The following is a 53268-nucleotide window of genomic DNA, read 5'->3' on the forward strand; positions in this document are numbered from 1 at the left end:
CTGCTGCGCGCGCTGGCGCTCGCGCGCGAGCTCGGCTGACCTCCCCGCGGCCCGCACCGGCGGCCGCGCGGCTGCGTACACTGGGCCGGCACGGCCGCGCGGCCGTGCGCCGCCATCTATGAGCGTTGCCGCCGCCCCGATCCCGTCCCGCCTGAGCGCCGCGAACATGGCGGCGCTGCTCGACGCCGTCGCCGACGCCGTGCTGGTGTTCGACAGCCGCGGGCAGGTCCACCACGCGAACCTCGCGGCGCGCCAGCTCGGCGTGCCCGAGTCGGCACGCACGCTCGACGACCTCGGCGCGCTGCTCGGCGCCGACGCGCTCGCGTGGGTGCACCGTCTGCGCGGCACGGCGCCGCCGCAGCCCGTCACGCAGCTCGCGCGGCTGGGCGACGGGCGCGTCGTCACGCTCGAGCTGTCGCGCCTGCCCGGCGGGCCGTGGGCGCTGCTGGTGCGCCCGCTGGCCGCCGGCGGTGCGGCGCCGAGCGCGGGCGACCACGCCGTCGACGAGCTGGTGCAGTGGTTCGACCTGAGTCCAGTGGGCATGGTGATGCTCGACGCCGAGGGGCTGGTCGTGCGCAGCAACCGCGCGTTCGAGGCGCTCGTCGGCCGCGTGCCGGTCACGATGGCCGACGCCGACGCGCCGCTGCGCGAGCTGCTGGCCTGGGACGACGACGCGCGTCCACTCGGCGCGGCGATCGTCGAGCGCCACGCGACGCTGGTGCAGCCCGACGGCAGCCGCCGTCGCGTGGCCGCGCGGCTGCGCGCGATCGAGCCGCTGCCGGGGCAGAGGCGGCTGCTGGCCGTCGTCGAGGACCGCAGCGCCGAGGACGAGCGCGACCTCGCGCAGCTCGAAATCGGCGCACTGATGGACACCGCCGGCATCGGCGTGGCGACCTTCGACGAGTCGCGCGGCTGGCTGCGCAGCCGCGCGCCGCGTGTGACCCCCGGCGAGGCGCCGGCCGGCAGCGCGTCGGTCGAGGGCCTGCAGGCGATCTCGCGCGAGCTCGTCGACCCGGCGTCGCTGCCCGAGTACGAGCGGCTGCAGCGCGCGCTGAAGGCCGGCGAGCGCGTGCAGGTGCGCTACGCGGTGCGTCACCCGGCGCTCGGGCGGCGCTGGCTGCTCACGCGCGTCGAGCCCGGGCGGCTGGCCAGCGGGCGGCGCACGATGTCGGTCGTCACGCTCGACGTCACCGAGCAGGAGCGCTCGCGCGAGCAGCTGCTGCTGCAGGCCGAGCGCACGCGCGCGATCCTCGACTCGGTGCTGGTGGGCATCGTCACGGTGCGCGACGGCGGCATCGAGTGGATGAACCGCTCGGCACGGCGCATGTTCGGCGGCGAGCTGGCCGACTTCGCCGGCGCGCCGATCGCCACCGTCGCGACGCCCGAGCCCGACCACCCGCTGCGCCGCGACGACTGGGTCGCGGTGCTCGCCGAGGGCCAGGCCGAGACCTTCGAGTGCCGGCTCAAGGCGCGCGACGGACGCGAGTTCTGGGTCGTCGGCAACGTCGTGGCCACCGGCGGCGAGCTGACCTTTGCGCTGCTCGACATCGACGCGCGCCGCCAGGCCGAGCTGCGCGTCGCGCAGGCGCAGGCCTCGCTCGAGCGCATCATCGAGACGGCGCCGATGGCCATCGGCCTGGTCGACGCGGCGTCGCTGCGCGTGCTGCAGCTCAACCAGATGGCCGCCGCGTTCATCGGCACGCCGATCGACGCCGCGGTGGGCCGGCGCATCGACGAGCTGTTCGGCGGCGACGACGGCGCGCAACTGCGCGACGACCTGCGCGAGGCGCTGGCCAGCGACGCCGTCACGCGGCGCGAGTACCGCCGCCCCGGCGCCGGTGGCGCGGCGCGCGTGTGGGACGCGCGCTACGTGCCGCTGCGCGGGCCGGCCGACGCCGACCCCGGCCGCGGGCAGCTGCTGCTCGCGGCCAGCGACGTCACCGAGCAGCGCGCGGCCGAGGCCACGCAGCGCGACGTGCTCGTGCGGGAAGTGCACCACCGCATCAAGAACAACCTGCAGGGCGTGGCCGGGCTGATGCAGCAGATCGCCGAGCGCCGCCCCGAGGTGGCGCCGGTGATCAAGGAGGCGGTGGGCCAGGTGCAGGCGATCGCGCAGGTCTACGGGCTGCAGGTCGGCGCCAGCGGGCCGCTGCGCGTCAAGAGCGTGCTCGACGCGATCGCCGCGTCGGTGCAGCGCATGTTCGGCCGCCCGATCGCGGTCGAGGTGCGCGGCGGCGCACCGCACCGCTGGGCGCTGCCCGACGCCGAGTCGATCCCGATCGCGCTGACGGTCAACGAGCTGCTGACCAACGCCGTCAAGCACGGCGCCGCCGACGCGGTGCGCTGCACGCTCGACTGCAGCGACGACGCGGTGCGCATCGTCGTTGCCAACCGCGGCCGGCTGGCGCCGGGCTTCGACTTCGCGCAGGTGCGCGGCGGCGTCTCGGGGCTCGGGCTGGTGCGCGCGCTGCTGCCGCGGCGGCACGCGGCGCTGGCCATCGAGGCGGTGGGCGACGAGGTGCACGCGCGCGTGACGCTGACGCCACCGGTGGTGACACTTCTCGACCCGCTGTGACAGGGCGCTGTAGCACAATGACCGACATGCAGGCCGCGTCACCGGGCGCCGTCGACGGCGCCAAGGAAGGCAAGGGCAAGATCCTGGTCGTCGACGACGACCGGCTCGTGCTCGCCACCGTCACGCACGGGCTGGCCAAGGCGGGCTACGAGGTCATCGACGCCGACAACGGCGACGACGCGATCCTGCTCGCGCGCGAGCACCGGCCCGACCTCGCATTGCTCGACATCCGCATGGAGGGCAAGAGCGGCTTCGACGTCGCGGCCTACCTGCGCGAGCGCAAGGTGCCGTTCATGTTCCTGTCGGCATTCTCCGACGACGCCACCGTCGCGCAGGTCAAGGCGCTCGGCGCGGTGGCCTACCTCGTCAAGCCGCTGGACATCGGGCAGATCGTGCCCACCGTCGAGGCGGCGTTCGCGCGGCTGCCGGCGCACGAGCCCGCACCGGCGGCGCCGGCGGCCGAGTCGCCGCCCGACCCGGTGTGGATCGCGGTGGGCGTGCTGATGCACCGCTATTCGCTCACGCGCGGCGAGGCGCTCGCGCGCCTGATCGCGCAGGCGACGCACGAGCAGCGCGCGCTGCGCGCGCAGGCCGAGCGGCTCGTCGAGGCGGTCGAGCTGCTCGCGGGCTCGGCGCGGCCGACGTAGCGCGGCGCCGCCGGCGCCCGCCGGGCGGCGTCAGTCGCCGAGCGTGAAGTAGAAGCGCGCCCCCTTGCCGACCTCGCCCTCGGCCCAGATCTGGCCGCCGTGGCGCGCGACGATGCGCTTGACCGACGCGAGCCCGATGCCGGTGCCGGGGAAGTCGGACGCGCTGTGCAGGCGCTGGAACACGCCGAACAGCCGGTCGGCGAAGCGCATGTCGAAGCCGGCGCCGTTGTCGCGCACGACGAACGCGTCGCGTCCGTCGGCGCGCGTGCGCTCGAACGCGATCGCGCGCCGCTCGCAGCGCGCGCTGTACTTCCACGCGTTGCCGAGCAGGTTTTCGAGCGCCATGCGCAGCAGCGTCGGGTCGCCCTGCACGACCATGCCGGGCTCGATCGTCACGTCGGCGGGCGGCGTCGGGTACTGCCGGCGCAGTTCGTCGACGACGTAGCCGGCCAGCTGCGTCAGGTTGACCGGCTGGCGCACCAGCGGCTGGCTCGACAGCCGCGCCAGCGCCAGCAGCGTGTCGATCATGTGGTTCATGCGCGCGGCCGCGCCGAGCACGCGGTCGAGGTGGTCGTTGCCGATGCGGTCGAGCTGCGCGCCGTAGTCTTCCTTCAGGATGCGCGTGAAGCCCTCGACGACGCGGATCGGCGCGCGCAGGTCGTGCGAGACGGCGTAGGTGAACGACTCGCGCTCGGCGGCGCTGACGTCGTCGGCGCCCGCCGCCGGCCACAGCGCGAGCAGCCGCCCGGCGGTGGCGCCGTCGCCGACGGCGACGAGCCGCGCGCACCAGCGCCCCTGCACGACCGGCGCGGCATCGGGCTTGAGCGCGCCGACGAGCAGCTGCAGCTCCGGCGGCAGCGCGGCCACGAGTTCGGGCCAGGTCGGCGTCGTCAGCCCGCCGGCGAGCTTGAGCGCGGGCGCGTTGCTGCGCCGCACGCGCCAGCCGGGCAGCGCGGCGTCGTGATCGGCGATCCACACCGGCCCCGGGCAGGTCTCCAGCAGCGCGTCGAGCGCGGCATCGTCGCGCGGCGCGGGCGCCGCAGCGCCGGCCCGGGGCGCCAGCGTGCCGGCGTGGCCGGCGAAGCGGCCCTGGGCGTCGATCTGCGGCACCGCGCGCAGCGTCCACGTCGTCTCGCGGTCGCCGCCGCGCGGGCGCACCTCGGCTTCGACGAGCGGGCTGCCGGACTCGAGCGCGCCGCGCAGGTCGGTGCCGTCGGCCGTGTCGAGCACGTCCCACAGCACGTGGCCGCGCCAGGCCTCGGCCCACGCGGGCACACCGACCGTCGCGCCCGCGGTCCACTCGCGCACGCGGTGCGAGGCGTCGGTGCGCCAGCGGCAACCGTCGACGAGTCGGGCCCAGGTCTGCGCGTCATGCCGCGCCGCAAATAGCGCCGGCGCGCCGCGCTGGCGGCTCCACAGCGTGCCCGCGACGGCGGCCAGCGCCGCGACGAGCAGCAGCGCCACCACCACCGTCCAGCCGCCGTCCGCGAGAGTCGCACCGGCATCGGCCAGCGCCGGCGCGGCCGTCGCGGCCAGCGCCGCAGTGGCCAACGCGCCCAGGCGCCGCGCTGAACCGCGCGGCGGCGGCGCCGTCACCCCCGCCTTGTGCCGGCGTCGCGCCGCGCGCGTGGCCGAAGCGCCGCCGTTGTGCATGGCGGGAATTGTATGCAGCGCCCTCGCGACGCCCCGCGTGGGCGCCGCTCAAGTCGCGGGCTTCGGCGGCCGAAAGACGGGGCACGGCCCGCTGCGGGTCGCCCCCGAGTCTGCCGATGCCGACCTGCCCGCTCGTTGCGTCGCCGCCGCGGCTGCGACGCGCCGGCCGGCAAAGCGACAGCGGGGCCGGGGGGTGCTTTTCCGCGGCTTCGGCGGGCGATGGCGGTGCCAGAATGCCGCTTTGGTCGATGTCCCAGGCCGCCTGCGATCGGCCGTGCCTCCAGACCTGCGCGAGCCCGCAATGACACGTCCCGACGATCGAGTGCCCGATGCGCCGCCGCCCGCGGCCGGCGCGTCGGCGGCGCTGCTGCCGGTGCTCGATGCCGCGAGCGTGCAGCGGCTGCGCGAACTCGATCCCGACGGCCGCAACGGCCTGATCGCGCGCATCCTCGACACCTTCGTCGAGTCGCTCGTGCGGCACGCACGCGAGTTCGCGCAGGCGCGCGCGGCGGGCGACCACGACGCGCTGCGCCGCGTCGCGCACACGCTGAAGTCGTCGTCGGCCAGCGTCGGCGCGCTCGACCTGTCGCGCACCTGCGCCGACGTCGAGCGCCGCGTGCGCGAGGGCGACGTCGCCGCCCTCGACGCGCCGCTGGACCTGCTGGCCGCCCACCTGCAGCGCCTGCTGGTGCTGGCCGGGCGCGCGGCGGCCGACTCCCGATGAGCCACGACGCGGGCCTGCACGCCGACGACGCGACCGAGTCCGCGCCGAAGGTGCTGCTCGTCGACGACGACGAGGTCAACCTGATGCTCACCGCGATCGCGCTGCGCGACCGCGGCTTCGCGATCACCGAGGCCGCCGGCGGCGAGCAGGCGCTGCGTATGCTGGCCCACTTCGCGCCCGACGTCATCGTGCTCGACGCGCTGATGCCGGGCATGGACGGCTTCCAGACCTGCGAGGCGCTGCGCTCGATGCCGGCGTTCGAGAACATCCCGGTGCTGATGCTCACCGGGCTCGACGACGAGGCGTCGATCAACCGCGCCTACCAGGCCGGCGCGACCGACTTCTTCGTCAAGAGCACGCAGTGGAGCCTGCTCGCCGGGCGCCTGCGCTACCTGCTGCGCGCATCGCGGCTGCGGCTCGAACTCGAGCGCAGCAAGGCGCGCCTGGCGCGCGCGCAGGATCTGGCCAAGATGGGCAGCTTCGACTGGCGGCGCGGTGCCGACGGCGTCGGCGGCGTGCTCGTGATGTCGCCCGAGGGGCTGCGCGTGTTCGGCTACGGCCCCGGCGAGCGGCCGATGCTGCACGCGCTGCTGCGCCTCGTGCCGGTCGAGACGCGGCGCAGCTTCGTGCGGCTGCTGCGCGGCGTGCTGGCGCACAGTTCGGTGCTGGCCACCGACCTGCCGGTGACGCTGCCCGACGGGCGTCACCGCATCATCCACGTCGAGGCCGAGCCCGAGTACAACGAGCACGGCCAGAGCATCGGCTATACCGGCATCGTGCAGGACGTGACCGACCGCCGCGCGGCCGAGGACCACATCCGCCGGCTGGCCAACTTCGACCCGCTCACCGGCCTGCCGAACCGCCACCAGCTGATCTGGCGCACCGAGCGCGCGCTGCAGCACGCGCGGCGCATGGGCCACAGCGTCGCGCTGCTGCTGATCGACCTCGACCGCTTCAAGAACATCAACGACACGCTCGGCCACACGGCCGGCGACGAGCTGCTGATCGAGGTCGCGCGCCGCCTGCGTGGCTGCGTGCGCCACAGCGACCAGGTGCTCGAAGGCGCCGTCGAGGCGGTCGGGCCGGCGTGGCACCGCAAGCTCGAGGCGGTGGGGCGGCTCGGCGGCGACGAGTTCGTCGCGCTGCTGCCCGAGGTCGGCGACGAGCGCGACGCCGAGCGCGTCGCGCAGCGCATGCTCGACGTGATGCGCGAGCCGATCTTCGTCGGCGGCGGCGAGTGGGTCGTCACCGCCAGCATCGGCATCGCGATGTTTCCGCGCGACGGCCAGACGGTGGCCGACCTGATGCGCAACTCCGACGTCGCGATGTACGCCGTCAAGGACCAGGGCAAGAACGCCGCGGCGGTCTACAGCCCGCTGCTGATGGGCCGCGGGCGCGAGCGCCTCGAGCTCGAGAGCGCGCTGCACAAGGCGATCGAGCGCGACGAGCTCGTGCTGCACTACCAGCCCAAGGTCGACGTGCGCTCGGCGCGCGTCGTCGGCGTCGAGGCGCTGATGCGCTGGCAGCGCGGGGGCACGCTGGTGTCGCCGGCGGACTTCATTCCGCTGGCCGAGGAGACCGGCCTGATCGTGCCGATGTCGGAGTGGCTGCTGCGCGAGGCCGCGCGTCAGGCGCGTGCGTGGCAAGACTGCCTTGGTCACCCGCTGCCGGTGGCGGTCAACATGCCCACGCGCATCTTCGAGCGCAGCGACCTCGTCGACCGCATCCACGACGCGCTCGCGCTGCACGGGGTGGCGCCGTCGACGCTGCTGCTCGAGATCACCGAGAGCAACCTGATGAAGAACCTGCAGGACGTGATCCCGTCGCTGCACCGGTTGAACGAGGTCGGCGTCGAGGTGTCGATCGACGACTTCGGCACCGGCTACTCGTCGCTCGCGTACCTCGGCACGCTGCCGATCTCGGAAGTGAAGATCGACAAGGCCTTCGTGCGCGAGCTCGGCGTCGCGCCGAAGGGTGCGGCGGTGATCGCCGCGATCATCGCGCTCGGGCGCGCGCTCGGGCTGCGCGTGATCGCCGAGGGTGTCGAGTCGCTGCGGCAGATGGACGAGCTGCACCGTCTGGGCTGCTCGCTGATGCAAGGCTACCAGTTCAGCCGCCCGGTGCCGGCCGCCGAGCTCGAGGGCTGGCTGCGCAGCGCGGTACTGCCGCGCAAGGCGCCGCCGTTCGGTGCCGCCGGCGATGCCGATGCCATCGACGCGAAGCGCGCCGGTGGCGCGCGCGCCTGAGGGGCACGCGGCGCAGCGATGACCGTCACGCCGGCACAGATCGCCAAAGCGGCGCTGCGGCGCCTGGCGCTCGAGCGCCTCGAGCCCACGCCCGAGAACTACGCGCGTGCGTGGGCCGAGGAAGGCGGCGCGGCGGCGCCCGCGTTGCCGGCGCGCGCGCGCGCCGTCGTCGAGCGTCTGGCGCAGCGCGCCTGCGACGACGCCGCGCAGCGCGCCGAGCTCGTCGCCGGGCTGCTCGAGGGCCGCTGGGACGACGCGCAGCGGCTGGTCGAGCGGCTGGACGCCGGCCGCGGCTGGGCGGCGCTGATCGAGCGCGTCGCGCGCGGGGTCGAGCGCGGCGGGCGCCACTGGACCAATGCGCGGCGCAAGGACAGCCTGCAGCGCGTGCTCGACGGCAGCCGCCACGACGCGCAGCGGCTGCAGCAGCGTCTGCAGCAGCTGGTCACGAGCTGGGAGCACGATAGCGTCGACGATCCGGTGGACACCGGCATCGACCCGATGCTCGACCTCGCCGAGCCGCCGGCCGCGCCGACCGCCAACGCCGCGTCATCGGTGGCCAGCCTCGTGCCCGACGCACCGCCCGCGCGCTGCGCCGCCGCGCCCACCGCCGACGCCTGGCCGCCGGTCGCGCAGGCGCTCGAGTGCACCGTGCGCGCGGCGCTGCCCAGCGACGAACCGCGTCCCGCGGCGCTGGCCGACGAGCTCGCGCGGCTGGCCGCGCGCATCGCCGACCAAGGTGCGACACCGGCGCTGGCCGCGGCTGTCGGCGCGGTGTGCGAGCGCGCGCGCCGCTGGCTCGGTCACCGGCACCAGCTCGTCGAGCAGCTCGCGTCGCTGTGCCGCGAACTGACCGCCGGTCTCGCCGACCTGGCCGAGGACGCGAGCTGGACGCAGGGGCAGCTGCGCGCCGTCGAGGCACGGCTGGATGGCGGAGTCAACGCGCGCAGCGTCAAGGCCGCGGCCGATTTGCTCGCGCACACCCGCGCCCAGCAGCAGCGCCTGCGTGCCGAGCGCGACCGCGCGCGCGACGCGCTGCGCACGCTCGTCGAGAAGCTGCTCGCGCAGCTCGGCGAGGTCGACGAGCGCACCGGCGGCTACGGCCAGCGCCTCGAGCGCTACGAGGCGCAGATCCGCGAGGCGACGTCGATCGACGACCTCGCCGGCCTCGTGCAGCGCATGCTGGCCGACAACCGCGAGGTGCAGGCCGGCGTGCACGCGACGCGCGAGCGGCTGCGCGCCGAGCACGCGCGCGCGGCCGAACTCGAGTCGCGCGTGCGCGCGCTCGAAGACGAACTGCGCCGGCTCTCGGACGAGGTCTCCACCGACGCACTGACCGAAGTCGCCAACCGCCGCGGGCTGCTGCAGGCGTTCGACATCGAGCGCTCGCGCGTCGAGCGCGCGCCGGTCGATGCCGTGCCGCCGCTGGCGGTGGGGCTGCTCGACATCGACAACTTCAAAAAGCTCAACGACACGCTCGGGCACGCGGCCGGCGACGTCGCGCTGAAGGCGCTGGCCGCGCGTGTGCGCGACGCGCTGCGCCCGTCCGACACGGTCGGGCGCTGGGGCGGCGAGGAGTTCGTCGTGCTGCTGCCGGGCACTGGCGTCGACGAGGCGCAGCAGGTGCTGACGCGGCTGCAGCGCGCGCTCAGCGCGAGCCTGTTCCTGCACGAAGGGCAGGAGGTGTTCGTGACCTTCTCGGCCGGCGTCACCGCGTGGCGACCCGGCGAGGCGATCGACGCTGCGCTCGAGCGCGCCGACGAGGCGCTCTACGAGGCCAAGCGCACGGGCAAGAACCGCACCTGCGTGGCTTGACCCCCGAAGCGCCTTCGGCCCCCCCACCCCCGGGGGGGCGCCGCCAGCGGACCGGCGAAGCCGGATCCGCGGCGGCTGCTGAAGGTGCACCGTGCCGGTGTAGCCCTGGCGCTTTCAGCGACCTTCAGCGCCGACGCACGCGCAGTGCGTGCGCATCGAGCCCCTCGCGCACGACGGCGTCGGGCAGCGGCCGCCCGGTGAGCAGCGCCGCGCACGCGGCGCCCATCGCGGCGCTGGTCTGGATGCCGTAGCCGCCGAGCGCGGCGAACCGGAAGAAGCCGGGGGCGAGCGGGTCGAAGCCGCTGACGGGTTCGCCGTCGGCGACGAACGGGTGCAGCCCGGCCCAGGTGCGGCGCGGGCGGCGGATCGTCATCGTCGTCGCGCACTCGATGCGGTGGATGCCCAGCGCGATGTCGAACTCCTCGGGCACGACGTCGTGCGGCGCGACCGGGTCGGCGTTGGCCGGCGAGCCGAGCAGCAGGCCGGCGTCGGGCTTGAAGTACCAGCCCTCGTCGACGGCGGCCACGCACGGCCAGTCGCGCGTGTCGACGCCGTCGGGCGGCGCGAACACGAAGGCCGAGCGCCGGCGCGGCTCGATGCCGATCGCCGCGACGCCGGCCCGCGCCGCCACCGCGTCGACCCACGCGCCGGCGGCGTTGACGACGGTGCGTGCGGCCCACGGGCGACCACCGGCGGTGAGCCGCCAGACGTCGCCGTCGCGCGCCAGCGCCGTGACTTCCGCGTCGCACACGAGCTGCACGCCGCGCGCACGGGCGCCGCGCAGGAAGCCCTGGTGCAGCGCGTCGACGTCGAGGTCGGCGGCCAGCGGGTCGAGCACCGCGGCGGCCGTCGTCTCGGGCCGCAGCACCGGCACGCGCGCGAGCGCCGCATCGCGGTCCAGCCACTGCGCCGGGCAGCCATCGTGCACGAGCGTGGCGTGCAGTGCGCGCGCCGCGTCGAGCTGGTCGGGCGTGGCCACGTACAGCGCACCGCGCGGGCGCAGCAGCGGTGTCGCCGCGAAGCCCGGCGGTGGCTGCTCGAGAAAGGGCCGGCTCGCGCGCGTCAGCGCGCGCACCTGCGGCGGCCCGTAGCTCTCCATGAACATCGCCGCCGAGCGTCCGGTGCTGTGGTGTCCCGGCTGCGCCTAGCGCTCGAGCAGCAGCACGCGCGCATGCGCGCTGGCGAAGTACGCGACCGACGCCCCGGCGATGCCGGCGCCGACGACGGCGAAGTCGTACGGCGGCGCGGCGGGGCTCATCGGCGAGGTCGGGGGTGGCGGAAGCGGTGGGATTCGAACCCACGAACGGTTGCCCGTTGCCGGTTTTCAAGACCGGTGCCTTCAACCACTCGGCCACGCTTCCCGCGGGCCGATTCTCGCTCACCCCTGTGCGGCGACGCCCGGCGCCAGCGCCTGCGCGCAGCGCACCTGCACGACGTCGCGCCGCCCGCCGTCGACGCGCACCGCGGTGAGGAGGCCGCCCCAGACGCAGCCGGTGTCGAGCGCGAGCAGGTCGGCGCGCTCGACCAGCCCGAGCGTACTCCAGTGGCCGAACGCGATCGGCGTGCCCGCGGTGCGCCGGCCCGGCGCATCGAACCACGGCACGAGCCCGGGCGGCGCGGCGTCGGCGCCTTCCTTGACCTGGAAGTCGAGCGTGCCGTCGGCGTGCACGAAGCGGATGCGCGTCAGCACGTTGATCACGAAGCGCCAGCGGTCGGCGCCTTGCAGGTCGTCGCGCCAGCGTGCCGGTTCGTTGCCGTACATGACCTGCAGGAACCCGGGCAGGTCGGGGTCGCGCAGCATCGCCTCGACCTCGCGCGCCAGCGCCAGCGTTTGCGCGGCGTCCCACGCGGGCGCGACGCCGGCGTGCACGAGCAGCCAGCCGTGCGCGGTGTCGGCCAGCGGCAGGTGGCGCACCCAGTCGATCCACGCGTCGCGGTCGGCATCGTCGAGGATGTCGCGCAGCGTGTCGGTGCGGTGTTCGCGGCGCACGCCGTGGGCCACCGCGAGCAGGTGCAGGTCGTGGTTGCCGAGCAGACAGGTCGCGCTGCTGCCGAGCGCACGCAGCCGCCGCAGCACCGCGAGCGACTGCGGCCCGCGGTTGACGAGGTCGCCGAGCACGTGCAGGCGGTCGCGCGACGGCGAGAAACCGATTTCGGCGAGCAGACGCGCGAACGCGTCGTCGCAGCCCTGCAGGTCACCGACGAGGTAGTGCATCGGCGCATTGTGCCGGCCGGGGCCGGCGCGGCTTCGGGGCTGGGCACGGCCCCTCTGCTACGCTGCGGTGGTGCTGACAGGCGCCCGGCCTCGACCGGCCGGGTCTTCGATGGAGACGGCGCTGCTGGTGTTCCTGATCCTGCTCAACGGGGCGTTCGCGATGGCCGAGATGGGCCTGACGGCGGCGCGCAAGGCCCGGCTGCAGGTCATGGTCGAGACGGGCGACAGCGGGGCGCGCGCGGCGATGGTGCTGCACGACGACCCCACGCGCTGGCTGTCGACGGTGCAGGTGGGCATCACGTCGATCGGGCTGCTCAACGGCATCGTCGGCGAGGCGGCGTTCGCCGAGCCGCTCGCGGCGTGGCTCGTCACGGCGCTGCCGCTGCCGGACCACGTCGCCGCTGTGGCGGCCACCGCGCTCGTCGTCGTGCTGATCACGTACGCGACGATCGTCTTCGGCGAGCTGGTGCCCAAGCGGCTGGGGCAGATGTACCCCGAGCCGGTCGCGCGGCTCGTCGCGCGGCCGATGATGTGGATGTCGACGGCGGCCAAGCCGTTCGTCGCGCTGCTGTCGGCGTCGACGCGCGCGGTGCTGCGGCTGCTGGGCATCAGCGGCCAGCCGCCCGGCGCGAGCGTGACCGAGGAGGAGATCGCCGCACAGCTCGAGGAGGGCGTCGGCGCCGGCGTGATCGAAGCGCAGGAGCACCGCATGGTGCGCAACGTGTTCCTGCTCGACGAGCGGCAGGCCGGCTCGATGATGGTGCCGCGCGCCGAGATCGTCTGGCTCGACGCCGACGCCCCCCTCGACGACGTGCGGCGCGTGCTCGACGAGGCGGCGCACGCGCGCTACCCGGTGTGCCGCGGCGGCCTCGACGACGTGCTCGGCGTCGTGTCGTCGCGGCAGCTGCTGCGCCAGCTCGTGCGCGGGCAGCCGCTGTCGCTCACCGACGGCCTCGAGCCGCCGGTGTTCGTGCCCGAGACGCTGACCGGTATGGAGCTGCTCGAGCACTTCAAGGCCGCCGGCGCCGAGCTCGTGTTCGTCGTCGACGAGTACGGCGCGGTGCAGGGGCTGGTGACGGTGCGCGACGTGCTCGAGGCGATCGCCGGGGAGTTCAGGCCGCCCGCCGGCGAGGAGGCGGAAGCCTGGGCCGTGCAGCGCGACGACGGCAGCTGGCTGTTCGACGGCCTCATTCCGGCGCTGGAGTTGAAGGACCGCCTCGCGCTGCGCGCGCTGCCCGACGAGGATCTTGGGCGCTACAACACGCTGGCCGGCATGATCATGCTGCTGCTCGGGCGCGTGCCCGAGGTCGCCGACCACGTCGAGTGGCAGGGCTGGCGCTTCGAGGTGGTCGACATGGACGGCAAGCGCGTCGACAAGGTGCTCGTCAGCCGGCTGCCGGCGCTGCCCGACGACGAGGCGCGCGCGTAGCGCCAGGTACGAAGCGTCAGCGGGCGGCCGCCGCTGCGTGCGGCAGCGGCGGCCATGCCGACGCGTCGCCGAGCCGGCGCGACAGCGCCTGCGCGGCGCAGCGCAGCGCGGTAGCCACCGCGCCGTCCCAGGCGGTGTCGAACGCGGGCGTCGGGCCGATGCCGGTCAGCGACAGCAGCAGCCGCTGCTGCTCGTCGAACACCGGCGCGGCCAGCGCACTGACGCCGGGCAGCGACAGGTCGACGACGCGCGCGAGGCGCCGCTCGCGCACCGCCGCGAGCCGCGCGGGCAGCTCGGCGTCGAAGCGTGCGCGCTCGGCCGCGCCGTCGCCGGCGGCGGCGCGCTCGGCCGCCAGCAGCGGCGCGACCTCGTGCCACGGCCGCCACGCGGCGAACAGCCAGCCCGACGCGGTGCCCGTCAGGCTCATCACGGTGCCGTGGCGCATCGCGACGTGCACCGGCGACGGCGGCGGCGCGACGCGCACGATCGTCGGCCCGCGGTTGCCCCACACGGCGATCGCCATCGTGTGGCCGAGCGTCTGCGCGAGCTCCTCGATGACGGGCGTGGCCAGCCGCACCGGGTCGAACTGCTGCAGGCTGATCAACCCCAGTTGCAGCGCCAGGGGCCCGAGTCCATAGTGGCCGCTGGCCGGGTCCTGCTCGATCAGCCCGAGCTTGCCGAAGCTGACGAGATACGGGTGCGCCTTGGCTGGCGCCATGCCGGCCTCGCGCGCGAGATCCTTCAGCGGCATCGGGCGGCCGTGGTGCGACAGCGCGAGCAGCAGCTGGCCGCCGACCTCGATGCTCTGGATCCCGCGCGAGGTGCGCCCGGGTGCGTCGGCGGGGGACCGGTCATCCATCGGGGTGCTGCTTAGGTGGTTTTACTTATCCGAATGGATTAGACATTAGCGAACAAGATGACTAAGATCAACCCCGTAATTCAACTAAGTCAAATCGATTAACCAAGACCGAGCCGCCGAAGGTGCCGACATGAGCAAAGCGTTCGCCTCGCAAGCCGACCTCGAGGACAAGAAGGTCACGTTCGAGCAGATCTCGCCGCACGCCTGGGCCTACACCGCCGAGGGCGACCCGAACACCGGCGTCGTGATCGGCGACGACGCCGTGCTCGTGGCCGACACGCAGGCCACGCCGGCGATGGCGGCCGACGTCATCCGCCGCATCCGCGAGGTCACCGACAAGCCGATCAAGTACGTCGTGCTGACGCACTACCACGCGGTGCGCGTGCTCGGCGCCAGCGCGTACCGGCCGCAGGAGATCATCGCGAGCCAGGACACCTACGACCTCATCGTCGAGCGCGGCGAGGCCGACAAGGCCAGCGAGATCGGCCGCTTCCCGCGCCTGTTCCGCAACGTCGAGACGGTGCCGCCGGGGCTGACGTGGCCGACGATCACGTTCACCGGCAAGATGACGCTGTGGCTCGGCAAGCTCGAGGTGCAGCTGCTGCAGCTCGGCCGCGGCCACACGAAGGGCGACACCGTCGTCTGGCTGCCGGGCGAACGCACGATGCTGTCGGGCGACCTCGTCGAGTTCGACGCCACGCCGTACGCCGGCGACGCCTACTTCCAGGACTGGCCCAAGACGCTCGACAACATCGCGGCGCTCAAGCCCGTCGCGCTCGTGCCCGGGCGCGGCGCGGCGCTGAAGGGCGAGGCGCAGGTCGCGCAGGGGCTGGCGGGCACCAAGGCCTTCGTCAGCGACGTGTGGGCCAGCGTGCAGGCGCAAGCGGCCGCCGGCAAGGACCTGCGCGCCGTCTACCGCGAGACCTACGCCGCGATGAAGGCCAAGTACGGCCACTGGGTGATCTTCGACCACTGCATGCCGTTCGACGTCAGCCGCGCCTACGACGAAGCGACGCAGCACGCCGACCCGCGCATCTGGACGGCCGAGCGCGACCGCGAGATGTGGGCGGCGCTGGAAGGCTGATCCGCGCCCGTCGATGGACCCGCGCGACCTCCCGCCGCAGCTGAGCGGCCACGAGATTCAGGCGCTCGAGTTCGGCCACCGGCGCTCGGCCGACGAAGACGCCTACGTGCGCACCGGCCAGCCGGTGCGGCACGCGGTGGTCGTCGTCGGTGCCGGGCCGGTGGGGCTGACGCTGGCGATCGACCTCGCGCAGCGCGGCCAGCGCGTGCTGCTGCTCGACGACGACCGCAGGCTGTCGACCGGCTCGCGCGCGATCTGCTTCGCCAAACGCACGCTCGAGATCTGGGACCGCCTCGGCGTCGGCGACGCGATGGTCGCCAAGGGTGTCGGCTGGAACGTCGGCAAGGTGTTCTTCGGCGCCGAGCACGTCTACACGTTCGACCTGCTGCCCGAGCCCGGCCACGAACGGCCCGCGTTCATCAACCTGCAGCAATACTACGCCGAGGCCTACCTCGTCGCGCGCGCGGCGGCGCTGCCCAACGTCGAGCTGCGCTTCGCGAACCGGGTCGATGCGCTGCAGGCGCGCGACGACGGCGTCGTGCTCGGCATCGAGACGCCCGACGGCCGCTACGAGGTGATCGCCGACTGGCTCGTCGCGTGCGACGGCTCGCGCTCGCCGCTGCGCCGGCTGATGGGCCTCGAGACCAAGGGCCGCGTGTTCCGCGACCGCTTCCTGATCGCCGACGTGAAGATGCAGGCCGACTTCCCGACCGAGCGCTGGTTCTGGTTCGACCCGCCGTTCCACCCGAACCAGTCGGTGCTGCTGCACCGCCAGCCCGACGACGTCTGGCGCATCGACTTCCAGCTCGGCTGGGACGCCGACGCCGACGAAGAGAAGAAGCCCGAGAAGATCGTGCCGCGCGTGCGCGCGCTGCTCGGGGCGGAGGCGAAGTTCGAGCTCGAGTGGGCGAGTGTCTACACCTTCGCCTGCGAGCGCATGGACCACTTCCGCCACGGCCGCGTGCTGTTCGCCGGCGACGCGGCGCACCGCGTCTCGCCGTTCGGTGCGCGCGGCGCCAACTCGGGCGTGCAGGACGCCGACAACCTCGGCTGGAAGCTCGCCCGCGTGCTGCGCGGCGCGTCGCCCGCGGCGCTGCTCGACAGCTATGCGTTCGAGCGCGAGTTTGCCGCCGACGAGAACATCCGCCACTCCACGCGCTCGACCGACTTCATCACGCCCAAGAGCGAGGTCTCGCGGCTGTTCCGCGACGCCGTGCTCGAGCTCGCGCGCGAGCATGCGTTCGCGCGGCGCCTCGTCAACAGCGGGCGGCTGTCGACGCCGTCGACCTACGACGGCTCGCCGCTGAACACGCCGGATGCCGACGCCGACTGGACCGGTGCGATGCGCCCCGGCGCACCGGCGTCCGACGCGCCGCTCGTGATCGACGGCCGGCGCACCTGGCTGCTGCGCGAGCTCGGCCCCGACTTCACGCTGCTCGTGTGGGGCCAGGCGCCCAGGCTGTGCGCCGGGATGGGCTGCAAGGTGCTCGCGCTCGGCCCCGAGCACGACGCCGACGGCTGGCTCGCGAAGCGCTACGACCTGCGGCCCGGCAGCGCCTATCTGCTGCGCCCCGACCAGCACGTCGCGGCGCGCTGGCGCCAGCCCACGCCCGCCGCGGTCGAGGATGCGGTGGCCCGCGCCACCGCGACGCTGTGAGGCCACGATGGCGATGCTGATCACCGACCCGAACCTCGACGCCCCGGACGACTTCTACGAGGCGCTGATCGAGGCGCACCAGGGGCTGAGCACGGCGCAGAGCCACGAGCTCAACGCCAAGCTCGTGCTGCTGCTGGCCAACCACGTCGGGCGGCTCGACGTGCTGCGCGAGGCGCTGGCCGCCGCGCGCGCGAGCGTCGAGCGCCGCGCGGCGACGGAGTCGAAGGCATGAACACCGAACTTCGCTACCAGACCGGCTTCGGCAACCAGTTCGCGACCGAGGCCATCGCCGGCGCGCTGCCGCAGGGCCGCAACAGCCCGCAGAAGCCGCCGCACGGGCTGTACGCCGAGCTGCTGTCGGGCACCGCCTTCACCGCGCCGCGGCACCAGAACCTGCGCACCTGGCTGTACCGTCGCCGGCCGTCGGTCGTCGTCGGCGGCTACGAGGCGTATGCGCAGCCGCTGTGGAAGACCGGCGCCGCCGACGGCGTCGCGATGCCGCCGAACCCGCTGCGCTGGCACCCGGTCGCGATCCCCGACGAGCCGCTCGACTTCGTCGACGGCCTGCGCACCGTCGTCGTCAACGGCGACGCCGACGCGCAGATGGGCGTCGCGGTGCACCTGGCGCTCGTCAACCGCTCGATGACGAACCGCGCCTTCGTCGACGCCGACGGCGAACTGCTGCTCGTGCCTCAAGAGGGCGCCTTGACGATCACGACCGAGTGCGGCGTGCTGCGCGCCGCACCGGGCGAGATCGTGCTGATCCCGCGCGGCATGGCGTTCAAGGTCGCGGTCGACGGCCCGTCGCGCGTCTACGTCGGCGAGAACTACGGCGCGCCGTTTCGCCTGCCCGAACTCGGGCCCATCGGCTCCAACGGCCTCGCGAACCCGCGCGACTTCCGCGCGCCGGTCGCGGCGTTCGAGGACGCCGCCGGCGCCTACGAGATCGTGCGCAAGTTCGGCGGCGCACTGTGGCGCGCGCGGCAGGACCACACGCCGTTCGACGTCGTCGCGTGGCACGGCAACCTCGTGCCCTTCGTCTACGACACGCGCACGTTCATGACGATCGGCTCGATCAGCTTCGACCACCCCGACCCGTCGATCTTCACCGTGCTGACGAGCCCGTCGGACACGCCCGGCGTGGCCAACTGCGACTTCGTGATCTTCCCGCCGCGCTGGATGGTCGCCGAGGACACGTTCCGCCCGCCCTGGTACCACCGCAACGTGATGAGCGAGTTCATGGGCCTCGTCTACGGCCAGTACGACGCCAAGCCCGAGGGCTTCCGCCCCGGCGGCATGAGCCTGCACGACGGCATGGTGCCGCACGGCCCCGACGCCGAGGCGTTCGAGCGCGCGACGAACGCCGTGCTCGCGCCGCACAAGCTCGATGCGACGCTCGCGTTCATGTTCGAGAGCCGCTGGCGCTTCCGCCCGACCGCGTGGGCGATGGGCTGCGGCGCACTCGACGCCACCTACGCCGACTGCTGGGCCGCGCTGAAGGACCGCTTCCAACCATGACGCTCACCGACGCCACCCACGACCCGGCGCTCACGAGCTGGGTCGACTCGGCCAACGCGGCCGACTGCGACTTCCCGATCCAGAACCTGCCGCTGGGCGCGTTCCGCCGCGCGAAGACCGACGAGCCGGTGCGCATCGGTGTGGCGATCGGCGACCAGGTGCTCGACCTGAAGCTCGCTGCCGCGCAGTGCCCGTGGGGCGAGGGCGTGCCCGAGCTGCTCGCGCCGCTGGCCGCGGGCGACCTCAACGCCTTCATGGCGCTCGGCCCGGCCGCGCGGCGCCGGCTGCGTGCGGCGCTGTCGGCCGCGCTCGCTTCGGGCAGCGACCAGGCGCCGTTCCTGGAACTTTGCCTCGTGCCGCAGGCCGACGCCGAGATGCAGCTGCCGTGCCGCATCGGCGACTACACCGACTTCTACACGGGCATCCACCACGCGACCGCGGTCGGCAAGCTGTTCCGCCCCGACAACCCGCTGCTGCCGAACTACAAGTGGGTGCCGATCGGCTACCACGGCCGCGCGTCGTCGATCGGCGTGAGCGGCCAGGTGTTTCGCCGCCCGCACGGCCAGATCAAGCGCCCGGACCGCGACGCGCCGGACTTCGGGCCCTGCCAGCGCCTCGACTACGAGCTCGAACTCGGCGCGATCGTCGGCACCGGCAACGCGCTCGGCGAGCCGGTGCCGATCGAGCGCGCCGAGGAGCACCTGTTCGGCGTCGTGCTGCTCAACGACTGGTCGGCGCGCGACATCCAGGCCTGGGAGTACCAGCCGCTCGGGCCGTTCCTGTCGAAGAACTTCGCGACGACGATCTCGCCATGGGTCGTCACGATGGAAGCGCTCGCGCCGTTCCGTCGCCCGTTCGCGCGCCCGGCGGGTGACCCGGCGCCGCTGCCGTACCTCGACAGTGCGTTCAACCGCGAGGCTGGCGCGATCGACATCGTGCTCGAGGTCTGGCTGCAGTCGGCGCAGATGCGCGAGCGCGGATTGCCTGCGCAGCGGCTGATGCAGTCGAACTTCCGCGACGCGTACTGGACGCTCGCGCAGATGCTCGCGCACCACACCGTCAACGGCTGCAACCTGCAGCCGGGCGACCTGCTGGGCACCGGCACGCAGTCGGGGCCGGGCCCCGACCAGGGCGGCTCGCTGCTCGAGCTGACGCAAGGCGGCCGCCAGCCGATCACGCTCGCTTCCGGCGAGACGCGCACCTTCCTCGCCGACGGCGACACCGTGATCCTGCGCGCGCACTGCGCGGCGCCGGGCGCGCGGCGCATCGGCTTCGGCGCGTGCGCCGGCACGGTGGCGGGCTGACGCGGGGCACGGCGTGGACGTTGCCATGCTGCATGGGCATACCTGCTAGTCGGGGCGCGGCATGATCGGCGGGAACTCCGTGCGCCAACAATGCTCGACCGCACGCGCGGGCGCCGTCGCGCGGTGCGTGAATCTGCGTAGGCGTCGCGGGACGGCGACCCGTTAACCTCGCGGGCCCGCCATCGGGGGCGGCCCGCTTCTTCCTTCCACCCTCTGGAGACACTCGCATGAAAGCCTGGACCAAGATCGGCCTGCTCGCCGCCGCCGTCGCGGTGGCGCTGCCGGCCGCCGCGCAGGACGTCACGCTGAAGTTCCACCACATCTGGAACACGCAGGCGATGGCCTCGGTGAACGTGATCAACCCCTGGTGCGAGAAGATCGCCAAGGAGTCGAACAACCGCCTGAAGTGCCAGATCTTCCCGGCGATGTCGCTCGGCGGCACGCCGCCGCAGCTCGTCGACCAGGTCAAGGACGGCGTCACCGACCTGACGATCACGCTGCCGGGCTACACCGCCGGGCGCTTCCCGGCGATGGAGGTGTTCGAGCTTCCGTTCATGACCAACTCGGCCGAGGCCGCCGCGCAGGCGGCGTGGGAGTACCTGCAGAAGTACGCGACGCGCGAGTTCCCGGGCACCAAGATCCTCGCGGTGTGGACGCACGATGAAGGCCTCGTGCACACGAAGGACAAGCAGGTCAAGACGCTCGAGGACTTCAAGGGTCTGAAGATGCGCGCGCCGACGCGGCAGACCAACAAGCTGCTCGCCTCGCTCGGCGCCGCGCCGGTGGGCATGCCGCTGCCGGCGATCCCCGACGCGATCAGCAAGGGCACGATCGACGGCTTCACGCTGCCGTGGGAGCCGCTGCCGTCGCTGAAGCTGCAGGAGATGGTCAAGTACCACACCGAGACGCATCCGTCGCGCCCGTCGCTGTACAGCGCGGTGTTCATCTTCGGCATGAACCAGGCCAAGTACGACAGCCTGCCGGCGGACCTGAAGAAGGTCATCGACGACAACAGCGGCATGGCGCTGTCCAAGCAGATCGGCGCGGTGTGGGATGCGAGCCGGGGCCCGGCGCGCAAGCTGGCGCAGGACCGCGGCAACGTGTTCCTCGAGCTGTCGCCCGCCGAGACCGACCGCTGGATCGCCGCGTCGGCCAAGCTCTACGACGAATGGGTCGACGACATGAACAAGCGCGGCCTGCCGGGCAAGCAGATGCTCGACGACGCGCGTGCGCTGCTGGCCAAGTACAAGAAGTGACGCCGGTCGGCGGCCGGGGGGGGGCACCCCGGCCGCCGACGCGCCCGCGGACGGTGCCCGCGCGACGGTGCGCCGCCCGCGGCAGGGACGATCGGCCGCGCGAGCGGCCTCGCCCCGTCTCCAACGGACGCTCCGATGCTTCGATTCCTCAACCGCGTCGCGTGGCTGTTCGCGCTGCTCGGCGGCGTGATCGCGCTGGCGGTCGCGCTGATGGTGGTCGTGTCGATCACCGGCCGCGCGACGATGGCCAAGCCGATCCAGGGCGACGTCGAGCTGACGCAGTTCGCGATCGCGCTGGCGATCTCGCTGAGCCTGCCGTGGTGCCAGATCCACGGCGGCAACATCGTCGTCGACTACTTCACGCAGCGCCTGCCGCGGCGCGCGATCGCGTGGCTCGACGCCGTCGGCGCGCTGATGCTGACCGCGATGGGCGCGCTGCTGTCGTGGCGCGCCGCCGTCGGCGCCATCGGTTCCAAGCAGACGTTCGAAGCGACGATGATCCTCGACCTGCCGATGTGGTGGATCTACGCGTCGCTGTCGCCCGGGCTCGCGCTCGCGGCCTTCATCGGTCTGGTGCAGGCGGGCCTGCTGATCGCCGGCCGTGACCTCACCCGACTGCAGTCATGAGCCCCACCACCGTCGGTCTGCTGATGTTCGCGGCGATGATCGCGCTGCTCGTGCTGCGCGTGCCGATCGCCGCGGCGATGTTCATTCCCGGCGCGGTCGGCTACTGGGTGCTGACCAGCGAGGCGTCGCTGCTGAACCTGCTCAAGGGCTCGGCGGTGGCGCGCCTGACGGTGTACGACCTGTCGGTGATCCCGCTGTTCCTGCTGATGGGCCAGTTCGCGACGCAGGGGGGCCTGAGCCGCGCGCTGTTCCAGGCCGCCGCGGCGTTCATCGGCCACATCCGCGGCGGGCTCGCGATGGCCTCGGTCTTCAGCGCCGGCGCGTTCGGCGCCGTGTGCGGCTCGGCGGTGGCCACCGCCGCGACGATCACGCAGGTGGCCTACCCCGAGATGCGCAAGCACGGCTACTCGGGGCGCCTGTCGACCGGCACGCTGGCGGTCGGCGGCGGGCTGGGCATCCTGATCCCGCCGTCGGTGCCGCTGGTCGTCTACGCGATCCTGACGGAGCAGAACATCGCCAAGCTGTTCGCCGCAGCGATGATCCCCGGCGTGCTGGCGATGCTGATGTACGCCGGCGTGATCTGGCTGATGTGCCGGCTGCAGCCGCAGCTGGCGTCGCCGAGCGAGGCGCTGCCGTGGCGGCAGCGCTGGCACGCGTTCGCCGGCGTGTGGCCGATCCTGGTGATCTTCGTCATCGTGTTCGGCGGCATCTATGGCGGCATCTTCTCGCCGACCGAAGGCGCTGCCGTCGGCGCGGTCAGCACCTTCGTCGCCGGCGTGCTGCGGCGCGAACTGACGCTGCCGGCGATCGGGCGCAGCTTCCTCGGCGCCGCCGAGACCTCGGCGATGGTGTTCATGATCTTCCTCGGCGCCGACATGATGAACTCGACGCTGGCCGTCACGCAGCTGCCGATGCACCTGGCCGACTGGGTGTCGCACCTCGAGGTGTCGCCGCTGCTGATCGTCACCTGCGTGCTGCTGTTCTACGTGCTGATGGGCTGCATCATGGACGAGCTGTCGCTGGTGCTGCTGACGATTCCCGTGCTGTTCCCGGCCATCATGGGCCTGGACCTGTGGGGCCTGGGCGCCGAGGCCAAGGCGCTGTGGTTCGGCATCCTGATCCTGATGACGATGGGCACCGGGCTGATCAGCCCGCCGGTGGGGCTGAATGTCTACGTCGTCAACGGCATCACGAAGGACGTGCCGCTGATGGAGACGTACAAGGGCGTGTTCCCGTTCCTGGCCAGCGACTTCGTGCGCCTGTTCCTGGTGCTCATGTTCCCGTCGATCAGCCTCGGGCTGGTGGCCTGGCTCTACGGCTGACGGCCCGGCGCCGCGCGCCCGGCACGCGCGGCGTGGCGGCTACGCGTGCAGCCACGCGCCGGCTGCGGCCCCCGCGGCGACGACCCACAGCGGCGACACGCGGCCGACGACGAGCAGCCCGAACGCGGCCAGCGCGACGCCGAAGTCGGCGCGCGAGGCGATCGCGCTCGTCCACACCGGGTCGTACAGCGCGGCCGCGAGCACGCCGACCACCGCGGCGTGGATGCCGCCCATCGCGCGCTGCGCGCCGGCGCGCCGGCGCAGCGCTTCCCAGAACGGCAGCGCACCGGCTACCAGCAGCAAGCCGGGTGCGAAGATCGCCACCAGCAGCACCGCCGCGCTCCACGCGCCGCCCAGAGGGGCCGGCATCACGGCGCCGAGGTAGGCCGCGAAGCTGAACAGCGGGCCCGGCACCGCCTGCGCGGCGCCGTAGCCGGCGAGGAAGGCGTCGTTGTCGACCCAGCCCGGCGGCACCACGCCGGCCTGCAGCAGCGGCAGCACGACGTGGCCGCCGCCGAACACGAGCGCGCCGGCCCGGTAGACGACGGCCACCGCATGCAGCAGCGTCGACGACAGCGTCGTCGCGAGCGCCGGCAGCGCCACCAGCAGCGCCGCGCACAGCGCCAGCAGCAGCGCACCGGTGCGCCGGCCGATGCCGGGGTCGCGGTGCGGCGCCGGCGACAGGGGCGCCAGCCGCAGCGCCCAGCGCCCGACCGCACCGCCGAGCACGATCGCGCCGACCTGGCCCGCGGCGGTGGGCGCCGCGAGCACCAGCAGCGCCGCGGCGACGGCGATGCCCGCGCGCAGCCGGTCGGGGCACAGCGCGCGGGCCATGCTCCAGACGGCCTGCGCGACGACGGCCACGGCGACGACCTTCAGCCCGTGCACGGCGCCCGACGCCGCCAGCGCCGGCCACTGCGCGAGGCCGTGCGCGAAGGCGACGAGCGCGACCGCCGACGGCAGCGTGAAGCCCGCCCACGCCGCCAGCGCCCCGCCCCAGCCGGCGCGCCCGAGACCGATCGCGATGCCGACCTGACTGCTTGCGGGCCCGGGTAGGAACTGGCACAGCGCGACCAGGTCCGCGTAGCGCGCGTCATCGAGCCAGCGTCGCCGCTCGACGAACTCGGTGCGAAAGTAGCCCAGGTGCGCGACTGGACCGCCGAACGAGGTCAGGCCGAGCCGCAGGAAGGCCCACAGGACCTCGAGCGCACGGCCGTCGCGTGCGGCTGCGGGGCTGGGGCGGGCGGGTGGGTGGTCGGGCATCGTGGCGGCGGCCGGCAACGGCCGACGACGGCCCGCGATTGTGCGTGGGCTCTGTGGGGCACCGCGGTCACGGGTCTGCGCGGCCGCCCCGGCCCGAGCGGCCCCGTCACGGCGCCGCCGATTCGGGTCGCCCAACGAAAAAAGCCCGGCGTCGCCGCCGGGCCGAAGGTACCTTGTGGAGGGTACCGAGGAGACAACTCTCAACAGCGCGAGCCGCCACGCACGACGCGGCGGCCCGGTGCGGTGCCGCGCGAATCAGGCCGCGCGCTTGCTCTTCGGCGTGCCCTGCGAGGCCTTGACGGCCGTGCTGGTCACGGCCTGGAAGTTCGCCTCGGCGACTTCGGCGGCCTGCTTGGCGGCCTTGTGCACGCTCTCGTAGGCGTTGTTGGCGGCAGCCACCGCCGACTTGACGAGCGCGACGGCGTTCTCGGTGCCGGCCGGCGCGTTCTTGACCATCGTGTCGACCATCGCCATGAACTTCTTCTGCGCGTCGGCCATCTGCTCTTCGGCGACCTTGGTCACTTCGGCGTTGGTCGCGGCGAAGATGTCGTAGACGTGGCGGCTGTAGGCGGCGGCCTTCTCGGCGCTGGGCTGCAGCATGCCGGCTTGCAGCGCGAGCAGTTCCTGCGCGTCCTTGACCGACAGCACGGCCTTCGTCGTGTCGGCGGTCTCGGCCAGCGCGGTCTTGGCGACCTGCATGTTCAGCTCGACCAGCTTCTCGACGCCTTCGAACGCCTTGTTCGTCAGGTCGAACAGCGTCTCGACGTTGGCCTTGTGGGCGGCCATCAGTTGCTCGGGGGTCATCATGGTGCGTGCTCCGGGGGTTGGGGTTCGACAGCGCTGCAGCGTCATGTTGCACTGCAGCATGAAGCGAAGTATAGGGTCTGTCCCAGGCGTTGCAAGCCCTTTTTGCTGCGGCGCAACAAATTAGGGGGTGCTCCCGGGCGGCACGCCCGCCGGCCGCTGGCGAGGCGGGGGCCAGAATGCGCGGCCACGATGCAGGCCTTCTACAGCGATCAGTTCGTGCTGCCGCTGCCCGACGGGCACCGCTTCCCGATGCCCAAGTACCGGCTGCTGCGCGACCGGCTGCTTGCCGAGGTGCCGGGCATCCGGCTGCAGCCGGCGCCGGTGGCCACCGACGGCGAGCTGGCGCTGGTGCACACGCCGACGTACATCGCGCAGGTCGCCGAGGGGCTTCTGACGCCGGCGCAGCAGCGCGAGATCGGCTTTCCGTGGTCGCCGGCGATGGCCGAGCGCGCCCGGCGCTCGGTCGGCGCGACGATCGCCGCCGCGCGCGCAGCGCTGGCCGAGGGCGTCGCGAGCAACCTCGCCGGCGGCACGCACCACGCGTATGCCGACAGGGGCAGCGGCTACTGCGTGTTCAACGACGTCGCGGTGGCCGCGCGGCTGATGCAGGCCGAGTGGCACCGCGCCCGGCGCGCGCTGCTGCGCGTGGCCGTCATCGACCTCGACGTGCACCAGGGCAACGGCACGGCAGCGATCTTCCGCGACGACGCCACCGTGTTCACGCTGTCGCTGCACGGCCGGAACAACTTCCCGTTCCGCAAGGAGCCCAGCGACCTCGACGTCGACCTGCCCGACGGCTGCACCGACGACGCCTACCTCGCCGCGCTCGACGCCGCGCTCGATGCGCTGTGGCGCGCGCATCGCGACGCGCCGCCGGGGCTCGTGTTCTACCTGGCCGGTGCCGACCCGCACGAAGACGACCGCCTCGGCCGGCTGAAGCTGAGCGCCGAGGGACTGGCCGAGCGCGACCGCCGCGTGTTCGACGCCTGCCGCGCGCGCGGCATCCCCGTCGTGCTGACGATGGCCGGCGGCTACGGCCGCGACATCCACCGCACGGTGGCGCTGCAGCTGACGACGCAGCGGCTCGCGCTGGCGAGCTGGCAGTCGTGGGCGCACGGCAGCGCCCGCGCGGCAATGGAACAATCGCGCGCATGAGTCCCCGCCCCCAGGCCCTGCTGCGCAGCCACTACCCGCGCTTTCGCACGATCACGACGCGCTGGATGGACAACGACGCCTACGGCCACGTCAACAACGTCGTCTACTACAGCTTCTTCGACACCGCGGTCAACGCGCACCTGATCGAAGCCGGCGCGCTGGCCATCGAGACGAGTCCCGTGATCGGCCTCGTCGTCGAGACGAAGTGCAACTACTTCGCACCGCTGGCGTTCCCGCAGACGGTCGACGCCGGGCTGCGCGTCGCCCACGTGGGCCGCAGCAGCGTGCGCTACGAGGTCGGGCTGTTCGGCGCCGGCGAGCCGCTGTCGGCGGCGGCCGGCCACTTCGTGCACGTCTACGTCGACCGCGCGACGCGCCGCCCGGTCGACGCGCTGCCGCCGGCGCTCGTCGCCGCCCTCGAACCGCTGCGCATCACGAGCGAGACCGCATGACCGCCGCCACCGACGCCTTCGGCCGCCCCGTCTTCACCGCCGAGATGACGGCCGCCGTCGACGCGGCAATCACGTCGCGGCGCTCGGTGCGCAAGTTCCTGCCGACACCGGTGCCGCGCGAGACGATCGAGCAGATCCTCGCCGTCGCATCGCGCGCGCCGTCGGGCACCAACACGCAGCCGTGGCGGGTCACCGTGCTGACCGGCGCGGCCAAGCAGGCGCTGTCGGCGCGCATCCGCGCGGTCTACGACGACCCCGCGCAGCTCGCGCTGCACACCGAGGAATACGCCTACTACCCGCTGCAGTGGGTGCCGCCGTACATCGACCGCCGCCGCAAGGTCGGCTGGGACCTGTACGGGCTGCTGGGCATCGGCAAGGGCGACAAGGCGCGCATGCACGCGCAGCACGGGCGCAACTACGACTTCTTCGACGCGCCGGTCGGGATGATCTTCACGATCGATCGCGTGATGCAGCAGGGCAGCTGGCTCGACTACGGCATGTTCCTGCAGAACGTGATGATCGCCGCGCGCGCGCGCGGCCTCGACACCTGCCCGCAGGCGGCGTTCACGCAGTTCCACCGCGTGATCGCCGAGCACCTGGGGCTGCGCGACGACGAGATGGTGGTGTGCGGCATGTCGCTCGGCCACGCCGACCCGGACGCGGTCGAGAACACCCTCGTCACCGAGCGCGCGCCGGTGGCCGAGTTCGCGCGCTTCATCGAATGAGCGGCATGAGCGCCGAGGAGCACCCCATGACCCGCCCCGCCGTGCTGGTGGCCCGTGCCGTGTTCCCCGAGGTGATCGCGCGGCTGCGCGAGCACTTCGACGTCACCGACAACCCCGACGACACCGTGTGGAGCGCGGCCGAACTGCGCGCCAGGCTCGCCGGCAAGGCCGGCGCGTTCATCACCGGCAGCGAGCGCATCGATGCCGCGCTGCTCGACGCGAACCCGCAGCTCAAGGCCGTGTGCACGATGACGGTCGGCTACAACCACATCGACGTCGACGCGTGCACCGCGCGCGGCGTGCTCGTGACCTACACGCCCGACGTGCTGACCGAGACGACGGCCGACTTCGGCTTCGCGCTGATGATGGCCGCCGCGCGCCGCATGGCCGAGAGCGAGCGTTTCCTGCGCGCCGGCCGCTGGATGAAGTGGTCGTACGACATGTTCGCCGGCAGCGACGTGCACGGCGCGACGCTGGGCATCCTCGGCATGGGGCGCATCGGCCAGGCCATCGCGCGGCGCGGCGCGCTCGGCTTCGGCATGCAGGTGATCTACCACAACCGCAGCCGGCTCGACGCGGCGGTCGAGCAGCCGCTGGGAGCGCGCTGGGTCGACAAGGACACGCTGTTTCGCGAGGCCGACCACGTCGTGCTCGTGCTGCCGTACTCGCCGGCGGCGCACCACATCGTCGGCGAGCGCGAGCTCGCGCTGATGAAGCCCACTGCGACGCTGACCAACGTCGCGCGCGGCGGCATCGTCGACGACGCGGCGCTCGCGAAGGCGCTGGCCGAGCGGCGCATCGCCGCGGCCGCGCTCGACGTGTTCGAAGGCGAGCCGAACGTGCACCCGGGGCTGCTCGAGGTGCCCAACGTCGTGCTCACGCCGCACATCGCGAGCGCCACCGTCGCCACACGCCGCGCGATGGCCGACCTCGCGGCCGACAACCTGATCGCCGCGCTGACCGGCGCTCGGCCGCCCACGCCGATCAACCCGCAGGTGCTGGGCCCGCGCTGAGCCCACGCCGCGCGGCCGCCACCGCGCCCCGGCGATCCGTCTTCACCGATACACACGTTGCGAGAACCGCCATGCCCGTCAACCTCACTGCCCCCGATCCCGCATCGCTGCACCCCGTCGCCGGCGTGCGGCTGGGCATCGCGATGGCCGGCGTGCGCAAGGCCCATCGCCGCGACCTCACCGTCATCGCGCTCGACGAGGGTGCGGTGGTGGCCGGCGTGTTCACGACCAACCGCTTCTGCGCCGCGCCGGTGCAGGTCTGCCGCGAGCACCTCGCAGCCGGCGGCAGCGGCATTCGCGCGCTCGTCATCAACACCGGCAACGCCAATGCCGGCACCGGCGACGACGGGCTCGCGCGCGCCCGCAGCGTCTGCGCGGCGCTCGCGCGCCAGATGGGCATCGCTGCGCAGAAGGTGCTGCCGTTCTCGACCGGCGTCATCATGGAGACGCTGCCCAACGACCGCATCGAGGCCGCCTTGCCGGCCGCACTCGCCGACCTGAATCCGGCGAACTGGGCCGTCGCCGCCGAGGCGATCATGACCACCGACACGCTGCCGAAGGCGGCGTCGCGCCAGGTCACGATCGGCGGGCGCACCGTGACGGTGACCGGCATCTCGAAGGGTGCCGGCATGATCCGCCCGAACATGGCGACGATGCTCGGCTTCGTCGCCACCGACGCGGTGATCGCGCCGCCGCTGGTGCAGACGCTGGTGCGCGAGGCGGCCGATGCCAGCTTCAACCGCATCACGATCGACGGCGACACGTCGACCAACGACGCCTTCGTGCTGATCGCGACACGCCGCGCCGGCCACGCCGAGATCACGAGCCTCGACAGCGCCAGCGGCCGCGCGCTGCGCGACGCGGTGGTGGCGGTGTCGCAGCAGCTCGCGCAGGCCATCGTGCGCGACGGCGAGGGCGCGACCAAGTTCATCACGGTGCAGGTCGACGGCGGGCGCAGCGCCGACGAGTGCCGCCGCGTCGCCTACGCGATCGCGCACTCGCCGCTGGTCAAGACGGCGTTCTTCGCCAGCGACCCCAACCTCGGGCGCATCCTCGCCGCGGTCGGCTACGCCGGCGTCGACGACCTCGACCAGGCCCTGATCGACCTGTACCTCGACGACGTGCACGTCGCCACGCGCGGCGGGCGCCACCCGGCGTACCGCGAGGAGGACGGCCAGCGCGTGATGAAGCAAAGCGAGATCACGGTGCGCGTCGACCTGCACCGCGGCAGCGCCAGTGCCGCCGTGTGGACCTGCGACCTGTCGTACGACTACGTGCGCATCAACGCCGACTACCGCAGCTGAGCCGGCTCACGACGCCGGGTCGAAGCGGTCCACGGCGTCGGTGATCAGCCCGTCGATGCCGAGGTCGAGCAGCCGGCGCGCGTCGCCGGGCTCGTTGACGGTGTAGGCGAGCACGCGCAGCCCGGCGCGCCGCGCGTGCACGACGGCCTCGGCACCGAGCGCGGTGTGCTCGACGACGACGGCCGCGCAGTCCAGCCGCTGCGCCTGCCCGAGCCACCTGTCGGCCAGCGCCTCGAGCAGCAGCGCGCGCGGCAGCTGCGGGGCGGCGCTGCGCGCGGCCGCGAGCGCGTCGGCATCGAACGAGCTGAGCAGCGGGGGCACGGCGGCCCCGGCCCACCACCGCGCCGCCAGCGCGGCGACGGCCTCGCCGGTCGCGCGCGCGCGCCCCGGCCCGGGCTTGAGCTCGATGTTCAGCGCGCAGCCGTTGGCGCGCACGAATGCCGCCACCGCCTGCAGCGTGGCCGGCGGCTCGCCGGCCCACGCGGGTGCCAGCCAGCCGCCGGCGTCCAGCCGCGACAGCTCGGCCCAATTCAGCGCTTCGGCAGGGCCGCGGCCGTCGGTCGTGCGCTCGAGCGTGTCGTCGTGCAGCAGGAACGGCACGCCGTCGGCGCTGAGCTTGGCGTCGCACTCGAAGGCGCGAAAGCCGTGCCGCCAGCCTTCGCGCAGCGCGGCCAGCGTGTTCTCGGGCGCCAGCGTGCCGGCGCCGCGGTGCGCGATCCAGCGCGGGTAGGGCCAGGCCGTCATCGATCGGGGGCGATGCCGTGCAGCCGGTGAACGGGGGACGCCGATCATCGCACCGGGGCCTGCGGCGCGGCAGCCCTGCCGGCCGTCGGGGCAGGGGGGCTGCGGTACGATTGCTCTCCAAGTGCCTCGACAGGCCCGCCCGTTCGTGGCCTGCCACCCATGAACGCACCCCTTCCCGTGACCACGCTGGCCGCCGCGGCGACGACCGCCGGGGCCGCCGAAGGCGCCGCGCCGCGTCTGCGCGAGATTCCTTACAACTACACCTCGTTCTCGGACCGCGAGATCGTGCAGCGCCTGCTCGGCGCGCGCGCGTGGGAGGTGCTGAACCGGCTGCGCGAGGAGCGCCGCACCGGCCGCTCGGCGCGCATGCTCTACGAGGTGCTGGGCGACATCTGGGTCGTGCAGCGCAACCCGTACCTGCAGGACGACCTGCTCGACAACCCGAAGCGCCGCGCGCTGCTGATCGAGGCGCTCGAGCACCGGCTGCGTGAAATCGAGAAGCGTCGCGACGCCGCCGACCCCGCGCGCGACGCGCTGGTCGGCGAACTGCTGGCCGCCGCGCGCGCGGCGGTGCGCGAGTTCGCCGCGTCGTTCGACGCCGTCGACGCGCTGCGCCGGCGCACGAGGCGCGTGCTCGGTCGCCACACCGCAAAGGACAACATCAAGTTCGACGGCCTGTCGCGCGTGTCGCACGTGACCGATGCGACCGACTGGCGCGTCGAGTACCCGTTCGTCGTGCTGACGCCCGACAGCGAGGCCGAGATCGCCGGCCTCGTGGCCGGCTGCATCGAGCTGGGCCTGACGATCATCCCGCGCGGCGGCGGCACCGGCTACACCGGCGGTGCGGTGCCGCTGACGTGGAAGAGCGCGGTGATCAACACCGAGAAGCTCGAGAAGATGAGCGAGGTCGAGATGGTCACGCTGCCCGGCGTCGACCACCCGGTGCCCACGGTGTGGAGCGAAGCGGGTGTGGTCACGCAGCGCGTGGCCGACGCGGCCGAGCGCGCGGGCTACGTGTTCGCGGTTGACCCGACGAGTGCCGAGGCCAGCTGCATCGGCGGCAACATTGCGATGAACGCCGGCGGCAAGAAGGCCGTGCTGTGGGGCACGGCGCTGGACAACCTCGCGAGCTGGAAGATGGTCACGCCCGAGGCGACCTGGCTCGAGGTCGTGCGGCTGAACCACAACCTGGGCAAGATCCACGACGTCGATGTCGCGAGCTTCGAGCTGCGCCACTACGACGCCAGCGGGAAGAAGCTGCTGCGCACCGAGCGGCTCGACATTCCGGGGCGCGTGTTCCGCAAGGAAGGGCTCGGCAAGGACGTCACCGACAAGTTCCTCGCCGGGCTGCCGGGCATCCAGAAGGAAGGCTGCGACGGCCTGATCACGAGCGCGCGCTGGGTCGTGCACCGCATGCCGGCGCACGTGCGCACCGTGTGCCTGGAGTTCTTCGGCAACGCGAAGCTCGCGGTGCCTGCGATCGTCGAGATCAAGAACCTGATGTTCGCCGAGGCGAAGAAGCCGGGCGGCGCGATCCTCGCGGGGCTGGAACACCTCGACGACCGCTACCTCAAGGCGGTCGGCTATGCGACGAAGAGCAAGCGCGGCGGGCTGCCGAAGATGGTGCTGCTCGGCGACATCGTCGGTGACGACGAGGCCGCCGTCGCGCGCGCGGCGAGCGAGGTCGTGCGCATCGCCAACAGCCGCGCCGGCGAGGGTTTCGTCGCGGTCAGCGCCGACGCGCGCAAGAAGTTCTGGCTCGACCGCAAGCGCACCGCGGCGATCGCCAAGCACACCAACGCGTTCAAGATCAACGAGGACGTGGTGATCCCGCTCGAGCGCATGGGCGAGTACACCAACGGCATCGAGCGCATCAACGTCGAGCTGAGCCTGCGCAACAAGCTGCAGCTCGTCGACCGGCTGGAGGCGTTCTTCGCGCGCGGCGCGCTGCCGCTGGGCCGCAGCGACGACGCCGGCGAGATCCCGAGCGCCGAACTGCTCGAGGACCGCGTGCAGCAGGCGCTGCAGCTGCTGCGCGAGGTGCGGGCGCTGTGGCAGCAGTGGCTGGAGGGGCTGGACGTCGTGCAGGCCGGCGGGCGCACCTTCTTCGAGGACCTGCAGGACGGCACGCTGCGCGCGTCGTGGAAGACGCAGATCCGCGCGCCGCTGCGCGAGATGTTCTCGGGCGCCGCGTTCAAGCCGGTGCTCGACGAGTGCGAGCGCATCCACGCCGAGGTGCTGCGCGGGCGCGTGTGGGTGGCGCTGCACATGCACGCCGGCGACGGCAACGTGCACACCAACATCCCGGTCAACAGCGACGACTACGAGATGCTGCAGACCGCGCACGAGGCGGTCGCTCGCATCATGAAGCTCGCGAAGAGCCTCGACGGCGTGATCAGCGGCGAGCACGGCATCGGCATCACGAAGCTCGAGTTCCTCGCCGACGACGAGATCGCCGCGTTCGCCGACTACAAGCGCCGCATCGACCCCGAGGGCCGCTTCAACAAGGGCAAGCTGCTGCGCGACCTGAGCGGCCTGGGCGACGACGTGCGCGCCGCCGACCTGCGCCACGCCTACACGCCGAGCTTCGGGCTGATGGCCCACGAGTCGCTGATCATGCAGCAAAGCGACATCGGCGCGATCAGCGACAGCATCAAGGACTGCCTGCGCTGCGGCAAGTGCAAGCCGGTGTGCGCGACCCACGTGCCGCGTGCGAACCTGCTGTACAGCCCGCGCAACAAGATCCTCGCGACCTCGCTGCTCATCGAGGCGTTCCTGTACGAGGAGCAGACGCGCCGCGGCATCAGCATCAGGCACTGGGCCGAGTTCGAGGACGTCGCCGACCACTGCACGGTGTGCCACAAGTGCCTGAACCCGTGCCCGGTCAACATCGACTTCGGCGACGTGTCGATGAACATGCGCAACCTCCTGCGCAAGATGGGGCGCAAGAGCTTCCGGCCCGGCAACGCGGCGGCGATGCTGTTCCTCAACGCGACGAACCCGCAGACGATCAAGCTGATGCGCAGCGCGATGGTCGACGTCGGCTTCAAGGCGCAGCGCTTCGCGAACGACGTGCTCAAGGTCGTCGCGCGGGCGCAGACGGCCGCGCCGCCGGCCACGGTGGGCAAGGCACCGCTCAAGGAGCAGGTGATCCACTTCGTCAACAAGAAGATGCCCGGCGGCCTGCCGAAGAAGACGGCGCGCGCGCTGCTCGACATCGAGGACAAGCACTACGTACCGATCATCCGCGACCCGGCACGCACGAGCGTCTACACCGAGGCGGTGTTCTACTTCCCCGGCTGCGGCTCGGAGCGGCTGTTCAGTCAGGTCGGGCTGGCGACGCAGGCGATGCTGTGGCACGCCGGCGTGCAGACGGTGCTGCCGCCGGGGTACCTGTGCTGCGGCTACCCGCAGCGCGGCAGCGGGCAGTTCGACAAGGCCGACAAGATCATCACCGACAACCGCGTGCTGTTCCACCGCGTGGCCAACACGCTGAACTACCTCGACATCAAAACGGTGGTGGTCAGCTGCGGCACGTGCTACGACCAGCTGCAGGGCTACAAGTTCGAGGACATCTTCCCCGGCTGCCGCATCATCGACATCCACGAGTACCTGCTCGAGAAGGGCATCGTGCTGCCGTCCAAGGGCGCGTACCTGTACCACGACCCCTGCCACAGCCCGATGAAGCTGCAAGAGCCGATGAAGACCGTGAAGGCGCTGGTCGGTGACCAGGTGCTCGAGAGCAAGCGCTGCTGCGGCGAGAGCGGCACGCTCGGCGTCACGCGGCCCGACATCAGCACGCAGGTGCGCTTCCGCAAGGAAGAGGAGCTGCGCAAGAACGAGGCGGCGCTGCGCGCGCAGGGCGTGCAGGGCAACGTCAAGATCCTCACCTCGTGCCCGAGCTGCCTGCAGGGCCTGAGCCGCTACCAGGACGACCTGAGCAGCGGCCTGCTCGAGGCCGACTACATCGTCGTCGAGATGGCGCGTCAGATCCTCGGCGAGAACTGGCTGCCCGAGTACGTCGCGCGTGCCAACGCCGGCGGCATCGAGCGCGTGCTGGTGTGAGCATGGCCGCGAAGGTCGCCGGCTGCGAGCTGTGCGAGCACGACGGCGGGCGGCTCGTCCACCACGACGGCGACTGGCGCGTCGTCCGCGTCGACGACGCCGCGTTCCCGGCCTTCTACCGCGTCGTCTGCAACCGCCACGTCGCCGAGTTCAGCGACCTCGACCCGGCCGAGCGCGAGCGCTGCATCGTGCTCGTCGACGCGGTCGAGCGCACGCTGCGCGAGCGGCTGCAGCCGACCAAGATCAACCTCGCGTCGCTGGGCAACGTGACGCCGCACCTGCACTGGCACGTGATCGCGCGCTTCGACTGGGACAGCCACTTCCCGCAGCCGGTGTGGGGCGCGGCGCAGCGTGCGCCCGACACGGCGCGGCTGGCCGCGCTGCGCGCGCGGCTGCCCGAGCTCGACCGCGTGCTGGCCGAGCGCTTGCACTATGCTTGACGGCGCGGGTCGTCGCCCCGCGCGCCACCCCCGCATCTTCGGAGTCTTCGCATGGCCGGTCTCGACCGCAACACCCCGCAACCGACCGAGGTCACGGTGCACCAGCAGTCGCGCGTGCTCGAGATCGCGTTCGACGACGGCGCGCGCTTTCGCATCCCGTTCGAGCTGATGCGCGTGTATTCGCCGTCGGCCGAGGTGCAGGGCCACGGGCCGGGGCAGGAGGTGCTGCAGACGGGCAAGCGCCACGTCGAGATCGTCGGCCTCGAGCCGGTGGGCCACTACGCGATCCAGCCGACGTTTTCCGACGGGCACGACTCGGGCATCTTCTCGTGGGACTACCTGTACTTCCTCGGCTCGAAGCAGGACGAGCTGTGGGCCGAGTACGCGCGCCGGCTCGCCGAGGCGGGTGTGGACCGCGACGCGCCGATGCCCGAGAAGGCGGGCGCCGGCTGCGGCCACCACTGAGCACGGCGATGGCGCAGACCCACTTCGGCTTCGAGAGCGTCGACGAGCGCGAGAAGGCGCAGCGCGTGCGCGGCGTCTTCGACTCCGTCGCGCCGAAGTACGACCTGATGAACGACCTGATGTCGCTCGGCCTGCACCGGGCATGGAAGGCGTACACGGTCGCGGTGGCCGACGTGCGCGAGGGTCAGCAGGTGCTCGACATCGCCGGCGGCACCGGCGACCTCGCGCGCGCGTTCGCGCGCAAGGTCGGCGCCAGCGGCTGCGTCGTGCACACCGACATCAACCTCGCGATGCTGACCACCGGGCGGGACCGCCTGCTCGACGAAGGCCTGGCGCTGCCCACCGTCGTCTGCGACGCCGAGCGGCTGCCGTTTCCCAGCGACCGCTTCGACGTCGTCAGCGTCGCCTTCGGGCTGCGCAACATGACGCACAAGGAGCTCGCGCTCGCCGAGATGGCGCGCGTGCTCAAGCCGGGCGGGCGGCTGCTGGTGCTCGAGTTCTCGAAGGTCGCCAAGCCGCTCGAGAAGGTCTACGACTGGTACTCGTTCAACGTGCTGCCTCGGCTCGGCCAGTGGGTCGCCGGCGACGCCGACAGCTACCGCTACCTCGCCGAGTCGATCCGCATGCACCCCGACCAGGCGACGCTCAAGGCGATGATGAAGGCCGCCGGCTTCGGCCACGTCGACGTGCACAACCTCACCGGCGGCGTCGTCGCGCTGCACGTGGGCATCAAATGCTGACGCCGCGCGCGGTGGCCGCGCTGCTCGCGGTGGCCGCGCTGCTGGCTGGCTGCGGCGACCCGACGAAGAAGGAACGCGCCGCGCAGCCGGTGGCCGCGCGCGTCAACGGCGAGGCGATCACGGTGCCGCAGATCGACCTCGTGCTGCAGCAGCAGCCCGGCCTGCGGCCGCCGCAGACCGACGCCGCCGCGCGCGTCGTGCTCGAGCGGCTGATCCACCAGCAGCTCGCGGTGCAGCGCGCCGCCGAGCTCAAGCTCGAGCGCGACCCGCGCGTGCAGCTGCAGCTCGACGCCGCGCGGCGCGAGGTGCTCGCGCGCGCCTACGCCGAGCACGTCGGCGCGGCCGCCGCCAAGCCCACCGACGACGAGATCCGCCGCTACCACGACGAGCACCCGTGGCTGTTCGCGCAGCGGCGCATCTACCAGCTGCAGGAGTTCGCCGTCGAGGCGCGACCCGATCAGCTCGACGCGCTGCGCGCGCAGCTCGAGGCCACGCGTCAGACCGGCGAGTTCGTCGAGTGGCTGCGCGCCAACGGCTACCGCTTCGTCGCGACGCAGGCGGTGCGCCCGGCCGAGCAGCTGCCACCGGCGGTGGCGAAGGCGATCGCGGCGCTCGACGACGGGCAGGCCCTCTTCAGTGTCGCACCCGGCGGCGTGCAAATCGTCGTGCGCGCCGGCTCGCGCGAGCAGCCCCTCGACTTCGACGCGGCGCGCCCGGCGATCGAGCAGCGCATGCTCGCCGAGCGGCGCCGCGCGCTGGTGCGCGACGACCTGCTCGCGCAGCGGCAGAAAGCCCGGGTCGAGTACGTCGGTGCGTTCGCCGCGTCACCGCCGCCGGCCGTCGACCCGGCCGCCAGCGACGTGCTGCCCGAGGCGTCGGCGCCGGCGCGCTGAACGGCCGCGGTACGCGTCAGCGGCGGCCGTAGGTGTCTTCGAAGCGCACGATGTCGTCTTCGCCGAGGTAGCTGCCCGACTGCACCTCGACGATTTCGAGCGGCACCTTGCCCGGGTTGGCCAGGCGGTGCACCTCGCCGAGCGGGATGTAGGTGCTCTGGTTCTCGGTCAGCAGGATCTTCTTTTCGCCGACGGTGACCTCGGCGGTGCCCTTGACGACGATCCAGTGCTCGGCGCGGTGGTGGTGCATCTGCAGGCTCAGGCTCGCGCCGGGCTTGACCATGATGCGCTTGACCTGGAAGCGCGGGCCGTCGTCGATGCTGTCGTACCAGCCCCACGGGCGGTGCACCTTGCGGTGCAGCGCCTGCTCGCCGCGCTGCTCGGCGCCCAGCCGCTCGACGACTTTCTTGACGTCCTGGCTGCGCGCACGGCTGGCCACGAGGACGGCGTCGGCCGTTTCGACGACGACGACGTCGTCGACGCCGATCACGCTGACGAGCCGGCTGCTCGCGTGCACCAGCGTGTTGCGGCTGTCGGTGACGATCGCATCGCCGACCGTCGCGTTGCCGGCCGCGTCCTTCGGCAGCACCTGCCACACCGCGTCCCACGCGCCGAGGTCGTTCCAGCCGGCGTCGAGCGTGACCATGCGGATCGCGGTGCCGCTGCCCGGGCAGCGCTCCATCACGGCGTAGTCGACCGACTCGGCCGGCACCGCGGCGAACTCGGCCGCACCCGGGCGCACGAAGCGGTCGTCGCGGCGGCGCGCGTCCCACGCGGCGCGCGTGGCCGCTGCGATGTCGGGGCGGAAGCGCTCGAGCGCGGCGAGCCAGGCGCTCGCGCGCAGCACGAACATGCCGGCGTTCCAGAAGTAGCCGCCCTCGGCGAGGTAGCGGCGCGCGGTCTCGGCGTCGGGTTTCTCGACGAAGGCGGCGACGTCGAACGCGCCGCCGTCGCCGGCCGGCGCGCCGGCGCGGATGTAGCCGTAGCCGGTCTCGGGGCGCGTCGGCGCGACGCCGAGGATCACGATGTCGCCCGCGGCCGCGCGCTGCGCCGCGGCGCGCAGCGCGCGCGTGAAGGCAGCGTCGTCGGTGACGGTCTGGTCGGCCGGTGTCACGACGAGCACCGGGTCGGCGCCGCCGTCGAGGGCGGCCAGCGCGGCCAGCGTGAGCGCCGGCGCCGTGTTGCGCCCGGCCGGCTCGAGCAGCACGGCGCCGGGCTCGAGCCGGCATTCGCGCAGCTGGTCGAGCACGAGGAAGCGGTGCTCCTCGTTGCCGACCACCAGCGGCGGCGCCACCGCGACGCCGTCGCCGGCCAGCGCCGCCAGGCGCTTGGCGGCCTGCTGGAACAGGCTGTCGTTGCCGGCGAGCACGAGGAACTGCTTCGGGTAACCGGCGCGCGACAGCGGCCACAGCCGCGTGCCGGAGCCGCCGGCCATCACGACGGGCTGGACGGGGATCGTGTTCATGGGGTCGAGGCGTAGCCGTTCGGGTTGCGCTGCTGCCAGCGCCAGCTGTCGGCGCACATGCGTGCGAGGTCGTGCTTGGCGCGCCAGCCGAGCAGTTCGGCGGCCAGCGTCGGGTCGGCCCAGCACGCGGCGACGTCGCCCGGGCGGCGCGCGACGATCTCGTACGGGATGGTGCGACCGCTGGCGCGCTCGTAGGCGTGCACGACCTCGAGCACGCTGTGCCCGCGGCCGGTGCCGAGGTTGACGGTGAACGAGCCCGGCGCGTCGAGCAGGCGCTGCAGCGCCGCGACGTGGCCTTCGGCGAGGTCGACGACGTGGATGTAGTCGCGCACGCCGGTGCCGTCGGGCGTCGGGTAGTCGTTGCCGAAGACCTGCAGCTTCGCGCGCCGGCCCACCGCGACCTGCGCGACGTAGGGCATCAGGTTGTTCGGCGCCTCGCGCGGGTCCTCGCCGATCAGCCCCGACTCGTGCGCGCCGACGGGGTTGAAGTAGCGCAGGCACGCGGTCTGCCACGCCGGCTCGGCGCGGCCGAGGTCGCGCAGCACCTGCTCGCCGATCAGCTTGGTCTGGCCGTAGGGGTTGGTCGCGGCGAGCGGGAAGTCCTCGCGGATCGGCAGCGTGGCCGGCTCGCCGTAGACGGTGGCGCTCGAGCTGAACACGAAGCGCCGCACGCCGTGGCGCAGCATCGCCTGGCACGTCGTGACCAGCCCGCCGACGTTGTTCGCGTAGTAGTCCAGCGGCCGTGCCACCGACTCGCCGACCGCCTTGTGCGCGGCGAAGTGCACGACGGCGTCGATGCGGTGGCGGGCGAACACGCCGTCGAGCGCGGCGGCGTCGCACACGCTGGCCTGCTCGAACTCGCAGCGCGCGCCGGTCAGCCGCTGCAGCCGCGCGAGCACCTCAGGCGAGCTGTTGGCGAAGTTGTCGACGCCGACGACGGCAAAGCCCGCCGCGTGCAGCGCTAGCCAGGTGTGCGAGGCGATGTAGCCGGTGGCACCGGTCAGCAGGATCGTCGTCATGGGGGAGGTGGTCGGCGCCGCGCTCGGTGGGCGCCGCCGCATTGTCCACAACGGGCGGCCGCGCCGGGACGACCGGATGCGGGGTGGGCGCTGCCTACAATCCGTGCATGCTTCACGCGCTCGCCTCGCTCGTCGCCCCGGCCATGATGGAGCGGCTGACGCTGGCCATCAACCACGTGCTCGCCGCCGAGCCGGCGGCCACGCAGCGGCTGGCCGCGCACCGCGGGCGCACGGTGCACGTCTACCTCGAGCGCTGGCCGTCGCTGCTGCCGCCACCGCCGCGGCTGGCGTTCGCCGTCACGCCGGCGGGGCTCGTCGAATGGCAGGCCGAGGGCCTCGCCGAGCCGGACCTGCACGTGCACGTCGATGCGTCGAACCCGGCGCTGCTCGGCGCGCGCGTGCTGCTCGGCGACACGCCGGGCGTCGAGATCGCCGGCGACGCGGCGCTCGCCGCCGACGTGCACTGGGTCATCGACAACGTGCGCTGGGACGCCGAGGCCGACCTCGAGCGCCTGTTCGGTGCGCGCGTCGCGCACGACCTGGCGCGCGCCGGCTCGGCGCTGGCGCGCGCGCTGCGCACGGCCGTGCGCACCGGCGTCGACCTGGCCACGCGCCTGAAGCCCGGTGGCGCCGAGCGCGGCGGCCCATGAGGCAGTTCGCGCGACTGGTCTTCATCGTCTACACCGTCCTGCGCTTCGGGCTGGACGACATCGCGCTGTCGGGGTTCCGCCAGCGCTGGGTGCGGCTGCTGGCGCGCGTGATCACGGTCGGCCGCCGCCTCGACGAGCCGCGCGGCGTGCGGCTGCGGCGCGCGCTCGAGCGGCTCGGGCCGATCTTCGTGAAGTTCGGCCAGGTGCTGAGCACGCGCCGCGACCTGCTGCCGCCCGACATCGCCGACGAGCTCGCCAGGCTGCAGGACCGCGTGCCGCCGTTTCCGAGCGCGCAGTCGCGCGCGCTCGTCGAGCGCGCGTTCGGCCGCCCGATCGAGCAGGTGTTCGCGCGCTTCGACGCCGAGCCGGTGGCCAGCGCGTCGATCGCGCAGGTGCACTTCGCGCAGCTGCTCGACGGGCGCGAGGTCGCGGTCAAGGTGCTGCGCCCGGGCATGCTCGCCGTCATCGACGACGACCTCGCGCTGCTGCACCGGCTGGCGCGCTGGGTCGAGCGCGTCTCGGTCGACGGACGGCGCCTGAAGCCGCGCGAGGTGGTGGCCGAGTTCGACGGCTACCTGCACGACGAGCTCGACCTCGTGCGCGAGGCGGCCAACGCCGCGCAGCTGCGGCGCAACATGCAGGGGCTGAACCTGGTGCTGATCCCCGAGATGATCTGGGAGCTGTGCACGCCGGGCGTGATCGTGATGGAGCGCATGAACGGCATCCCGATCAACCAGGTGCAGCGCCTGCGCGACGCCGGCGTCGACTTCAAGAAGCTCGCGCGCGACGGCGTGACGATCTTCTTCACCCAGGTATTCCGCGACGGCTTCTTCCACGCCGACATGCACCCGGGCAACATCCAGGTTTCGGTCGCGCCGGCCACGTTCGGGCGCTACATCGCGCTGGACTTCGGCATCGTCGGCACGCTGACCGACTTCGACAAGGACTACCTGGCGCAGAACTTCATCGCCTTCTTCCGCCGCGACTACAAGCGCGTGGCCGAGCTGCACGTCGAAAGCGGCTGGGTGCCGCCGTCGACGCGCGTCGACGCGCTCGAGTCGGCGATCCGCGCGGTGTGCGAGCCGTACTTCGACCGCCCGCTCAAGGAGATCTCGCTGGGCAACGTGCTGATGCGGCTGTTCCAGACCTCGCGGCGCTTCAACGTCGAGATCCAGCCGCAGCTCGTGCTGCTGCAAAAGACGCTGCTCAACATCGAGGGGCTCGGGCGCGAGCTCGACCCCGATCTGGACCTGTGGAGCACGGCCAAGCCGTTCCTCGAGCGCTGGATGGACGAGCAGGTCGGCTGGCGCGGCTTCCTCGCGCGCCTGGGCAACGAGGCGCCGCGCTACGCGCACCTGCTGCCCGAGCTGCCGCGGCTGGTGCACCGGTCGCTGCAGCAGCGCGCCGGCGACCCGGTGCCGCTGCTGCGCGAACTGCTCGCCGAGCAGCGGCGCACGCGCCGGCTGGTGCAGTCGGTGGTGCTGGCCGTCGCCGGCTTCGTCACCGGTGCGGTGCTGACGCAGGCCTGGCTGCACTGGCTGCGCGGCTGAGCGCGCCTGCGCCGGCGCGGCGCGGGGCAGGGGGGTTGAAACCGGCGGCGGGGCCTCGAAATGTAGAATTCGAGGTTTTTCAGCCGTGCCGCTGCCGCGCGTGGTGGCGGGCGCTGAACGGCCCGACAGTCCCCATCACCCCAACCCCGGCGCGCGAGCGCCGGCAGGAGTTGCATCATGCCCATCTACGCCTACCGCTGCTCGTCCTGCGGCCACGCGAAGGACGTGCTGCAGAAGATCTCCGACCCCGTGCTGACCACCTGCCCGTCCTGCGGCGCCGAGACCTTCGCCAAGCAGGTGACGGCCGCCGGCTTCCAGCTCAAGGGGTCGGGCTGGTACGTGACCGACTTTCGCGGCGGCAGCGGCGGCGCGTCGGCCAAGCCCGCCGACGGCGCGGCCGCCGGCGAATCCAAGCCGGCCACCGCCACGAGCGACGCCGGCGCGGCGTCCGGCGGCTGCGGCGCCTCGTGCGGCTGCGCCTGAACGCGGCGCGGCGCGGCCCGGCACCGACGCGGCCTGCCGCACCGCCTGCCCCGCACCCCCCGACCGCCCGCTGAAGGCCCGACGTGAAGCGGTTTCTCGTCGCCGGCGTGCTCGTGTGGCTGCCGCTGGCCATCACGGTGTACGTGCTGCTGTGGCTCGTCGGCCTGATGGACGGCGTCTTCGGCGCGCTGCTGTCGGCGGTGGCGGCCATCGCGCCGGCGAGCGCGCAGTCGGGCATCGAGCGGCTGCGCGACTGGCCCGGGCTCGGCGTCGTCGTCGTGTTCGTGCTGCTGCTGGCCACCGGCATCTTCGCGACCAACTTCTTCGGCCAGTGGTGGCTGCGCCAGTGGGACCGGCTCGTCGGCAAGATTCCGATCGTCAAGTCGATCTACAGCTCGGTCAAGCAGGTCTCGGACACGCTGTTCTCGAGCAGCGGGCAGGCGTTTCGCGAAGCGGTGCTGGTGCAGTACCCGCGCGCCGGCGCGTGGACGATCGCCTTCGTGACCGGCAAGCCCGGCGGCGAGGTCGCCGAGCACCTGCCAGGCGACTATCTGAGCATCTACGTGCCGACGACGCCGAACCCGACGTCGGGCTTTTTCCTGATGCTGCCGCGCGCCGACGTGATCGAACTCGACATGAGCGTCGATGCGGCGCTGAAGTACATCATCTCGATGGGCGTCGTCGTGCCGGCCGCCGCGCCGGGCGCTGCGCCCAAGCTGCCGCTGGCGCGTACCCCGGCCGGCTGAGCGCGCGGTCCGTGGCCGTGCCGCGCCCCGCGCCGAACCCCGGCTGCCCGATTCCCCACGAACCACCCCGACCCGGAGCCTCCATCCCATGAGAACCAGCTACTGCGGCCTCGTCAGCGACGCCCTGATGGGCCAGACCGTGACCCTGATGGGCTGGGCGCACCGCCGGCGCGACCACGGCGGCGTGATCTTCATCGACCTGCGCGACCGCGAAGGCATCGTGCAGGTCGTCTGCGACCCCGACCGGCCGCAGACGTTCGCCACCGCCGAAGGCGTGCGCAACGAGTTCTGCCTGAAGGTCGTCGGCGTCGTGCGCGCGCGTCCCGCCGGCACCGAGAACGCGAACCTCGTCAGCGGCAAGGTCGAGGTGCTCGCGCACGAGCTCGAGGTGCTCAACCCGAGCGTGACGCCGCCGTTCCAGCTCGACGACGACAACCTCAGCGAAACGGTGCGCTTGACGCACCGCGTGCTCGACCTGCGCCGCCCGCAGATGCAGAAGAACCTGATGCTGCGCTACCGCGTCGCGATGGAGGCGCGCAAGTTCCTCGACGAGCACGGCTTCATCGACATCGAGACGCCGATGCTCACCAAGAGCACGCCCGAGGGCGCGCGCGACTACCTCGTGCCCAGCCGCGTGCACGACGGCATGTTCTTCGCGCTGCCGCAGTCGCCGCAGCTGTTCAAGCAGCTGCTGATGGTCGCCGGCTTCGACCGCTACTACCAGATCACGAAGTGCTTCCGCGACGAGGACCTGCGCGCCGACCGCCAGCCCGAGTTCACGCAGATCGACATCGAGACCTCGTTCCTCGGCGAGGACGAGATCCGCGCGCTGTTCGAGGGCATGATCCGCCGCGTGTTCCAGCGCGCGCTCGGCGTCGAGCTGCCGGCGTACCCGGTGATGACGTACGCCGAGGCGATGCACCGCTTCGGCAGCGACAAGCCCGACCTGCGCGTCAAGCTCGAGTTCACCGAGCTGACCGACGTGATGGCCGATGTCGAGTTCAAGGTCTTCTCGGGACCGGCCACGACCCCGGGCGGGCGCGTGGCCGCGCTGCGCGTGCCCGGCGGCGGCGAGATGAGCCGCGGCGAGATCGACGGCTACACCGAGTTCGTCAAGATCTACGGCGCCAAGGGGCTGGCGTGGATCAAGGTCAACGACCTCGCGAAGGGCCGCGAGGGGCTGCAAAGCCCGATCGTCAAGAACCTGCACGACGCGGCGATCGCCGCGGTCCTGCAGCGCACTGGTGCGGCCAACGGCGACCTGATCTTCTTCGGTGCCGACAAGGCCAAGGTCGTCAACGACGCGCTGGGCGCGCTGCGCACCAAGATCGGCCACAGCGAGTTCGGGCGCGCGAAGGGCCTGTTCGAGGACCGCTGGGCGCCGCTGTGGGTCGTCGACTTCCCGATGTTCGAGTACGACGAGGACGAGGGCCGCTGGAACGCGATGCACCACCCGTTCACGTCGCCGAAGGACGGCCACGAGGACCTGATGGACAGTGACCCGGGCGCCTGCCTGGCCAAGGCCTACGACATGGTGCTCAACGGCTGGGAGCTCGGCGGCGGCTCGGTGCGCATCCACCGCGCCGACGTGCAGCGCAAGGTGTTCAAGGCGCTGAACATCAGCGACGAGGAGGCGCGGGCGAAGTTCGGCTTCCTGCTCGACGCGCTGCAGTACGGCGCGCCGCCGCACGGCGGGCTCGCGTTCGGGCTGGACCGGCTCGTCACGCTGATGACGCGCGCCGAGTCGATCCGCGACGTGATCGCGTTCCCGAAGACGCAGCGCGCGCAGTGCCTGCTGACCGGCGCACCGAGCCCGGTCGACGAGAAGCAGCTGCGCGAGCTGCACATCCGGCTGCGCAATCCGCGCAGCTGAGCGCGGCACACGGCCGGTGGGGTCGCCGCCCGCGCGCTGGCGCTGCGGCGCGCCGCGCGGCAGCGGTGTACGATCGATGGCCAGATTAGCTAACGGGCTGCCTGCCATGCCGACGAGCGTCACCGCCACCGAAGCCAAGAACCGTCTCGGGCAGGTGCTCGAGCGTTCGCAGCGCGAGCCGGTGTTCATCGAGAAGGCCGGGCGGCCGTACAGCGTCGTGATCTCGAGCGAGCGCTACGCGCAGCTGCTGCGTGCCGAGCAGATGCCGGCTGTCTCGGGCCACGACGCCGGTGCCGCGTTCTACGAGAAGTACAAGGACTGGGTCGACGAGCAGAACCGCCTGGTCGATCGCTTCGGCATCCCTGGCGAAGAATTCCGCCCTTGGTGACGGGCATGGCGCAATTCGACGTCTACGCCAATCCGTCGCCGGCTCAGCGCGAGGCGTTCCCGTACCTCGTCGTGATCCAGAGCGACCAACTCGACCGTGTCGCGACGCGGCTGGTGATGCCGCTCGCGCGCATGTCGGTGCCCGCGGCGGCGCTGCCGCGGCGGCTCTCGCAGCCGGTCGACATTGGCGGTGAAAGGCTGTATCCGGCGGCGCAGCTGTGTGCACCGCTGCCGGCACGACTGCTGCGCGAGCCGGTGGCCTCGCTGCGGCATGCATCGGCGTCGCTGGTCGATGCCCTCGACGCGGTGGTCGGCGGTGTCTGAGTCCGCGGCCGGCCGCCGTCCCAAGATCCCCGAGTCGGTGCTGGTCGTGATCCACACGCCGCAGCGCGAGGTGCTGCTGATCGAGCGCGCCGACCGGCCCGGCTACTGGCAAAGCGTCACTGGCTCGAAGGACGACCCCGACGAGCCGCTCGTGCGCACCTGCGTGCGCGAGGTGGCCGAGGAGACCGGCATCGCGATCGGCGACGGCGGCGACGTGCCGCTGTCGGCGCTGCGCGACTGGGGCCTGTCCAACGTCTACGAGATCTACCCCGTCTGGCGCCACCGCTACGCGCCGGGCGTGACGCACAACACCGAGCACGTGTTCGGCCTGACGGTGCCGCGCGGCATCGCGGTCACGCTGAACCCGCGCGAGCATCTGCGGTTCGAATGGCTGCCCTGGCGCGAGGCGGCCGACCGCTGCTTCTCGCCGAGCAACGCCGAGGCCATCCTGCAGCTGCCGCATTTCCTGCCGGATCCGCCGCCCGAGGACCACCGACCGTGATCCGCCAGCACCTGAGGCAGCTGAACCCGCTGCAGTCGACGCTGCTGCCGCCGTTCGACGGCGCGGGCGAGGTGCTGCGCGTGGCCACCTACAACATCCACAAGGGCGTGCGCGGCGTCGGCCCGAGGAAGCGCCTGGAGATCCACAACCTCGGGCTGGGCATCGAGGCGCTCGACGCCGACCTCGTGTTCCTGCAGGAGGTGCGGCTGTTCCACGCGCGCGAGGCACGCCAGTTCGAGCGCACCTGGTTCGGCTGGCCGCAGCAGGGGCAGGCCGAGTTCCTCGCCCCCGAGGGCTACGACGTCGCCTACCGCACCAACGCCGTCACGCGCCACGGCGAGCACGGCAACGCGCTGCTGTCGCGCTGGCCGATCGGCGAGCCCGGCCACTACGACGTGTCGGACCACCCGTTCGAGCAGCGCGGCCTGCTGCACGTGCCGGTGCAGTGGCAGGGGCTGACGATCCACGCCGTCGTCGCGCACTTCGGGCTGATCCACGCCAGCCGCGTGCGCCAGGTGCAGCGGCTCGCGCAGTACCTCGACGCAAACGTGCCGCGCGACGAGCCGCTGCTGGTGGCCGGCGACTTCAACGACTGGGGCGAGAAGCTCGATGGCCCGATGGCCGAGATTGGCCTCACTCGCGCGCGCGCCGAGCACCTGCCGGCGTCGCACCGGCTGACGTTCCCGTCGCGCGTGCCGGTGTTCGCGCTCGACCGCGTCTACATGCGCGGGCTCGTGTGCCGCTCGACCTTCGTGCCCCGCGGCGGCGCGTGGGCCCGCATGTCGGACCACCTGCCGCTGGTGGCCGAGCTCGAACTCGCGTGACCGAGACCCCGTTGCCGCCGGCGCCAGCGGCGGCTCCAGCGCCTGCAGCGGTTCCGACGCTGCCGCCCGTCGAGGCGCCGCCGGCGCCCGGCCACCACGACCTGCGCTGGTACCTGCACCCGCGGGCGCTGTTCACCGGCGGCAACCGCGTGCGCCTGCTGCGCGGCGGCGACGAGATGTTTCCGGCGATGTGCGACGCGATCGAGCGCTCGCGCGACGAGGTGTGGCTCGCCACCTACATCTTCCACCACGATGCCGCCGCCAAGCGCGTCGCCGATGCGCTGGCCGCCGCGGCGCGGCGCGGCGTGCGCGTGCACGTCGTCGTCGACGGCTTCGGGTCGATGTCGGCGCTGCCGACGCTGCAGCGCTGGTGGGCCGGCAGCGGCGTGCGGCTGACCGTGTTCCGGCCGGTGACGAACTGGCGTGCGCTGTTGCAGCCCGAGCACCTGCGGCGGCTGCACCAGAAGCTGTGCGTCGTCGACGCCGAGGTCGGCTACGTCGGCGGCATCAACATCATCGACGACCGCCACGACCTGCGCCACGGCCCCACCGCCGAGCCGCGGCTGGACTTCGCCGTCGAGGTGCGCGGCCCCGTCGTCGCGCCGGTGCTGCAGACGACGCAGGCGATGTGGCACCGCGCGTCGTTCGGCGAGGACTGGCCCGACCAGATGCGCGCGCTCGCGCGCGCGGCCGACCCGCTGGCGCGCGTGCGCGCGCTGCTGCGCGAGGTGCGCATCGTCGCCGGCGACAGCGTGCTCGCCGACACCGCCGACGCGCCGATGCTGGCCGCCTTCGTCGTGCGCGACAACCTGCGCCAGCGCCGCGCGATCGAGCGCGCCTACATCGATGCGTTCCGCCGCGCGCGCACGCGCATCGACCTCGCGAGCCCGTACTTCTACCCCGGGCGCCAGTTCCGCCGCACGCTGCGCGACGCGGTCCAGCGCGGCGTGCGCGTGCGCCTGCTGCTGCAGGGCAAGCTCGACTACCGCATCGCCGGCTTCGCGGCGCGCTCGCTGTACACCGAGCTGCTGTCGCGCGGCGTGCACATCCACGAATACCAGGCCGCGTTCCTGCACGCCAAGGTCGCTCTCGTCGACGACGACTGGGCCACGGTGGGCAGCTCCAACATCGACCCGATGTCGCTGCTGCTCAACCTCGAGGCCAACGTCGTCGTGCGCGACCCCGACTTCACGCGCGAGCTGGCCGCCGAGTTCGACCGCGCGATCGCGCAGTCGCGCGAGATCAAGCGCCCCGGCCTCGCGCAGGGCCCGTGGGCCGTGCTGCAGCGCGCCGCGATGGCGTGGCTCGCGCGGCTGTACCTGCGCGTGGCCGGCGTCGGCGGGCGGTACTGACGGCGGCGCGGCGCCGCGCCGCGCTCAGCCGGGCGGCGGCGCGCCGACGACGCCGAACTCGACTTCGGTGCGCACGTAGAACAGATTGGCCTGCTCGGCCTCGAGGCGGCGAAACAGCGCGTCGCACTGCTCGGGCGTCAGTGCGACGACGACCTCGACCGGCTGGTCGGCGAGCTCGAAGAAGTGCGCCGCGTGCAGCCTGCCGTTGCGCCCGATGCCTTCGGCCGCGACCACCGTCGTGACGCCCTGCACGCCGACCTCGCGGCACACGCCGAGCAGCCAGTCGTGCACCGTCTGGCGGCCGTGGCGGCGGCCCTGCGGCGTGATGAACGTGACCTGGTAGCCCTTCATGGTTCAGCCTCCGAGCGACGAAGGTGCGCGCGCGAACGCGACGGTGGCGATGCCCAGCAGCGTCATCGCGACGCTGCCCAGCAGGTGTGCCGCCGCGGTGGCCAGCGCCCAGCCGGGGCGGCCGGCCTGCAGCTGGGCGACGACCTCGGCCGAGAAGGTCGAGAACGTCGTCAGCCCGCCGAGGAAGCCGGTGACGATGAACAGCCGCCATTCGGGCGCGAGGCCGGGATGGCTGCCGAACCAGGCCACCGCGACGCCGATCAGGTAGCCGCCGACGAGGTTGGCCACCAGCGTGCCCGGCGGCAGCATCGGAAACAGGGCATTGAGCTGGGTGCCCAGCACCCAGCGCAGCAGCGCGCCGAGCGAGGCGCCGGCGCTGATCGCGAGAATCGAAGCGAGCAAGCGGTCCGTCCTTGTTGCGGGTGGGCCGCCGCGGGCGCAAGCGATACGGCGCTACGCGACCGCCCGGCGGGCCGGTTCGCAGGCATCATCGGCCCGGCCTTGCCCGGGCGGTTCGAGGAGGCATGCCATCTCCTGCCGCCCATCGTAGCGCAAGCCGCGGCGCGCGGCCGCGCTGCGCGAGTCAGCGCACGGCGATCGGGTCGTCGCCGTAGCGGTTGGGGCCCGGTGTGCCGCGCAGGAAGCCGTTTTCGATCAGCAACCACAGCCCGCCGATGACCGGGATCAGCCCGACGAGCACCCACCACGCCGACTTGTCGCGGTCGTGCCAGCGCTTGATCGAGATCGCCAGCGACGGCCACAGCAGCACCAGCGACGCGACGGCGGTGGCGGTGTCCTCGTCGGCGCCGGCGATGCGCAGCAGCGCCGTCAGCAACAGCCCGAGGCCGAGGATCGCCGCGACGCCGTACAGCCACCACGTGCGCCGCGAGATGCGCCCGTGCGCGCTGAAGAAGATCTGCGCCGGCTCCATCGGCGCGGGGCGGCGGGTGGCGACGTCGGGTGCGTTCACGGCGAGGCGGTGCGTGGCGAGGCCGCGAGCATACGCGGCCGCCGCGACGCCGTGCGCCTTGCGTCTACGATCGCGCGGTGGCCGTGACATCCGACACCGTGGCGCCGCGCGCCGCGGCCGACCTCGTCGTCGAGCGCCCCGAGGGGCTGTACTGCCCGCCGGGTGATTTCTTCATCGACCCGTGGCGGCCGGTCGGACGTGCCGTCATCACGCACGCGCACGCCGACCACGCGCGCCGCGGCCACGCGCACTACCTCGCCTCGGCAGCGAGCGCCGGCGTGCTGCGCGCGCGGCTCGGCGACGACATCGCGCTGCAGATGCTGGACTGGGGCGAGGTGGTCGAGCACCGCGGCGTGCGCGTGAGCCTGCACCCGGCCGGCCACGTGCTCGGCGCGGCGCAGGTGCGCCTCGAGCACGCCGGCCGCGTGTGGGTCGTCTCGGGCGACTACTACCTCAGCGCGCACGACGAGACCCAGCCGACCTGCATGCCGTTCGAGCCGCTGCGCTGCGACGTGTTCGTCACCGAGAGCACGTTCGGGCTGCCGGTGTACCGCTGGCGGCCACAGGCCGAGGTGTTCGCCGAGATCGACGCGTGGTGGGCCGCCAACGCCGCGGCCGGGCGCGCGAGCCTGCTGATGGGCTACAGCTTCGGCAAGGCACAGCGGCTGCTGGCGGGTGTCGACGCGTCGATTGGGCCGATCGTCGTGCACGGCGCCGTCGAGGCCGTCAACGCTGCGTACCGTGCCGCCGGCATCGCGCTGCCGGTCACGCACCGCGCACATGAACTGGGCCGCGACGACCTGAAGCGCGCGCTCGTCGTCGCGCCGCCATCGGTGCAGGGCAGCGCGTGGCTCAAGCGCTTCGGCGACTGCAGCGACGCGTTCGCCAGCGGCTGGATGCAGCTGCGCGGCGCGCGCCGCCGCCGCGGCGTCGACCGCGGCTTCGTGCTGTCGGACCACGCCGACTGGCCCGGGCTGCAGCGCGCGATCGCCGCCACCGGTGCCCAGCGCGTCATCGTCACGCACGGCCACGAGGCCGTGATGGTGCGCTGGCTGCGCGAGCAGGGGCTCGACGCGGCGTCGTTTCGCACCGAGTATGGCGACGACGTGCTCGACGACGATGCGGTGCCGGCGGCGGGCGCCGATCAGCCTTGAGACCGCCAGCGGCGCGCGCCCGCGGCGCCGCCGAGCGCCAGCGCGACGAGCACCCATGTCGCCGGTTCGGGCACGCGCTGGATCCAGATCAGCTGATCCTGCTTGCCCGGCTGTCCCACCGAGCGCAGCACGTACAAGTCCTGCGTGATGGGCGTCCCGACGGAAGCGGCCAGCAGCGAGTTGGCGTAGGCCGCATGGCTGCTCGCATCGTTGAACGTGCCGCCGGTGAGCGAGACGTCGGCGTCGTAGATCGTGTTCCAGATCGCCAGCTGCATCGGCGTCGACTCTTGCGAGGTGTCGACCCAGGTCGGCGTGCCTTCGACCAGGCTGACCAGCCGCGCGAGCCGGTCCACGATGGCGGTGGAGAACAGGGCGCTGGCCGGCATCAGCGTGAAGACCGCCGTGCCAGGTTCGCCGTCCATCTTCACGGAATACGTGCGGCCGGGCGAGGTGTCGAGGCTCTCGGCCAGATCGACGCAGTACATCTCGACCAGGGCGTTGTTGAACCGCGTGTCGCTCAGCCCGCTCAATGACCCCTTGAAGCCGCCGGCCAGTCCTCGGTACGTGGGAGCGGAGACATTCACGGTGTGGCCGCTGCCGAACAGCCAGCCGTTCATCGTCAGCGTGGCCGCATGGGTGCTGGCCATCCAGGGCAGCAGGGCCATCGTGGCCAGCAGGCGGTGCAGGTTTTTCATGGACATCGGATCGGTGCGTTGCAAGGGCGGCCGCTGGCCTCGAGATGAGCCACGACGCTATCGCCCGGTGGTCCGACGCGCATCCCGCGACCCCGGGGTGAAGGCGTGAACCGATGCGCACCTACCCGCAACTCGGGGGGTATGCTGGAGCGTCGTCGACGTAGCGGGAGGGCGTGTTGCGCTGGCGTGTTGCTCGGCGGCGCTCGCAGTCGTCGCACCGGCGCGTTCTAGCGCCGCGGTTGGCGATGGCGCTCGTGGGCATGCTGACGGCCGGCTGCGCCGGCCTGGAAGGACTGGCCCAGTTGGGCGCAAGCACGCTGTGGGCCGCGACGGCGCCGGTGCCGGCGTCCGGTTTTGCGCTGGATGCCGAGCTGCGCGCCCATGCCATGACGGGCCGCTGGGACCAGACGGTGACGCTCACGATCGCCTATCGGCTGCTTCGGCTGCAGGATGACGTCGTGGTGTTCGCGCACGACATCGAAACCCGCGGCCACGCCGCGTTCGGGCGCGAGCGGTGGCGCACGCGGATCTCGTCGGCCGGGCGACCGAAGACGCGGTGCGGTCGAACGTGGCCGCGTTGCTCGAGCTGCTCGCGACGGTGCGCGTTGGCTCGCCCGAAGCAGGATTTCCAAGCGTCTTTGGCAAGACTCAGTCACCGGGGACGACGCCGGATCTGCAGCGGGATGCCTTCGGTCGAGTTTGGCGTCTCCACGCGCGCCGCGCACGTCGCCATCGCGGCTCGCGTCTGCGACCCCACGAGGGCGACCGCAGGTTCACACGTGGTTGCGCGAGGAATCTTCGTCGATGACTGGCCGCTTCAGGGCGGCGGCGATGAGCTTGGTCAGCAGATCCGTTCCAGGCAGATCACCCGGCGCGAGGCCCAGCGCAATTCCTGTCCGTGGGGTGGCTGCTCGTGCCATGCTGCATCGATCTTCAGCGGTCAGACCGGAACCGCGATGAGCCCGCGAAGCGCTCATTCGGGTTGCGTTGCTCTATGCGGCTTGAAGCAAGAACTCGACCCTGACGGCGTCGAAGGGGAACTCGACCTTCCCTTCCGGTGTGCGACTCAGTACCCCCGCATCGAGCAACGCCGTGATGTCACCGTGAACCGCTTTGACATCACGGCCCGCCCTGCGGGCTGCCTCGCGTATCGACATCGGTCCCGCTCGGCACATGACCTTGAGAAGTTCCCAACGCTTGGCGGTCAGGACTTGCCAGAGCAACTCTGGCGTCGCGAACGCGATGCGCGCCTCACGCTCGCCTCGGCCCGTTCTCATCGCGTGGGCGGCATCGGCCAGAGTCTGCTTCAGAGAGCGAACTTCAAGTACGACCGTGTTCACGATTCCACCTCTTCACTTCTGACTCGAAGTCGACCATGAGTTGTTCCGGCGTCGTGAAGGCATAGGCCGATTCCACGTTGCCGATATGACGATGATCGCCCTTGCCCCTTTCGTTGTCGTACCGCAGGACGCACTGCCCGCGCACCACATAGGCCAGCCTGTACTTGAACGGGTGCGATGCTGGTGGGACCGGCTCACGCACCCGCCAAACGACGACCTCGACAAACGCGTCTGCCGCCAGCACGACCCGCCGACGGATCAATGGTGAGGCCTTCATTGATGGAAATGATGCCAACACGCACAAGTGTTGTCAATCGATCCAACATTCGACGCCCTTCGAACCTAACCTGTGATGCCCAAGAGGCGCGTTCATGCCAGCCGCGCGAAGGCGCACGGCACGGCGGCACTGTCTCATATGACTGCACCTGATTAGCGAGCAACCTCAGCGGGCTCAGTCTTTGAGCCTGTGAGCCACGAAGATGGCCGCATCCACCCTGGAGGCGCGCCATGCCGATGAACCGAGTGCAGTTTCAAGCCGGACTTTCGATGCCCGAGTTCCTCGAGCGCTACGGAACCGAAGACAAGTGCC

Annotated in this window: 50 protein-coding genes, 1 tRNA gene, 1 pseudogene and 1 riboswitch (1 of these 53 cut by a window edge); of the genes and pseudogenes, 37 read left to right on the plus strand and 15 right to left on the minus strand. The window is 72.5% G+C overall.

Annotated features, from left to right (window positions below; all coding sequences use genetic code 11):
* From DRV96_RS04005 to DRV96_RS04015, 3 genes are all read left to right on the plus strand, one after another.
* Positions 1-39: the end of an EAL and HDOD domain-containing protein gene (locus DRV96_RS04005; protein ID WP_119288017.1), read on the plus strand. 1155 nt of this gene lie to the left of the window's left edge; only the last 39 of its 1194 coding nucleotides appear in the window; its start codon lies off the left edge, out of view; it ends in the stop codon at positions 37-39.
* A gap of 79 nt (positions 40-118) precedes the next feature.
* Entirely contained in the window at positions 119-2575 is a 2457-nt protein-coding gene (locus DRV96_RS04010; RefSeq protein WP_119288019.1) for a sensor histidine kinase, read from the plus strand.
* Between the two features lie 26 nt (positions 2576-2601).
* Positions 2602-3222: a response regulator gene (locus DRV96_RS04015; RefSeq protein ID WP_119288128.1), complete on the plus strand. Its 621-nt coding sequence runs from the start codon at positions 2602-2604 to the stop codon at positions 3220-3222.
* 30 nt (positions 3223-3252) lie between these two features.
* Here the strand turns inward: DRV96_RS04015 and DRV96_RS04020 are convergent, their stop codons facing one another.
* Complete coding sequence (locus DRV96_RS04020; RefSeq protein WP_162910936.1) at positions 3253-4818, minus strand: ATP-binding protein; 1566 nt, start codon at positions 4816-4818, stop codon at positions 3253-3255.
* 358 nt (positions 4819-5176) lie between these two features.
* Here DRV96_RS04020 and DRV96_RS17965 point away from each other — a divergent pair, with 358 nt between their 5' ends.
* The 3 genes from DRV96_RS17965 to DRV96_RS04035 are packed head-to-tail and all read left to right on the plus strand — an operon-like array spanning position 5177 to position 9657.
* Positions 5177-5599, plus strand: coding sequence for an Hpt domain-containing protein (locus tag DRV96_RS17965; RefSeq protein WP_162910937.1), 423 nt, complete (start codon positions 5177-5179; stop codon positions 5597-5599).
* Positions 5596-7845, plus strand: coding sequence for a putative bifunctional diguanylate cyclase/phosphodiesterase (locus DRV96_RS04030; protein ID WP_119288026.1), 2250 nt, complete (start codon positions 5596-5598; stop codon positions 7843-7845). The genes DRV96_RS17965 and DRV96_RS04030 overlap by 4 nt, the downstream gene beginning before the upstream one ends.
* Before the next feature lie 18 nt (positions 7846-7863).
* Positions 7864-9657 (plus strand): GGDEF domain-containing protein, encoded by a 1794-nt coding sequence (locus DRV96_RS04035; protein WP_119288028.1) that lies wholly within the window; start codon positions 7864-7866, stop codon positions 9655-9657.
* 124 nt (positions 9658-9781) lie between these two features.
* Here the strand turns inward: DRV96_RS04035 and DRV96_RS04040 are convergent.
* The 3 genes and pseudogenes from DRV96_RS04040 to DRV96_RS04050 all read right to left on the minus strand — a co-directional run bounded on the left by DRV96_RS04040 (position 9782) and on the right by DRV96_RS04050 (position 11872).
* Positions 9782-10915, minus strand: a pseudogene (locus tag DRV96_RS04040) (NAD(P)/FAD-dependent oxidoreductase).
* 15 nt (positions 10916-10930) lie between these two features.
* A tRNA-Ser gene (locus DRV96_RS04045) sits at positions 10931-11018 on the minus strand.
* Between the two features lie 17 nt (positions 11019-11035).
* Positions 11036-11872 (minus strand): symmetrical bis(5'-nucleosyl)-tetraphosphatase, encoded by an 837-nt coding sequence (locus DRV96_RS04050; protein ID WP_119288030.1) that lies wholly within the window; start codon positions 11870-11872, stop codon positions 11036-11038.
* Between the two features lie 109 nt (positions 11873-11981).
* Here DRV96_RS04050 and DRV96_RS04055 point away from each other — a divergent pair, with 109 nt between their 5' ends.
* A complete protein-coding gene (locus DRV96_RS04055; RefSeq protein WP_119288032.1) occupies positions 11982-13301 on the plus strand; it encodes a hemolysin family protein in 1320 nt (439 codons plus the stop codon).
* Between the two features lie 16 nt (positions 13302-13317).
* On the opposite strand, the gene DRV96_RS04060 is transcribed toward DRV96_RS04055, so the two are convergent.
* Positions 13318-14160 (minus strand): IclR family transcriptional regulator, encoded by an 843-nt coding sequence (locus DRV96_RS04060; protein WP_119288034.1) that lies wholly within the window; start codon positions 14158-14160, stop codon positions 13318-13320.
* A gap of 130 nt (positions 14161-14290) precedes the next feature.
* Here DRV96_RS04060 and DRV96_RS04065 point away from each other — a divergent pair, with 130 nt between their 5' ends.
* The 8 genes from DRV96_RS04065 (at position 14291) to DRV96_RS04100 (ending at position 22928) form a co-directional block, all read left to right on the plus strand.
* Positions 14291-15244 carry an MBL fold metallo-hydrolase gene (locus DRV96_RS04065; protein ID WP_119288036.1) on the plus strand — a complete coding sequence of 318 codons (954 nt, stop codon included), beginning with the start codon at positions 14291-14293 and terminating at the stop codon, positions 15242-15244.
* A 13-nt stretch (positions 15245-15257) separates the two neighbouring features.
* Positions 15258-16901 (plus strand): FAD-dependent oxidoreductase, encoded by a 1644-nt coding sequence (locus DRV96_RS04070; RefSeq protein ID WP_119288039.1) that lies wholly within the window; start codon positions 15258-15260, stop codon positions 16899-16901.
* Positions 16902-16914: 13 nt separating this feature from the next.
* Positions 16915-17133 carry a DUF2783 domain-containing protein gene (locus DRV96_RS04075; RefSeq protein WP_119288130.1) on the plus strand — a complete coding sequence of 73 codons (219 nt, stop codon included), beginning with the start codon at positions 16915-16917 and terminating at the stop codon, positions 17131-17133.
* A complete protein-coding gene (gene hmgA / locus DRV96_RS04080; protein WP_119288041.1) occupies positions 17130-18419 on the plus strand; it encodes a homogentisate 1,2-dioxygenase in 1290 nt (429 codons plus the stop codon). The genes DRV96_RS04075 and hmgA overlap by 4 nt, the downstream gene beginning before the upstream one ends.
* A complete protein-coding gene (gene fahA / locus DRV96_RS04085; RefSeq protein WP_119288043.1) occupies positions 18416-19723 on the plus strand; it encodes a fumarylacetoacetase in 1308 nt (435 codons plus the stop codon). The genes hmgA and fahA overlap by 4 nt, the downstream gene beginning before the upstream one ends.
* A 227-nt stretch (positions 19724-19950) precedes the next feature.
* Entirely contained in the window at positions 19951-20979 is a 1029-nt protein-coding gene (locus tag DRV96_RS04090; RefSeq protein WP_119288045.1) for a TRAP transporter substrate-binding protein, read from the plus strand.
* 135 nt (positions 20980-21114) lie between these two features.
* The gene (locus DRV96_RS04095; RefSeq protein WP_119288047.1) at positions 21115-21606 is read left to right on the plus strand and encodes a TRAP transporter small permease; all 492 of its coding nucleotides are present in this window, start codon (positions 21115-21117) and stop codon (positions 21604-21606) included.
* Positions 21603-22928, plus strand: a complete 1326-nt coding sequence (locus DRV96_RS04100) for a TRAP transporter large permease (RefSeq protein WP_119288050.1) — start codon at positions 21603-21605, stop codon at positions 22926-22928. Before DRV96_RS04095 ends, DRV96_RS04100 begins: the two co-directional genes overlap by 4 nt.
* Before the next feature lie 39 nt (positions 22929-22967).
* Here the strand turns inward: DRV96_RS04100 and chrA are convergent, their stop codons facing one another.
* Entirely contained in the window at positions 22968-24191 is a 1224-nt protein-coding gene (chrA, locus tag DRV96_RS04105) for a chromate efflux transporter (protein WP_119288132.1), read from the minus strand.
* Between the two features lie 255 nt (positions 24192-24446).
* On the minus strand, positions 24447-24998 hold the full coding sequence (gene phaP, locus DRV96_RS04110; RefSeq protein WP_119288052.1) for a TIGR01841 family phasin: 552 nt from the start codon (positions 24996-24998) through the stop codon (positions 24447-24449).
* A 189-nt stretch (positions 24999-25187) separates the two neighbouring features.
* Between phaP and DRV96_RS04115 the strand changes: the two genes are divergently transcribed.
* The 5 genes from DRV96_RS04115 to argJ all read left to right on the plus strand — a co-directional run bounded on the left by DRV96_RS04115 (position 25188) and on the right by argJ (position 29647).
* Positions 25188-26153: a histone deacetylase family protein gene (locus DRV96_RS04115; RefSeq protein ID WP_119288054.1), complete on the plus strand. Its 966-nt coding sequence runs from the start codon at positions 25188-25190 to the stop codon at positions 26151-26153.
* Entirely contained in the window at positions 26150-26605 is a 456-nt protein-coding gene (locus DRV96_RS04120) for an acyl-CoA thioesterase (protein ID WP_119288056.1), read from the plus strand. The genes DRV96_RS04115 and DRV96_RS04120 overlap by 4 nt, the downstream gene beginning before the upstream one ends.
* Positions 26602-27330 (plus strand): nitroreductase, encoded by a 729-nt coding sequence (locus DRV96_RS04125; protein WP_235823271.1) that lies wholly within the window; start codon positions 26602-26604, stop codon positions 27328-27330. Before DRV96_RS04120 ends, DRV96_RS04125 begins: the two co-directional genes overlap by 4 nt.
* A 26-nt stretch (positions 27331-27356) precedes the next feature.
* Positions 27357-28343, plus strand: a complete 987-nt coding sequence (locus DRV96_RS04130; RefSeq protein ID WP_119288137.1) for a 2-hydroxyacid dehydrogenase — start codon at positions 27357-27359, stop codon at positions 28341-28343.
* A 71-nt stretch (positions 28344-28414) separates the two neighbouring features.
* Complete coding sequence (argJ, locus tag DRV96_RS04135) at positions 28415-29647, plus strand: bifunctional glutamate N-acetyltransferase/amino-acid acetyltransferase ArgJ (protein ID WP_119288058.1); 1233 nt, start codon at positions 28415-28417, stop codon at positions 29645-29647.
* A 6-nt stretch (positions 29648-29653) separates the two neighbouring features.
* Here argJ and ugpQ read toward each other — a convergent pair whose 3' ends face one another.
* Positions 29654-30391, minus strand: coding sequence for a glycerophosphodiester phosphodiesterase (gene ugpQ, locus DRV96_RS04140; protein ID WP_119288060.1), 738 nt, complete (start codon positions 30389-30391; stop codon positions 29654-29656).
* A gap of 159 nt (positions 30392-30550) precedes the next feature.
* Here ugpQ and DRV96_RS04145 point away from each other — a divergent pair, with 159 nt between their 5' ends.
* Genes DRV96_RS04145 through DRV96_RS04165 form a run of 5 tightly spaced genes read left to right on the plus strand, consistent with a single transcriptional unit; the run spans position 30551 to position 36994 of the window.
* Complete coding sequence (locus DRV96_RS04145; RefSeq protein ID WP_119288062.1) at positions 30551-34456, plus strand: DUF3683 domain-containing protein; 3906 nt, start codon at positions 30551-30553, stop codon at positions 34454-34456.
* 2 nt (positions 34457-34458) lie between these two features.
* Positions 34459-34896, plus strand: a complete 438-nt coding sequence (locus DRV96_RS04150) for an HIT family protein (protein WP_119288064.1) — start codon at positions 34459-34461, stop codon at positions 34894-34896.
* Between the two features lie 51 nt (positions 34897-34947).
* Positions 34948-35361: a gamma-butyrobetaine hydroxylase family protein gene (locus DRV96_RS04155; RefSeq protein ID WP_119288066.1), complete on the plus strand. Its 414-nt coding sequence runs from the start codon at positions 34948-34950 to the stop codon at positions 35359-35361.
* An 8-nt stretch (positions 35362-35369) separates the two neighbouring features.
* Positions 35370-36101: a bifunctional demethylmenaquinone methyltransferase/2-methoxy-6-polyprenyl-1,4-benzoquinol methylase UbiE gene (gene ubiE / locus DRV96_RS04160; RefSeq protein WP_119288068.1), complete on the plus strand. Its 732-nt coding sequence runs from the start codon at positions 35370-35372 to the stop codon at positions 36099-36101.
* Positions 36095-36994 carry an EpsD family peptidyl-prolyl cis-trans isomerase gene (locus DRV96_RS04165; RefSeq protein ID WP_119288070.1) on the plus strand — a complete coding sequence of 300 codons (900 nt, stop codon included), beginning with the start codon at positions 36095-36097 and terminating at the stop codon, positions 36992-36994. The genes ubiE and DRV96_RS04165 overlap by 7 nt, the downstream gene beginning before the upstream one ends.
* Before the next feature lie 16 nt (positions 36995-37010).
* Here DRV96_RS04165 and DRV96_RS04170 read toward each other — a convergent pair whose 3' ends face one another.
* Together DRV96_RS04170 and galE are read right to left on the minus strand one after the other, a co-directional pair.
* A complete protein-coding gene (locus DRV96_RS04170) occupies positions 37011-38459 on the minus strand; it encodes a mannose-1-phosphate guanylyltransferase/mannose-6-phosphate isomerase (protein WP_119288071.1) in 1449 nt (482 codons plus the stop codon).
* Positions 38456-39478 carry a UDP-glucose 4-epimerase GalE gene (galE, locus tag DRV96_RS04175; protein ID WP_119288073.1) on the minus strand — a complete coding sequence of 341 codons (1023 nt, stop codon included), beginning with the start codon at positions 39476-39478 and terminating at the stop codon, positions 38456-38458. The genes DRV96_RS04170 and galE overlap by 4 nt, the downstream gene beginning before the upstream one ends.
* A 107-nt stretch (positions 39479-39585) precedes the next feature.
* Here galE and DRV96_RS04180 point away from each other — a divergent pair, with 107 nt between their 5' ends.
* From DRV96_RS04180 to clsB, 10 genes are all read left to right on the plus strand, one after another.
* Positions 39586-40128 (plus strand): hypothetical protein, encoded by a 543-nt coding sequence (locus DRV96_RS04180; protein WP_119288075.1) that lies wholly within the window; start codon positions 39586-39588, stop codon positions 40126-40128.
* Positions 40125-41678: a ubiquinone biosynthesis regulatory protein kinase UbiB gene (gene ubiB, locus DRV96_RS04185; protein WP_119288077.1), complete on the plus strand. Its 1554-nt coding sequence runs from the start codon at positions 40125-40127 to the stop codon at positions 41676-41678. The genes DRV96_RS04180 and ubiB overlap by 4 nt, the downstream gene beginning before the upstream one ends.
* 177 nt (positions 41679-41855) lie before the next feature.
* Positions 41856-42161: an FmdB family zinc ribbon protein gene (locus DRV96_RS04190; RefSeq protein WP_119288079.1), complete on the plus strand. Its 306-nt coding sequence runs from the start codon at positions 41856-41858 to the stop codon at positions 42159-42161.
* Between the two features lie 83 nt (positions 42162-42244).
* On the plus strand, positions 42245-42907 hold the full coding sequence (locus DRV96_RS04195; RefSeq protein WP_119288081.1) for a DUF502 domain-containing protein: 663 nt from the start codon (positions 42245-42247) through the stop codon (positions 42905-42907).
* An 88-nt stretch (positions 42908-42995) separates the two neighbouring features.
* A complete protein-coding gene (gene aspS, locus DRV96_RS04200) occupies positions 42996-44780 on the plus strand; it encodes an aspartate--tRNA ligase (RefSeq protein ID WP_119288083.1) in 1785 nt (594 codons plus the stop codon).
* 106 nt (positions 44781-44886) lie between these two features.
* On the plus strand, positions 44887-45168 hold the full coding sequence (locus DRV96_RS04205) for a type II toxin-antitoxin system prevent-host-death family antitoxin (RefSeq protein ID WP_119288085.1): 282 nt from the start codon (positions 44887-44889) through the stop codon (positions 45166-45168).
* A 5-nt stretch (positions 45169-45173) separates the two neighbouring features.
* Complete coding sequence (locus tag DRV96_RS04210; protein ID WP_119288088.1) at positions 45174-45491, plus strand: CcdB family protein; 318 nt, start codon at positions 45174-45176, stop codon at positions 45489-45491.
* On the plus strand, positions 45484-45993 hold the full coding sequence (gene nudB / locus DRV96_RS04215) for a dihydroneopterin triphosphate diphosphatase (RefSeq protein WP_235823272.1): 510 nt from the start codon (positions 45484-45486) through the stop codon (positions 45991-45993). The genes DRV96_RS04210 and nudB overlap by 8 nt, the downstream gene beginning before the upstream one ends.
* 20 nt (positions 45994-46013) lie before the next feature.
* Positions 46014-46817 (plus strand): endonuclease/exonuclease/phosphatase family protein, encoded by an 804-nt coding sequence (locus tag DRV96_RS04220; protein WP_235823277.1) that lies wholly within the window; start codon positions 46014-46016, stop codon positions 46815-46817.
* A complete protein-coding gene (clsB, locus tag DRV96_RS04225) occupies positions 46814-48169 on the plus strand; it encodes a cardiolipin synthase ClsB (RefSeq protein ID WP_235823273.1) in 1356 nt (451 codons plus the stop codon). Before DRV96_RS04220 ends, clsB begins: the two co-directional genes overlap by 4 nt.
* A gap of 24 nt (positions 48170-48193) precedes the next feature.
* On the opposite strand, the gene DRV96_RS04230 is transcribed toward clsB, so the two are convergent.
* From DRV96_RS04230 to DRV96_RS04240, 3 genes are all read right to left on the minus strand, one after another.
* Positions 48194-48520 carry a DUF190 domain-containing protein gene (locus tag DRV96_RS04230; RefSeq protein ID WP_119288093.1) on the minus strand — a complete coding sequence of 109 codons (327 nt, stop codon included), beginning with the start codon at positions 48518-48520 and terminating at the stop codon, positions 48194-48196.
* 3 nt (positions 48521-48523) lie between these two features.
* Positions 48524-48922 carry a fluoride efflux transporter CrcB gene (gene crcB, locus DRV96_RS04235; RefSeq protein WP_119288095.1) on the minus strand — a complete coding sequence of 133 codons (399 nt, stop codon included), beginning with the start codon at positions 48920-48922 and terminating at the stop codon, positions 48524-48526.
* A gap of 72 nt (positions 48923-48994) precedes the next feature.
* Positions 48995-49064: riboswitch (Fluoride riboswitch) on the minus strand.
* A 39-nt stretch (positions 49065-49103) separates the two neighbouring features.
* The gene (locus tag DRV96_RS04240) at positions 49104-49490 is read right to left on the minus strand and encodes a DUF805 domain-containing protein (RefSeq protein ID WP_210756965.1); all 387 of its coding nucleotides are present in this window, start codon (positions 49488-49490) and stop codon (positions 49104-49106) included.
* A gap of 77 nt (positions 49491-49567) precedes the next feature.
* Between DRV96_RS04240 and DRV96_RS04245 the strand changes: the two genes are divergently transcribed.
* Positions 49568-50644 (plus strand): ligase-associated DNA damage response exonuclease, encoded by a 1077-nt coding sequence (locus tag DRV96_RS04245; RefSeq protein WP_235823274.1) that lies wholly within the window; start codon positions 49568-49570, stop codon positions 50642-50644.
* On the opposite strand, the gene DRV96_RS04250 is transcribed toward DRV96_RS04245, so the two are convergent.
* Positions 50635-51339 carry a PEP-CTERM sorting domain-containing protein gene (locus DRV96_RS04250; RefSeq protein WP_162910939.1) on the minus strand — a complete coding sequence of 235 codons (705 nt, stop codon included), beginning with the start codon at positions 51337-51339 and terminating at the stop codon, positions 50635-50637. The two genes, DRV96_RS04245 and DRV96_RS04250, sit on opposite strands and share 10 nt — an antisense overlap.
* Positions 51340-51584: 245 nt before the next feature.
* On the opposite strand from DRV96_RS04250, the gene DRV96_RS18345 reads away from it, so the two are divergent.
* A complete protein-coding gene (locus tag DRV96_RS18345) occupies positions 51585-52718 on the plus strand; it encodes a hypothetical protein (protein WP_210756966.1) in 1134 nt (377 codons plus the stop codon).
* Here DRV96_RS18345 and DRV96_RS18530 read toward each other — a convergent pair.
* Positions 52660-52956, minus strand: coding sequence for a toxin-antitoxin system TumE family protein (locus tag DRV96_RS18530; RefSeq protein WP_119288102.1), 297 nt, complete (start codon positions 52954-52956; stop codon positions 52660-52662). The genes DRV96_RS18345 and DRV96_RS18530 overlap by 59 nt on opposite strands.
* Between the last annotated feature and the right edge of the window lie 312 nt (positions 52957-53268).

Source organism: Azohydromonas sediminis (assembly GCF_003574675.1).
GTDB lineage: Bacteria > Pseudomonadota > Gammaproteobacteria > Burkholderiales > Burkholderiaceae_C > Calidifontimicrobium > Calidifontimicrobium sediminis.

Coding starts and splice junctions, on each gene's coding strand:
- DRV96_RS04010 (WP_119288019.1), top strand. CDS start 119: ATGAGCGTTGCCGCCGCCCCGATCCCGTCCCGCCTGAGCGCCGCGAAC.
- DRV96_RS04015 (WP_119288128.1), top strand. CDS start 2,602: ATGCAGGCCGCGTCACCGGGCGCCGTCGACGGCGCCAAGGAAGGCAAG.
- DRV96_RS17965 (WP_162910937.1), top strand. CDS start 5,177: ATGACACGTCCCGACGATCGAGTGCCCGATGCGCCGCCGCCCGCGGCC.
- DRV96_RS04030 (WP_119288026.1), top strand. CDS start 5,596: ATGAGCCACGACGCGGGCCTGCACGCCGACGACGCGACCGAGTCCGCG.
- DRV96_RS04035 (WP_119288028.1), top strand. CDS start 7,864: ATGACCGTCACGCCGGCACAGATCGCCAAAGCGGCGCTGCGGCGCCTG.
- DRV96_RS04050 (WP_119288030.1), bottom strand. CDS start 11,872: ATGCACTACCTCGTCGGTGACCTGCAGGGCTGCGACGACGCGTTCGCG.
- DRV96_RS04055 (WP_119288032.1), top strand. CDS start 11,982: ATGGAGACGGCGCTGCTGGTGTTCCTGATCCTGCTCAACGGGGCGTTC.
- DRV96_RS04060 (WP_119288034.1), bottom strand. CDS start 14,160: ATGGATGACCGGTCCCCCGCCGACGCACCCGGGCGCACCTCGCGCGGG.
- DRV96_RS04065 (WP_119288036.1), top strand. CDS start 14,291: ATGAGCAAAGCGTTCGCCTCGCAAGCCGACCTCGAGGACAAGAAGGTC.
- DRV96_RS04070 (WP_119288039.1), top strand. CDS start 15,258: ATGGACCCGCGCGACCTCCCGCCGCAGCTGAGCGGCCACGAGATTCAG.
- DRV96_RS04075 (WP_119288130.1), top strand. CDS start 16,915: ATGCTGATCACCGACCCGAACCTCGACGCCCCGGACGACTTCTACGAG.
- hmgA (WP_119288041.1), top strand. CDS start 17,130: ATGAACACCGAACTTCGCTACCAGACCGGCTTCGGCAACCAGTTCGCG.
- fahA (WP_119288043.1), top strand. CDS start 18,416: ATGACGCTCACCGACGCCACCCACGACCCGGCGCTCACGAGCTGGGTC.
- DRV96_RS04090 (WP_119288045.1), top strand. CDS start 19,951: ATGAAAGCCTGGACCAAGATCGGCCTGCTCGCCGCCGCCGTCGCGGTG.
- DRV96_RS04095 (WP_119288047.1), top strand. CDS start 21,115: ATGCTTCGATTCCTCAACCGCGTCGCGTGGCTGTTCGCGCTGCTCGGC.
- DRV96_RS04100 (WP_119288050.1), top strand. CDS start 21,603: ATGAGCCCCACCACCGTCGGTCTGCTGATGTTCGCGGCGATGATCGCG.
- chrA (WP_119288132.1), bottom strand. CDS start 24,191: ATGCCCGACCACCCACCCGCCCGCCCCAGCCCCGCAGCCGCACGCGAC.
- phaP (WP_119288052.1), bottom strand. CDS start 24,998: ATGATGACCCCCGAGCAACTGATGGCCGCCCACAAGGCCAACGTCGAG.
- DRV96_RS04115 (WP_119288054.1), top strand. CDS start 25,188: ATGCAGGCCTTCTACAGCGATCAGTTCGTGCTGCCGCTGCCCGACGGG.
- DRV96_RS04120 (WP_119288056.1), top strand. CDS start 26,150: ATGAGTCCCCGCCCCCAGGCCCTGCTGCGCAGCCACTACCCGCGCTTT.
- DRV96_RS04125 (WP_235823271.1), top strand. CDS start 26,602: ATGACCGCCGCCACCGACGCCTTCGGCCGCCCCGTCTTCACCGCCGAG.
- DRV96_RS04130 (WP_119288137.1), top strand. CDS start 27,357: ATGACCCGCCCCGCCGTGCTGGTGGCCCGTGCCGTGTTCCCCGAGGTG.
- argJ (WP_119288058.1), top strand. CDS start 28,415: ATGCCCGTCAACCTCACTGCCCCCGATCCCGCATCGCTGCACCCCGTC.
- ugpQ (WP_119288060.1), bottom strand. CDS start 30,391: ATGACGGCCTGGCCCTACCCGCGCTGGATCGCGCACCGCGGCGCCGGC.
- DRV96_RS04145 (WP_119288062.1), top strand. CDS start 30,551: ATGAACGCACCCCTTCCCGTGACCACGCTGGCCGCCGCGGCGACGACC.
- DRV96_RS04150 (WP_119288064.1), top strand. CDS start 34,459: ATGGCCGCGAAGGTCGCCGGCTGCGAGCTGTGCGAGCACGACGGCGGG.
- DRV96_RS04155 (WP_119288066.1), top strand. CDS start 34,948: ATGGCCGGTCTCGACCGCAACACCCCGCAACCGACCGAGGTCACGGTG.
- ubiE (WP_119288068.1), top strand. CDS start 35,370: ATGGCGCAGACCCACTTCGGCTTCGAGAGCGTCGACGAGCGCGAGAAG.
- DRV96_RS04165 (WP_119288070.1), top strand. CDS start 36,095: ATGCTGACGCCGCGCGCGGTGGCCGCGCTGCTCGCGGTGGCCGCGCTG.
- DRV96_RS04170 (WP_119288071.1), bottom strand. CDS start 38,459: ATGAACACGATCCCCGTCCAGCCCGTCGTGATGGCCGGCGGCTCCGGC.
- galE (WP_119288073.1), bottom strand. CDS start 39,478: ATGACGACGATCCTGCTGACCGGTGCCACCGGCTACATCGCCTCGCAC.
- DRV96_RS04180 (WP_119288075.1), top strand. CDS start 39,586: ATGCTTCACGCGCTCGCCTCGCTCGTCGCCCCGGCCATGATGGAGCGG.
- ubiB (WP_119288077.1), top strand. CDS start 40,125: ATGAGGCAGTTCGCGCGACTGGTCTTCATCGTCTACACCGTCCTGCGC.
- DRV96_RS04190 (WP_119288079.1), top strand. CDS start 41,856: ATGCCCATCTACGCCTACCGCTGCTCGTCCTGCGGCCACGCGAAGGAC.
- aspS (WP_119288083.1), top strand. CDS start 42,996: ATGAGAACCAGCTACTGCGGCCTCGTCAGCGACGCCCTGATGGGCCAG.
- DRV96_RS04205 (WP_119288085.1), top strand. CDS start 44,887: ATGCCGACGAGCGTCACCGCCACCGAAGCCAAGAACCGTCTCGGGCAG.
- DRV96_RS04210 (WP_119288088.1), top strand. CDS start 45,174: ATGGCGCAATTCGACGTCTACGCCAATCCGTCGCCGGCTCAGCGCGAG.
- DRV96_RS04230 (WP_119288093.1), bottom strand. CDS start 48,520: ATGAAGGGCTACCAGGTCACGTTCATCACGCCGCAGGGCCGCCGCCAC.
- DRV96_RS04250 (WP_162910939.1), bottom strand. CDS start 51,339: ATGAAAAACCTGCACCGCCTGCTGGCCACGATGGCCCTGCTGCCCTGG.
- DRV96_RS18345 (WP_210756966.1), top strand. CDS start 51,585: ATGGCGCTCGTGGGCATGCTGACGGCCGGCTGCGCCGGCCTGGAAGGA.
- DRV96_RS18530 (WP_119288102.1), bottom strand. CDS start 52,956: ATGAAGGCCTCACCATTGATCCGTCGGCGGGTCGTGCTGGCGGCAGAC.